The organism is Curvivirga sp., assembly GCF_965219885.1.
GTDB lineage: Bacteria > Pseudomonadota > Alphaproteobacteria > UBA8366 > Aestuariispiraceae > Curvivirga.
Window position 1 is genome coordinate 2,022,752 of sequence record NZ_CBDCOT010000009.1, and the last position, 57,671, is coordinate 2,080,422.

Annotated in this window: 52 protein-coding genes, 1 tRNA gene and 1 riboswitch (2 of these 54 running past the window's edge); of the genes, 32 read left to right on the forward strand and 21 right to left on the reverse strand. The window is 42.8% G+C overall.

Features of this window, described 5'->3' with window-relative positions; genetic code table 11:
- The 4 genes from recA to ACOQOA_RS15045 form a co-directional block, all read left to right on the forward strand.
- On the forward strand, nucleotides 1-223 hold the 3' portion of the coding sequence (gene recA, locus ACOQOA_RS15030; RefSeq protein WP_420550113.1) for a recombinase RecA. Its footprint begins 878 nt before the window's first position; the window shows 223 of its 1,101 coding nt (coding positions 879-1,101); the start codon falls outside the window, past its left edge; it ends in the stop codon at nucleotides 221-223.
- Nucleotides 224-498: 275 nt separating this feature from the next.
- Nucleotides 499-3,156 carry an alanine--tRNA ligase gene (gene alaS / locus ACOQOA_RS15035; protein WP_420549430.1) on the forward strand — a complete coding sequence of 886 codons (2,658 nt, stop codon included), beginning with the start codon at nucleotides 499-501 and terminating at the stop codon, nucleotides 3,154-3,156.
- A 114-nt stretch (nucleotides 3,157-3,270) separates the two neighbouring features.
- Nucleotides 3,271-4,446 carry a cyclic nucleotide-gated ion channel gene (locus ACOQOA_RS15040; RefSeq protein WP_420549431.1) on the forward strand — a complete coding sequence of 392 codons (1,176 nt, stop codon included), beginning with the start codon at nucleotides 3,271-3,273 and terminating at the stop codon, nucleotides 4,444-4,446.
- A 71-nt stretch (nucleotides 4,447-4,517) separates the two neighbouring features.
- On the forward strand, nucleotides 4,518-5,363 hold the full coding sequence (locus ACOQOA_RS15045; protein WP_420549432.1) for an AAA family ATPase: 846 nt from the start codon (nucleotides 4,518-4,520) through the stop codon (nucleotides 5,361-5,363).
- A gap of 39 nt (nucleotides 5,364-5,402) precedes the next feature.
- Here ACOQOA_RS15045 and sppA read toward each other — a convergent pair whose 3' ends face one another.
- The 9 genes from sppA to ACOQOA_RS15090 form a co-directional block, all read right to left on the reverse strand.
- On the reverse strand, nucleotides 5,403-7,202 hold the full coding sequence (gene sppA, locus ACOQOA_RS15050; protein ID WP_420549433.1) for a signal peptide peptidase SppA: 1,800 nt from the start codon (nucleotides 7,200-7,202) through the stop codon (nucleotides 5,403-5,405).
- 29 nt (nucleotides 7,203-7,231) lie between these two features.
- Nucleotides 7,232-7,804, reverse strand: coding sequence for a peroxidase-related enzyme (locus tag ACOQOA_RS15055; protein WP_420549434.1), 573 nt, complete (start codon nucleotides 7,802-7,804; stop codon nucleotides 7,232-7,234).
- A gap of 52 nt (nucleotides 7,805-7,856) precedes the next feature.
- Nucleotides 7,857-8,639, reverse strand: a complete 783-nt coding sequence (locus ACOQOA_RS15060; RefSeq protein WP_420549435.1) for a TlyA family RNA methyltransferase — start codon at nucleotides 8,637-8,639, stop codon at nucleotides 7,857-7,859.
- On the reverse strand, nucleotides 8,632-10,080 hold the full coding sequence (locus ACOQOA_RS15065) for an MATE family efflux transporter (protein WP_420549436.1): 1,449 nt from the start codon (nucleotides 10,078-10,080) through the stop codon (nucleotides 8,632-8,634). The genes ACOQOA_RS15060 and ACOQOA_RS15065 overlap by 8 nt, the downstream gene beginning before the upstream one ends.
- A complete protein-coding gene (locus ACOQOA_RS15070) occupies nucleotides 10,067-11,461 on the reverse strand; it encodes an MATE family efflux transporter (RefSeq protein ID WP_420549437.1) in 1,395 nt (464 codons plus the stop codon). The genes ACOQOA_RS15065 and ACOQOA_RS15070 overlap by 14 nt, the downstream gene beginning before the upstream one ends.
- A gap of 131 nt (nucleotides 11,462-11,592) precedes the next feature.
- The gene (locus tag ACOQOA_RS15075) at nucleotides 11,593-11,988 is read right to left on the reverse strand and encodes a YbaN family protein (RefSeq protein WP_420549438.1); all 396 of its coding nucleotides are present in this window, start codon (nucleotides 11,986-11,988) and stop codon (nucleotides 11,593-11,595) included.
- Between the two features lie 16 nt (nucleotides 11,989-12,004).
- Complete coding sequence (gene dxs, locus ACOQOA_RS15080) at nucleotides 12,005-13,942, reverse strand: 1-deoxy-D-xylulose-5-phosphate synthase (protein WP_420549439.1); 1,938 nt, start codon at nucleotides 13,940-13,942, stop codon at nucleotides 12,005-12,007.
- A 57-nt stretch (nucleotides 13,943-13,999) separates the two neighbouring features.
- Complete coding sequence (locus tag ACOQOA_RS15085; RefSeq protein ID WP_420549440.1) at nucleotides 14,000-14,929, reverse strand: polyprenyl synthetase family protein; 930 nt, start codon at nucleotides 14,927-14,929, stop codon at nucleotides 14,000-14,002.
- Between the two features lie 40 nt (nucleotides 14,930-14,969).
- Nucleotides 14,970-15,221 carry an exodeoxyribonuclease VII small subunit gene (locus ACOQOA_RS15090; RefSeq protein ID WP_420549441.1) on the reverse strand — a complete coding sequence of 84 codons (252 nt, stop codon included), beginning with the start codon at nucleotides 15,219-15,221 and terminating at the stop codon, nucleotides 14,970-14,972.
- 151 nt (nucleotides 15,222-15,372) lie between these two features.
- On the opposite strand from ACOQOA_RS15090, the gene ACOQOA_RS15095 reads away from it, so the two are divergent.
- The 16 genes from ACOQOA_RS15095 to ACOQOA_RS15170 all read left to right on the forward strand — a co-directional run bounded on the left by ACOQOA_RS15095 (nucleotide 15,373) and on the right by ACOQOA_RS15170 (nucleotide 36,731).
- Nucleotides 15,373-16,302 carry a histone deacetylase family protein gene (locus ACOQOA_RS15095; RefSeq protein ID WP_420549442.1) on the forward strand — a complete coding sequence of 310 codons (930 nt, stop codon included), beginning with the start codon at nucleotides 15,373-15,375 and terminating at the stop codon, nucleotides 16,300-16,302.
- Between the two features lie 35 nt (nucleotides 16,303-16,337).
- The gene (locus ACOQOA_RS15100; RefSeq protein ID WP_420549443.1) at nucleotides 16,338-17,474 is read left to right on the forward strand and encodes an efflux RND transporter periplasmic adaptor subunit; all 1,137 of its coding nucleotides are present in this window, start codon (nucleotides 16,338-16,340) and stop codon (nucleotides 17,472-17,474) included.
- A gap of 63 nt (nucleotides 17,475-17,537) precedes the next feature.
- Complete coding sequence (locus ACOQOA_RS15105) at nucleotides 17,538-20,693, forward strand: efflux RND transporter permease subunit (protein WP_420549444.1); 3,156 nt, start codon at nucleotides 17,538-17,540, stop codon at nucleotides 20,691-20,693.
- A gap of 210 nt (nucleotides 20,694-20,903) precedes the next feature.
- Nucleotides 20,904-21,215, forward strand: coding sequence for an ArsR/SmtB family transcription factor (locus ACOQOA_RS15110; protein ID WP_420549445.1), 312 nt, complete (start codon nucleotides 20,904-20,906; stop codon nucleotides 21,213-21,215).
- A 387-nt stretch (nucleotides 21,216-21,602) separates the two neighbouring features.
- Nucleotides 21,603-22,718: a DUF2336 domain-containing protein gene (locus tag ACOQOA_RS15115; protein ID WP_420549446.1), complete on the forward strand. Its 1,116-nt coding sequence runs from the start codon at nucleotides 21,603-21,605 to the stop codon at nucleotides 22,716-22,718.
- A 99-nt stretch (nucleotides 22,719-22,817) separates the two neighbouring features.
- Complete coding sequence (locus tag ACOQOA_RS15120) at nucleotides 22,818-24,293, forward strand: DegQ family serine endoprotease (protein WP_420549447.1); 1,476 nt, start codon at nucleotides 22,818-22,820, stop codon at nucleotides 24,291-24,293.
- A 5-nt stretch (nucleotides 24,294-24,298) separates the two neighbouring features.
- Nucleotides 24,299-25,615: a replication-associated recombination protein A gene (locus ACOQOA_RS15125; RefSeq protein ID WP_420549448.1), complete on the forward strand. Its 1,317-nt coding sequence runs from the start codon at nucleotides 24,299-24,301 to the stop codon at nucleotides 25,613-25,615.
- A gap of 9 nt (nucleotides 25,616-25,624) precedes the next feature.
- Nucleotides 25,625-26,002, forward strand: a complete 378-nt coding sequence (gene crcB, locus ACOQOA_RS15130) for a fluoride efflux transporter CrcB (protein ID WP_420549449.1) — start codon at nucleotides 25,625-25,627, stop codon at nucleotides 26,000-26,002.
- A gap of 87 nt (nucleotides 26,003-26,089) precedes the next feature.
- Entirely contained in the window at nucleotides 26,090-27,100 is a 1,011-nt protein-coding gene (locus ACOQOA_RS15135) for an RluA family pseudouridine synthase (RefSeq protein WP_420549450.1), read from the forward strand.
- Nucleotides 27,101-27,116: 16 nt separating this feature from the next.
- Nucleotides 27,117-27,794 (forward strand): HAD-IA family hydrolase, encoded by a 678-nt coding sequence (locus tag ACOQOA_RS15140; RefSeq protein ID WP_420549451.1) that lies wholly within the window; start codon nucleotides 27,117-27,119, stop codon nucleotides 27,792-27,794.
- Nucleotides 27,795-30,632, forward strand: a complete 2,838-nt coding sequence (locus tag ACOQOA_RS15145) for an AsmA family protein (RefSeq protein WP_420549452.1) — start codon at nucleotides 27,795-27,797, stop codon at nucleotides 30,630-30,632.
- A gap of 71 nt (nucleotides 30,633-30,703) precedes the next feature.
- Nucleotides 30,704-31,402, forward strand: coding sequence for an ATP12 family chaperone protein (locus tag ACOQOA_RS15150; RefSeq protein ID WP_420549453.1), 699 nt, complete (start codon nucleotides 30,704-30,706; stop codon nucleotides 31,400-31,402).
- A 326-nt stretch (nucleotides 31,403-31,728) separates the two neighbouring features.
- Nucleotides 31,729-33,261, forward strand: coding sequence for an acyl-CoA carboxylase subunit beta (locus ACOQOA_RS15155; protein ID WP_420549454.1), 1,533 nt, complete (start codon nucleotides 31,729-31,731; stop codon nucleotides 33,259-33,261).
- 21 nt (nucleotides 33,262-33,282) lie between these two features.
- Nucleotides 33,283-35,283 (forward strand): acetyl-CoA carboxylase biotin carboxylase subunit, encoded by a 2,001-nt coding sequence (locus ACOQOA_RS15160; protein ID WP_420549455.1) that lies wholly within the window; start codon nucleotides 33,283-33,285, stop codon nucleotides 35,281-35,283.
- A 66-nt stretch (nucleotides 35,284-35,349) separates the two neighbouring features.
- A complete protein-coding gene (locus ACOQOA_RS15165; protein ID WP_420549456.1) occupies nucleotides 35,350-35,628 on the forward strand; it encodes an acylphosphatase in 279 nt (92 codons plus the stop codon).
- A gap of 113 nt (nucleotides 35,629-35,741) precedes the next feature.
- A complete protein-coding gene (locus ACOQOA_RS15170; protein ID WP_420549457.1) occupies nucleotides 35,742-36,731 on the forward strand; it encodes a DUF6161 domain-containing protein in 990 nt (329 codons plus the stop codon).
- 385 nt (nucleotides 36,732-37,116) lie between these two features.
- On the opposite strand, the gene ACOQOA_RS15175 is transcribed toward ACOQOA_RS15170, so the two are convergent.
- The 5 genes from ACOQOA_RS15175 to lipB form a co-directional block, all read right to left on the reverse strand.
- Nucleotides 37,117-37,863, reverse strand: coding sequence for a substrate-binding periplasmic protein (locus ACOQOA_RS15175; protein ID WP_420549458.1), 747 nt, complete (start codon nucleotides 37,861-37,863; stop codon nucleotides 37,117-37,119).
- A 134-nt stretch (nucleotides 37,864-37,997) separates the two neighbouring features.
- Complete coding sequence (gene thiQ, locus ACOQOA_RS15180) at nucleotides 37,998-38,714, reverse strand: thiamine ABC transporter ATP-binding protein (RefSeq protein WP_420549459.1); 717 nt, start codon at nucleotides 38,712-38,714, stop codon at nucleotides 37,998-38,000.
- Nucleotides 38,693-40,333, reverse strand: coding sequence for a thiamine/thiamine pyrophosphate ABC transporter permease (thiP, locus tag ACOQOA_RS15185; protein WP_420549460.1), 1,641 nt, complete (start codon nucleotides 40,331-40,333; stop codon nucleotides 38,693-38,695). The genes thiQ and thiP overlap by 22 nt, the downstream gene beginning before the upstream one ends.
- Before the next feature lie 34 nt (nucleotides 40,334-40,367).
- The gene (thiB, locus tag ACOQOA_RS15190; protein ID WP_420549461.1) at nucleotides 40,368-41,378 is read right to left on the reverse strand and encodes a thiamine ABC transporter substrate binding subunit; all 1,011 of its coding nucleotides are present in this window, start codon (nucleotides 41,376-41,378) and stop codon (nucleotides 40,368-40,370) included.
- Between the two features lie 90 nt (nucleotides 41,379-41,468).
- Nucleotides 41,469-41,575: riboswitch (TPP riboswitch) on the reverse strand.
- 28 nt (nucleotides 41,576-41,603) lie between these two features.
- Nucleotides 41,604-42,254 (reverse strand): lipoyl(octanoyl) transferase LipB, encoded by a 651-nt coding sequence (gene lipB / locus ACOQOA_RS15195; protein WP_420550114.1) that lies wholly within the window; start codon nucleotides 42,252-42,254, stop codon nucleotides 41,604-41,606.
- 156 nt (nucleotides 42,255-42,410) lie between these two features.
- Between lipB and ACOQOA_RS15200 the strand changes: the two genes are divergently transcribed.
- The 3 genes from ACOQOA_RS15200 (at nucleotide 42,411) to ACOQOA_RS15210 (ending at nucleotide 45,332) form a co-directional block, all read left to right on the forward strand.
- Nucleotides 42,411-42,498, forward strand: a tRNA-Leu gene (locus ACOQOA_RS15200).
- Between the two features lie 134 nt (nucleotides 42,499-42,632).
- Entirely contained in the window at nucleotides 42,633-44,561 is a 1,929-nt protein-coding gene (locus tag ACOQOA_RS15205; RefSeq protein WP_420549462.1) for a hypothetical protein, read from the forward strand.
- A 204-nt stretch (nucleotides 44,562-44,765) separates the two neighbouring features.
- The gene (locus tag ACOQOA_RS15210) at nucleotides 44,766-45,332 is read left to right on the forward strand and encodes a phage tail protein (protein ID WP_420549463.1); all 567 of its coding nucleotides are present in this window, start codon (nucleotides 44,766-44,768) and stop codon (nucleotides 45,330-45,332) included.
- Nucleotides 45,333-45,407: 75 nt separating this feature from the next.
- Here the strand turns inward: ACOQOA_RS15210 and ACOQOA_RS15215 are convergent, their stop codons facing one another.
- Nucleotides 45,408-46,187, reverse strand: coding sequence for a DUF4197 domain-containing protein (locus ACOQOA_RS15215; protein WP_420549464.1), 780 nt, complete (start codon nucleotides 46,185-46,187; stop codon nucleotides 45,408-45,410).
- 234 nt (nucleotides 46,188-46,421) lie between these two features.
- On the opposite strand from ACOQOA_RS15215, the gene ACOQOA_RS15220 reads away from it, so the two are divergent.
- The 3 genes from ACOQOA_RS15220 (at nucleotide 46,422) to ACOQOA_RS15230 (ending at nucleotide 47,748) form a co-directional block, all read left to right on the forward strand.
- Nucleotides 46,422-46,640 (forward strand): VF530 family DNA-binding protein, encoded by a 219-nt coding sequence (locus tag ACOQOA_RS15220; RefSeq protein WP_420549465.1) that lies wholly within the window; start codon nucleotides 46,422-46,424, stop codon nucleotides 46,638-46,640.
- 161 nt (nucleotides 46,641-46,801) lie between these two features.
- Nucleotides 46,802-47,350 (forward strand): hypothetical protein, encoded by a 549-nt coding sequence (locus ACOQOA_RS15225; protein ID WP_420549466.1) that lies wholly within the window; start codon nucleotides 46,802-46,804, stop codon nucleotides 47,348-47,350.
- A gap of 38 nt (nucleotides 47,351-47,388) precedes the next feature.
- Complete coding sequence (locus tag ACOQOA_RS15230; RefSeq protein ID WP_420549467.1) at nucleotides 47,389-47,748, forward strand: hypothetical protein; 360 nt, start codon at nucleotides 47,389-47,391, stop codon at nucleotides 47,746-47,748.
- A 70-nt stretch (nucleotides 47,749-47,818) separates the two neighbouring features.
- Here the strand turns inward: ACOQOA_RS15230 and ACOQOA_RS15235 are convergent, their stop codons facing one another.
- The 5 genes from ACOQOA_RS15235 to ACOQOA_RS15255 all read right to left on the reverse strand — a co-directional run bounded on the left by ACOQOA_RS15235 (nucleotide 47,819) and on the right by ACOQOA_RS15255 (nucleotide 50,568).
- Entirely contained in the window at nucleotides 47,819-48,274 is a 456-nt protein-coding gene (locus ACOQOA_RS15235) for a carboxymuconolactone decarboxylase family protein (protein ID WP_420549468.1), read from the reverse strand.
- Nucleotides 48,275-48,300: 26 nt separating this feature from the next.
- Nucleotides 48,301-48,801, reverse strand: a complete 501-nt coding sequence (locus tag ACOQOA_RS15240) for an Rrf2 family transcriptional regulator (RefSeq protein WP_420549469.1) — start codon at nucleotides 48,799-48,801, stop codon at nucleotides 48,301-48,303.
- 88 nt (nucleotides 48,802-48,889) lie between these two features.
- Complete coding sequence (locus ACOQOA_RS15245; RefSeq protein ID WP_420549470.1) at nucleotides 48,890-49,405, reverse strand: DUF4269 domain-containing protein; 516 nt, start codon at nucleotides 49,403-49,405, stop codon at nucleotides 48,890-48,892.
- Nucleotides 49,406-49,454: 49 nt separating this feature from the next.
- On the reverse strand, nucleotides 49,455-50,000 hold the full coding sequence (locus tag ACOQOA_RS15250) for a PAS domain-containing protein (protein WP_420549471.1): 546 nt from the start codon (nucleotides 49,998-50,000) through the stop codon (nucleotides 49,455-49,457).
- A 34-nt stretch (nucleotides 50,001-50,034) separates the two neighbouring features.
- Nucleotides 50,035-50,568, reverse strand: coding sequence for a hypothetical protein (locus ACOQOA_RS15255; RefSeq protein ID WP_420549472.1), 534 nt, complete (start codon nucleotides 50,566-50,568; stop codon nucleotides 50,035-50,037).
- 254 nt (nucleotides 50,569-50,822) lie between these two features.
- On the opposite strand from ACOQOA_RS15255, the gene ACOQOA_RS15260 reads away from it, so the two are divergent.
- Both ACOQOA_RS15260 and mgtE read left to right on the forward strand, forming a co-directional pair.
- Nucleotides 50,823-53,099, forward strand: coding sequence for an NADP-dependent malic enzyme (locus tag ACOQOA_RS15260; RefSeq protein ID WP_420549473.1), 2,277 nt, complete (start codon nucleotides 50,823-50,825; stop codon nucleotides 53,097-53,099).
- Between the two features lie 61 nt (nucleotides 53,100-53,160).
- Nucleotides 53,161-54,558, forward strand: a complete 1,398-nt coding sequence (mgtE, locus tag ACOQOA_RS15265) for a magnesium transporter (RefSeq protein WP_420549474.1) — start codon at nucleotides 53,161-53,163, stop codon at nucleotides 54,556-54,558.
- Here the strand turns inward: mgtE and ACOQOA_RS15270 are convergent.
- The gene (locus ACOQOA_RS15270) at nucleotides 54,553-55,161 is read right to left on the reverse strand and encodes a hypothetical protein (RefSeq protein ID WP_420549475.1); all 609 of its coding nucleotides are present in this window, start codon (nucleotides 55,159-55,161) and stop codon (nucleotides 54,553-54,555) included. The two genes, mgtE and ACOQOA_RS15270, sit on opposite strands and share 6 nt — an antisense overlap.
- A 184-nt stretch (nucleotides 55,162-55,345) precedes the next feature.
- On the opposite strand from ACOQOA_RS15270, the gene ACOQOA_RS15275 reads away from it, so the two are divergent.
- The 4 genes from ACOQOA_RS15275 to ACOQOA_RS15290 form a co-directional block, all read left to right on the forward strand.
- Complete coding sequence (locus tag ACOQOA_RS15275; RefSeq protein WP_420549476.1) at nucleotides 55,346-55,744, forward strand: MerR family transcriptional regulator; 399 nt, start codon at nucleotides 55,346-55,348, stop codon at nucleotides 55,742-55,744.
- A gap of 27 nt (nucleotides 55,745-55,771) precedes the next feature.
- Complete coding sequence (locus tag ACOQOA_RS15280; RefSeq protein WP_420549477.1) at nucleotides 55,772-56,227, forward strand: PaaI family thioesterase; 456 nt, start codon at nucleotides 55,772-55,774, stop codon at nucleotides 56,225-56,227.
- A gap of 31 nt (nucleotides 56,228-56,258) precedes the next feature.
- A complete protein-coding gene (locus ACOQOA_RS15285) occupies nucleotides 56,259-57,431 on the forward strand; it encodes an isovaleryl-CoA dehydrogenase (RefSeq protein WP_420549478.1) in 1,173 nt (390 codons plus the stop codon).
- An 81-nt stretch (nucleotides 57,432-57,512) separates the two neighbouring features.
- Nucleotides 57,513-57,671: the beginning of a RidA family protein gene (locus ACOQOA_RS15290; RefSeq protein ID WP_420549479.1), read on the forward strand. Its footprint extends 228 nt past the window's final position; the window shows 159 of its 387 coding nt (coding positions 1-159); the start codon lies at nucleotides 57,513-57,515; its stop codon lies off the right edge, out of view.

The following is a 57,671-nucleotide window of genomic DNA, read 5'->3' on the forward strand; positions in this document are numbered from 1 at the left end:
CGTTGATAAATCTGGCGCTTGGTTCTCCTATAATGGTCAACGTATCGGTCAAGGGCGTGAGAATGCCAAGAATTTCTTGCGCGAAAATATGGATATGACCAATGAGATTGAGCGTAAGGTTCGTGAGAATGCAGGTATTTTGGACAGTGCTATGTTGGAGGGGCCATCTGATTCAGAGAAGGCTGACGCCAACTTGAATCCGGATGATGATCCAACAAAATAAATCAAATATGATTTAATGAAATTTAAAGCCCTGTGCGTTAAAACCACAGGGCTTTTTCTTTGATGCTTATAGTTAGGACCGTTTGTGAAAGCTTACAAATTTGTCATAGTTTTAGAAAAAATGTTTTTTAAGCGTTGATTGGGATTTAAAAGTGTCTTTTTTCTTGCTTGTCCGCGCTAGATCAGTATCAAACTACTAAACCAATTTACTAGGCAAATTTGTCAGAGCGATAGAGCTCTATATTTGAAAATAAGATTTTTGAGTCAGGTAGAAAAATGACAACAGCTAATGACATTCGTTCAACCTTTTTGAACTATTTTGAAAAGAATGAACATGCAGTGGTGGATTCCTCTCCGCTGGTACCACGTAATGATCCGACATTGATGTTTACCAATGCCGGAATGGTGCAGTTTAAGAATGTCTTCACAGGCGCGGAAACACGCGACTATAAACGTGCGACGACTTCTCAAAAATGTGTGCGCGCAGGTGGTAAGCATAACGATCTCGAGAATGTGGGCTATACAGCACGCCATCATACTTTCTTTGAAATGTTGGGGAATTTTTCCTTTGGGGATTATTTCAAAGACCAAGCAATCGAGATGGCTTGGAATCTGGTAACCAAAGGTTTCGATATTCCACAAGATAAGTTGTTGGTAACGGTCTATTCCGAAGATGAAGAAGCAGCAGGTCTATGGCGTAAGATTGCTGGTTTGTCTGATGATAAAATCATTCGTATCCCAACATCTGACAATTTCTGGCAAATGGGTGACACTGGCCCATGCGGCCCATGTACAGAAATTTTCTATGATCATGGCGATCATATTTGGGGTGGTCCTCCAGGAAGTCCAGAAGAGGATGGCGATCGTTTTATCGAAATCTGGAATTTGGTCTTTATGCAGTATGAACAGATCGAACCAGGTAACCGTGTTGATCTACCTAATCCATCTATTGATACAGGAATGGGATTGGAGCGTATTGCTGCTTTGTTACAAGGCAAGCATAACAACTATGACATCGATATCTTCCGTGCGATCATTGAAACATGTGCGGATTTAACAGGTGTTGACGCAGATGGTGATCAAGCAGCTTCCCATAAAGTTATTGCCGATCACTTACGTGCATCTTCCTTCTTGATTGCAGATGGCGTATTGCCTTCCAATGAAGGACGTGGGTATGTATTACGTCGTATTATGCGTCGTGCAATGCGCCATGCATATTTGCTAGGGGCACGTGATCCACTAGTTCACAAATTGGTACCATCTCTAATTTCCAAAATGGGTGGTCATTTTGGCGAATTGAAACGTGCGGAATCCTTGATCACCGAAACATTAAAACTGGAAGAACAGCGTTTCGGTCGTACCTTGGAAAAAGGTTTGCGTTTGCTTGAAGGTGAAACAGATAAGCTTGGGGATAAAGAAGCCCTTCGTGGCGATGTGGCTTTCACTTTATATGACACATATGGTTTCCCATTGGATCTAACCCAAGATATCCTTCGTGGTCAGGGACGTACTGTTGATCAAGCTGGTTTTGATGAAGCAATGGCTGAGCAAAAAGCTAAAGCGCGTGCTGCTTGGGCTGGATCTGGTGATCAAACAACAGAAACAGTTTGGTTTGAAGTAAAAGAAGAAACTGGCGCGAGTGAATTCTTAGGCTATGAAACTGAGCGAGCGGAAGGTGTCGTTTCTGCGATCGTTGCTGATGGCAAACCTGTACAGGAAGCAAAACAAGGCGATAAAGTAAGCTTGTTGGCGAACCAAACCCCGTTTTATGGTGAATCTGGTGGTCAGATGGGTGATATGGGTGTCATTCTTTCTGCTGATGGGGCGGAGTTTAAAGTATCCGATACTTTGAAGAAGGTAGATGGTCTTCATGTTCATGTTGGTGAAGTGACCAAAGGTAACTTTAAGGTTGGTGAAAGCCTCGACATGTTAGTTGATGGTGATCGCCGTACGAAACTAAAAGCAAATCATTCCGTGACTCACTTGGCACATGAAGCATTAAGACGCGTCTTAGGTGATCATGTAACTCAGAAAGGTTCTTTGGTCGCGGCTGAGGGAATGCGGTTTGACTTTGCGCATCAAAAAGCGATGACTGCAGAAGAAATTTCTGAAGTTGAAAATATCGTAAACCGTCAAATCCGTGAAAACTCCTCTGTTGCAACTCGTCAAATGACACCAGATGCGGCTATTGAAGAAGGCGCGATGGCGCTATTTGGTGAGAAATACGGTGAAGAAGTTCGCGTGGTTTCAATGGGGAGTTCGGATGCCGAAACAAAATCTGGTGTCTATTCAACAGAACTTTGTGGCGGCACCCATGTTGAACGCACAGGTGATATTGGTTTCTTTAAGATTTCGAATGAAACAGCTGTTGCTGCAGGTGTGCGTCGTATCGAATGTCTAACAGGTCAGGCCGCTATGGATTATGTGAATTCACATGATGCGAAGTTAGGTGAGATGGCTGCTGTCCTGAAAGCTAAACCATTAGATGTTGCTGATCGAGTGTATAACTTGATTGAAGAACGGAAGAAGTTAGAGAAAGAAGTTGCTGATCTTCGCCAGAAATTGGCTGTAAGCGGTGGTGGTTCTTCTAACAAACAAGAAGCTAAGGAAGTAAATGGCGTTAATTATCTTGGACGCGTACTTTCAGATATTCCGGCAAAAGAGTTAAAACCTTTGGTCGATGCAATGAAAAAAGAGATTAAATCTGGTGTTATCGCAGCCGTATCGGTTTCTGATGGTAAAGGCTCTATTGTTGTTGGGGTTACTGATGACTTAACAGATAAGTTTTCCGCTGTGGATTTAGTACGTCTTGGTTCAGCTGCAATGGGTGGTAAAGGCGGTGGTGGCCGCCCTGATATGGCGCAAGCCGGTGGTCCTGACGGTCATGCTGCTGATGCTGCGGTATCAGCGATTGAGGCTGGTTTAGCAGGCTAATTAATTTTATTTTCAGATGAATTTAGGTGAGCCGGGAATAGGAAGAGCTATTCCCGGTTTTTCTTTAAGGGAATTTAGTTGCACGAATTTTTGATTATTCTATGATCCCTATCTATGAGTATATTACGTAAAAGATTGTTTTTATTACTAGAAGGTTGGGGGCAAGCCAGTCTTGCTGGACGTATTATTGATGGCATTCTGATTTCACTGATTTTAGTGAATATTGCGGCCTTAACACTTTCTTCAATTCACAGTTGGGCGCTAAAGTATCAGACCTTGTGGGTTGCGATTGAGATATTCTCCGTGATTGTGTTTACCGCAGAATATTTAGCACGCATATGGGTTTGTGTAGATAATCCTGAAAATATTGATCTTCCTTCGTGGAAGGCGCGATTTAAATGTATTTTTAAGCCAATTATGATTGTCGATCTTTTGGCGATCCTTCCCTTATATTTCTTCTTATTTGGCTTTGTTGGTTTGGCAGATATGCGTTATCTGCGCATTTTCCGGGTTTTACGCATTATGAAACTGGTTCGTTATTCCCCAGCTATGCAGATCATGGGTACTGTCTTACATGCCGAAAAGCGTGCTATATTCTCCGCCCTAATGATCGGGCTTGTTGTTTTATTTCTTGCATCTTCAGTTATTTATGCAGTGGAAGGCCATATTCAACCTGATGCATTTGGGTCTATACCTTCATCCATGTGGTGGGCCATGGCAACATTGACCACTGTTGGATATGGAGATGTTACGCCGATCACATTAACAGGTAAGATTGTTGGTGGATTTGTGATGCTTATGGGGATCGGGGTTTTCGGTCTTTGGGCTGGTATCATGGCATCCGGCTTTTCAGAAGAATTACGGCGCCGTGGTTTTCAGGTGCAATGGCAGATGATTGCGCAAAATCCTATCTTTGCCAGCCTATCAGCCAAAGAAGTGTTAGATGTCTCTCGCGAAGTGAAACCAGTTACATTGCAGTCAAATTATTTGATCCTTCGTAAAAATGTAAAAGCGGATCGGGTGTTCTTTGTTGTTTCCGGTCATGTGGAAGCCGAGTTACCTAAAGGAACAGAAATCCTTAAAAATGGGGATTACTTTGGCGAACTTGGAATTTTACATGGCGGATTAACCTCAACCACATTTGTGACATTGGATGAAGTGCAACTTTTGGAAATGGGACGACGTAGTTTTGAAGAATTGCTCGCACGTCACCCACTAGTAAAAGAGAAGATATTAGAAAAGGCCCACAACCGACGTCACTGGTTTGATGAGGAAATTTCCGAGATTTAGCCTCTTGTCCAACCGCTTGGGACTGACTAGGTTTCATACAAGAGAAATTTTATTGGATGGGAGTATATGCCATGCGTTTTGAGGGGACAGACTCTTATGTGGCTACTGATGATTTAACCATTGCTGTAAATGCGGCTATTACGTTGCAACGCCCTTTATTGGTGAAAGGAGAACCTGGTACCGGTAAAACAGTGTTAGCGCAGGAAGTCGCCAAGAGTTTAGGGCGTCCATTGATCGAATGGGGTATTAAATCGACAACCCGCGCGCAACAAGGCCTTTATGAATATGATGCTGTTAGTCGATTGCGCGATAGCCAATTAGGCGAAGATAAAGTTCACGATATTTCTAATTATATCGTTAAAGGCAAGCTTTGGGAGGCCTTCGAAGCTGACCAAGCACCGATCTTGTTAATTGATGAAATTGACAAAGCAGATATCGAATTCCCCAACGATTTGTTGCAGGAATTGGATCGAATGGAATTCTATGTCTATGAAACCAAGCAAATGGTGAAGGCAACTAATCGTCCGGTCGTGATTATTACATCCAATAATGAAAAAGAACTGCCAGATGCATTTCTACGTCGTTGCTTTTTCCATTATATCCAGTTCCCTGATCGTGAAACCATGGAAGATATTGTTGAGGTCCATTACCCCGATATTAAGAAAAACTTGCTGAAAGAAGCCCTAGGCATGTTCTATGATATTCGTGAGGTGCAAGGGCTTAAGAAACGTCCTTCTACATCAGAATTATTGGATTGGATTAAGCTGTTATTGGCAGAAGATATCTCTGCAGAAGCATTGCGTGAAACGGATACGAGTAAAGCTATTCCTCCTATGCACGGGGCTTTACTGAAGAATGAACAAGATGTTCATATTTTTGAACGATTGGCGTTTATGGCACGTCGACAGCAACGCTAAGAATTAAAAAAGCCTCCGGAATACTCGGAGGCTTTTTTGTTAATCACTAATTTTCATTATCGGCATAGTAAGAAGGCCATGTGATGTAAACTGGTCTCTGACCTGTAATACCCAATCAGGGATTTGTCGTTCAATAAAATGATCACTGACCTGTATTGAAATGTAACGAAGCGGATCATCTGAAGAAAAGATTGCTTCTATCTGCTCTACAGGTGTTGGTTGTTTTGGAAAAACTTGTAGATTGAGTTTTGCATTTTTCTCGGTTTCCAACGCAATGCGGGCAGCATCCAAAGCTTCTTTATAACCGCCTAATTCATCAACGAGTTTAATTCCAATAGCCTCTTGCCCTGTCCATATACGACCACGTGCTGCTGCATCGATTTCTGTTGCATCAAGACCGCGATCCTGTGCAGCTTTACCGGAAAAGTCTGTATAGACGAAATCTAAACTCTCTTGGAATTTGGCTTTCTGAGATGGGGTGAACTCGCTGATCATGCTCCACATTCCTGCTTGTGGACCCGTTTCCACGCGCTCCCAGTTAACGCCCAGATTATCCCAAAGCTTTTTCGTTGCAACCTTGCCTGCATAAACACCAATTGAACCCGTTAATGTACCAGGTTGTGCCACGATATAATCTGCGCCCATGGAAACAAAGTAACCACCACTTGCCGCATTATCACCCATAGACACAATCACAGGTATTCGGGCTTCTTTGAGTTTTAGAACTTCCCGTCTGACCATATCGGATTGCGCATAAGCCCCGCCAGGGCTGTTCACACGAAATAGGACAGCATCAATACTGCTATCTTCGCGGGCATTGGCAAGGGCTTTAGAAACCGTATAGGGAGAGAAAGTTTCATCGGTATAATAACCAGGGCCATAATCTTCGCCCGTGATTGGGCCTATACCTTGAATAACCGCAATGGTATAGGATTTGTTGTTTTCTTCCTCATCAGTTTCTTCGATTTCAAGATCGGTTGCCAGCATATAATAGGAAACAGAGACGGTGTGAGATTCTGTATCTTCAGGCAGATAGTCGATTAAATCTTCAAATTCATCCCAATATGCGAGACGATCTACGAGTCCTAATTCTAAAGATTGTTGAGGAAGATAAGGAGAGTTCAGGACAAGTTGATCAATTTCAGCAGCTATGCTTTGACGACTTGTGGTCATACCTGCGGCTAATTGTTTATGCCAATCATCCAATAAACCTTGAAGGGAGGCACGAACAGGTTCTGTCATCTGACTGCGAATGAAAGGATCTGCACCGCCTTTATATTCGTGGCGCTGTTCCATTTCTGCGGTGATGTCAATTTTCTCTAACGCATCGGCGAAGTAGGGGATTTCCATTGCCATACCGCTTACACCGACACCACCTGTAGGATTAAGCCAGATTTCTGAGAAACCTGTCGCTAAATAATAACTCAGCATACCGCCGCCCATTGCACCTAAATCTTCCGCATAGACATAGGCTTTCTTACCACTTTCACGTTGGAAATCGATAAGGGCATCTCTTAGCTCTTGAGTTTGGGCAATTCCCATAATCCCGCCATTAATTTCAGCGGCAATTGCAATAATGCGATCATCGGTTTTTGCACGTTCAATTGCTTGTAGATAATCAAGGAAGCTGGCCTGATCATACTGTTCGAACAGGTTGCCACTTCCTGCACGTTCTGGAATAGGACGATCTAAATCGAGCCATAGAACGGCATTTGGTTCAACAGAGGCGATTTCTTTCTTTAAGTTAAAAGCAAGGCTGATTCCAAAAACGATCATGATCAACATCGGAAAGCCAAGAACAGCCATAAACCAAAGAAGAATTTTACCGAAAAGTCGCATTTATTTATCCTGTTAATAGAGGCGTTAAGTTAACGATCTAAGCTGTGATACTCTTTATTCGGCATCATTTCTGTCGCATGTGCCATTCGATTTGTATAATTGAAAAAACTAACGGTTTCACAGATATCGAAATAGTCAGACTCGTTAAAACCAGCATCGCGCAATTTTTGACGATCTTCTTCTTCAAAAATACCGGGTGTTTCAGTCAGTTTCCAAGCAAAATCTAACATGGCTTTATGACGATCTGATAATGGGGCGATCCGATAATTCATCACCATCATTTCCCCTAATTCTGGATCGCCTGATAATTGTCTAACGGCTTGCCCATGGGCGACAAGGCAATAGTAACAACGATTACAGCTACTGACGACAACCGCAATCATCTCGCGTTCTAGTTTGGAAAGACCACTTTCTTCCAGCATGATCTCATTATACATATCCATAAATTTGCGAAGACGATTGGGTTTATAGGCATATACCTGTAAAACGTTTGGGATTAGTCCAAGTTTTTCTTCACAAATCTTGAAATATTTTTGGATGTCTGGATCAAGGGCGGAAATATCCGGATCAGGTAGAATAGATAATATATCTTTTTGTGGCATGTGAACCTCCCCAACGCATTCGTTTTCATATGTATTATAGATAATGTAGGGATTACTTCTTATGAGCGCAAATTAGAAATTCAACATTTCCTTGTGGACCCGTGATTGGGCTTTCAGTGATGCCTTCGACTTCCCAATTTTCAAGGCTGGAAACCCATTGATGGATTTCATCGCAGACCTTTTTATGAAGTTCCGGATCACGAACCACGCCGCCTTTGCCGACTTCCCCTTTACCAACCTGAAATTGAGGTTTGATGAGAGCCGCTAGAAAAGCGCCACTGCGGGTAAGGCCCATAGCGGCAGGTAATACTTTTTCTAACCCAATAAAACTTGCGTCGCAGACAACCGCATCAATTTCATCAGGGATATCATCACGGGTGAGATGTCGGGCATTGGTGCTTTCCATAACCACAACCCGATCATCACTGCGCAATTTCCAGCTTAATTGACCACGACCGACATCTACTGCATATACTTTCTTGGCCCCGTTTGCCAATAACACATCAGTAAAACCACCTGTGGAACAACCTACATCAATACAGATGCGATCTTTCACATCCAGATTAAATTCACTGATGGCTTTATCAAGTTTAAGCCCCCCACGACTGACCCAGGGATGATCTTGCCCACGCACTTCTAAGGGCTTGTCTTCAGCGACTTTATCGCCAGGTTTTGCGACTTTTTGCTCCCCACTGAAAACCTTACCTGCCATGATTAAAGCTTGTGCCTTACTTTTGGTTTCGACCAGACCGCGATCCACCAATAGCTGATCAATACGTTCTTTCTTTACCTTTGGTGGGCGCGGAGCTGCGTTTGGTTTTTGGGATTTAGCCATGGGAGTCTTCGTTACTTGCAAGCTGTTGTTGGTGATCAAGTCTAGCATCGCTTCGGATCAGATACCAGAAACGCAGAAGATTTACGACAGCTGAACTGCAAAGTCCAATGAACAATCCCAGCCAGAAACCAGCTACCCCCATATCAAGCTCAAAAGCCAAGAGCCATGCGATTGAAAAACCCAATCCCCAATAACAGAAGATAGACGCAAACATTGGAACTTTTGTATCATTCAGGGCGGCTAAGCATCCTGCGATAGAAAGCTGAATGCCATCTGGTATTTGAGAGAAAGCCGCAATTAACATGACACCAGCCGCGACGAAAAGAACTTCGTCTGCACGTTCCGTGCTTGGATCCAGAATGAATTCTGAAATCTCGGTTGAGAAAATAATAACAATCAACGCCGCTGTGATGGTGAAGGTCAATGTTGCAAAGAAACCAACCCATCCGTTTTGGCGTGCTTGAATATAATTTTTTGCCCCAAATTCATATCCAACGCGACTTGTCGTCGCATCGGCGATACCCAAACTGATCATATAGGTGGTGCCTAAGATCACCATGATGATGGTATGGGCAGCCAGTTCAATAATGCCGAGCCACCCCAGTAGGATCGCTGAAACTGTAAAGACGGATTCTTCAAGCGTTAATCGGATGGACATCGGCGTGCCAAGTTTGAAGAGGCGCGTGAAGATTTCCCAGTCTGGCCGCCAGAAATTTTTAAAGATCTGGTAATCGGCAAATGGTTGTTTAAATGTAACCGTAATCGCGCCAGCAATAAAAATCATTGTGGAAACGATTGTTGTCGCAATGCCGGCCCCTTCAATATCAAGCGCTGGAATACCAAAACCGCCGAAGATTAAAAGATAATCCAGTCCTGCATTTATGGGTACCGCAGACCAAACAATCACGGCTGCCATCTTTGCTTGCTGCATCCCAACAAAGAAGCAACGCAATGATACGAAAGCAACTGCGGGTAAGAAACTCCACATCAGATAATCTGTGTAACGTCCTGCTGTAATGGCGAGGCTTTCTTCCTGACCAAGCATTATGAAGACTTCCTTCATAAACCAAAGTGGTATCATGAAGACTATAGAGCATAAAATCGCAATCCAGATAGATTGACGAACCGTACGGCGGATCATGCGTTGATTTTCTTGCCCACGGAACTGACTGATAAGAGAGTTAGAGGCAAGAATAATCCCGATAGAGATCATGAAATAAATATAGTAAATATGAGAAGACAAGCTAGCAGACGCTAATTCCGTTGGTCCTAACTGACCAATGAAAATAACATCTGTTGTTCCCATCGCCATCTGTCCAAGCAAGCTTAAGCAGATAGGTAAAGCGACTTTCCAAGTTTCAATGTAATTCGCCCATATTCCTGTTTTATGGGTGACCTGTCCCTCTTCGACCTGATTGAGGAAGTGGTTATCTTGGCTCATAGCTAATCTTTCGCATCATATATTGAAAACGTAAATACAGGAAGAATGCCGTGAGTAAGACGCCTGTAAGCAGCCCGTACCAGATCCCGATGACACCAAGGTTGAAGTGGTGGGATAAAAGATACGCTGTAGTTGTGCCGATGATTGTATAGGTCAAAATGAAAGTGTAAAGCGGAACTTTCATATCGGATATCCCATGTAGGCTTCCCTTGAGAGCAAGCTGCCCTGCATCCGCAATTTCAAAGATCATTCCTATGATCGCAATCTTGACAGCCAATGCCAAAACGAGTTCCGCATTTGGTAAACCTTCATCCATAAAGGCGGATGTAATGGGTTCTGCAAAAATCAGTACAAACAAGAAGGCAAGGGAAGAACACAGCAACGCGAGAGACAAGCCCGCATAGCCTGCGATCTGAACACCCATAAAGTTTTTACGACCAAAGTTATTGCCCACCCGACTGGTAGTTGCATCACTGATACCCATGCTGAACATGTAGATTATATTGATGATAGCCATGCCAATGGAATGTGCTGCTGCTTCCACAGCGCCTAAACGCCCAGCTAATAGCACAGACACTGAATACATTGCCTGTTCCAAAAGCATGCCGCCGCCAATAGGCAAGCCCATGCGATAGATCTTCACATAAAGCTCCCAATCTGGTCGCCAGATACGGCTGAAGACATGGTAGCGACGATAAGGTAATCGTGTGAGGATAATACTTGCGGTGATGAGCAGCATTAAAGTAGTTACCAAAGTACTGGAAATACCAGCTCCTGCCAGACCAAGTTCTGGTGCACCCAGATTACCAAAAATCAGGCAGTAATTGAAAAACGCATTTGCGGCGATACCGATCAAGGTTACATACAGGATCGGTTTTGGACGCCCCAAGGCAACGGTGAAATATACCAATGCATCAAAAATCAAACCCGGGATCATCATCCACATATAGGTATGCATATATTCCTTCGCAGGTGCGATTAAGGATTCTGTTTGTCCGGTGATTTCAAAAATAAATTCTGTATGCCACAAAATGAATAGGGCAGGGGCAGATACAGTCAGGGCAACCCAAATACCTTGGCGCACGGCGCGACGTGCAGTGCGTGCTTGTCCAGCTCCGATAGCTTGCGACGCCACCGGTGTGATCGCCATAATGGTGCCAGTTAATAATAAATACAGGGTATAGAAAATACTGATAGAGATTGCAGAGGCTGCTAATGCTTCTGCACTTAGCTGCCCGATCATCAGGACATCCGTGGTCCCAATGGCCATATGCCCCAAATGTCCAAGACATAGAGGAGCCGCAATTTTAAAAAGCTTGCGATATTCTTCTTTGGCTTTGCCGATCACGATTGGATCTTTTTGAATCAACCGAAGTAGCATTTTCGTCATCCTGAAAAGAGTTATTAATTATTCATTTAATAACTTTGTAGCAAATTTTTATCTTTCACGAAAGATACCTTTCGCGTCAATAGATGTCGAAAAACGGCAAAATTCAAGACAAATTGAAGTTTCTAAACGGTTTTTTCACGTTTTCGGCTGGGACGGGTCACAATATAAATTCCCACAGAAGTCATGATTATGCCCGCAGAAATCAATCCATAAATTGGAATTTCCAGATAAAGCATAATTAACATACTGCCTGTCATCGCAGTGACTGCCCAGATTTTACCCCAGATCGGGATGACTCTATGTTGATCCCAATCTTGTAAAAGGGGACCATAAGTTTTGTGAGTATAAAGCCAATGATGAAAACGTTCTGAACTTTTAGAAAACCCCCATAATGCCACAATTAGAAAGGGTACTGTTGGCATGATAGGAAGAAAGGCACCAATCACACCAAGGCACAGTGCAATCCACCCAATGATGAGATAGATCCAGCGAAGGGTGTGATGGGATAGCTTTACCATAAGCGGATGTGATTTCCTATTCTACAAGACCTGCGGGACTGTTCTGGATATTGTGTCCCATATTGTCTTTGCCAAGGGCATCAAGAATTGTTTTTTGGATACCATCTGCATCTAGGCCGGCGTCAGCAAGTTGCTTTTCAGGCTTGTCATGATCTTGGAATGTATCCGGCATAAATAAATTCCGGATTTTTAATCCCTGAGTTAGGTCATTGCGCACCACATAGTCCATGACCTGAGTAGAAAACCCACCAATGGATCCTTCTTCTACAGTCACTAAAAGATCATGTTCAGATGCGAGCTTATGAACCAGTTCCGTATCCACAGGCTTGGCAAAGCGTGCATCAGCAACAGTACAGTTAATACCCATGCTCGCTAAACTATCTGCCGCTTTTAAGGCATCATCTAAACGCGTACCAATTGAAAGGATAGCAATAGACTTGCCTTCACGGATGATCCGGCCTTTACCAATTTCTAATGCTTCAGGTTTTTCTGGTAACTCCGCTCCATTTCCTTCACCACGTGGATAGCGAACTGCAGAAGGGCAATTATCTATTTCGGCTGCTGTGGCAATCATATGTGCCAGTTCAGCCTCATCACTTGGTGCCATGACAATCATATTTGGCAAGCTTGCCAAGAAGGTAATATCAAAAGCACCACAATGGGTGGATCCATCCGCTCCGACAAAACCGGCACGGTCAATTGCGAAACGGACGGGTAGGTTTTGGATTGCAACATCATGTACGATTTGATCATAACCGCGTTGCAAGAAGGTAGAATAAATTGCTGCAAAAGGTTTAAAACCTTCACATGCCATACCTGCAGCGAATGTCACTGCATGTTGTTCGGCAATACCTACATCGAAACAACGATCTGGATGAGCTGCATCAAAAATATTTAAGCCAGTGCCGGATGGCATGGCTGCATTGATTGCAACAATCTTGTCATCATGTTTAGCGAGTTCAGTCAAAGTTTCACCGAAGACTTTTGTATATGTCGGTGCCTTTGGTTGGGATTTAACCTGCGTACCTGTGACAATATCAAATTTAGAAACACCATGATATTTGTCAGATGCTTGTTCAGCAGGTTGGTAGCCTTTCCCTTTCTGGGTGATCACATGGATCAAGAAAGGACCACGTTCTGCTTCTTCGCGTGCATTTTTTAGGACCGGAATCAAATGATCCATATTATGCCCATCAATTGGGCCAATATAATAAAAACCAAGTTCTTCAAATAAAGTACCGCCTTGAACCATGCCACGGGCAAATTCTTCTGCACGTGCAGCTGCTTTTTCCATTGGGTCCGGGAATTTTGTCGCAATTTTTTTCATAATATCGCGCAAGGACAAATAAGATTTGGAAGAAAGCAGTTTAGATAAATAGGCGCTCATTGCCCCAACAGGTGGCGCAATAGACATTTCGTTGTCGTTCAAAATAACGGTCAAATTGGATTTTAAGGCGCCTGCGTTATTCATGGCTTCAAATGCCATCCCTGCAGAGATAGAACCATCTCCGATGACAGAAACAACATGATTGTCACTTTCAGCAAGGTCACGGGCAACAGCCATACCAAGGCCAGCTGAAATGGATGTGGAGCTATGACCAGCACCAAATGGATCATATTCGCTTTCTTTGCGTTTGGTGAAGCCACTTAGGCCTTCTCCTTGGCGCATGGTTAACATCTTGTCGCGGCGACCGGTCAGGATTTTATGAGGATAGCATTGGTGTCCCACATCCCAGATCAAACGATCGTCTGGCGTATTGAAGATGTAATGTAAGGCCGTTGTTAATTCTACAACACCTAAGCCAGCCCCTAAATGACCACCTGTATGTGATACAGATTGGATCATGTCCTGACGCACTTCATCGGCAACCTGTTGTAACTGGTTTTCATCCAGTTTGCGTAAGTCGCTAGGGACATTAATCTGGTCTAACAGTGGTGTATCTTTGATCACCATGAAAGGGGCTCCTCAACTTATCCTATCGGATAAAAATCCTGTATATTATACGCGTTTTTAGCTGCGACGGTTTACGATAAATTGTGCAACTTCACGCAGCAAATCAGCCTTATGATCGAAGTCAGACAAATGGTCAACCGCTTGTTCTGCTAAAAGTGCTGCTTGTGCCTTGGCACGGTCCACTCCCAGAAGAGATACAAAAGTCTCTTTTCCACGATCTGCATCTTTACCTACTTTCTTTCCGGTTTCTTCTTCGGTGCTTTCCACGTCCAGTAAATCATCGGCAATTTGGAATGCTAAACCAAGATCATGAGCGTATCCGCGCAATGCATCTCTTTGGGCTTTGCTCGCTTGACCAAGGATCGCACCACCTTGGCACGCAACCTCAATTAAGCATCCAGTTTTAAGGCGCTGCAATCTTGTAATGCCGCTTAGATCTAATGTTGTTTCTTCCGCTTCCAGATCAATCATTTGACCACCCACCATGCCATGAGGGCCAGCTGCTTTGGCCAATGCTGCAACCCATTCACAACGGATTGCGGGATTGGCGTGGGTTTCTTCATGTGAAGAGAGTTCAAACGCCATAGTGAGAAGAGCATCACCAGCCAGAATGGCTGTGGCTTCGTCATAAGCTTTATGAACTGTTGGTTGACCACGGCGTAAATCGTCATCATCCATTGCTGGTAGGTCATCATGGATTAATGAATAGCAATGAATCATTTCAAGGGCAGTAGCTGCACGTAATGCGGAGGCTTCTGAGACACAAAACAGATTGGCTGCTTGCATGAGCAAGAAGGGGCGTAATCGTTTGCCTCCATTCAAACTACCATGACGCATAGCCTGAATAAGTTTGGGTTCTGAGATAACACTATCTTCTGGTTGCTCAATTTGAAGATGTTTGTTGATTTCTGCTTCAATCTTATCAGCTACATCTGTCATGGCTGTATTTAGTGAAGTTGAAATATCCTGATTCATATTCGGGGCCATTGCGGCTGCCTTTATATTTTATGTAGTAATGAGTTAGGAGTTAATCTAGTTGCATTTCAGAGGCGCTGACGCTGCCATCTGGGTTTAAGCTGATTTTCTCCACGCGTAGGCGTGCTTCGGATAGTTTTGCTTCGCAATGCTTTTTTAATTCCGTACCGCGTTCATATGAAGCAATCGACATTTCGAGTGGAATGTCGCCGCTTTCCAGACCTGTTACAATGTCTTCCAATTCCCGCAAGGCAGTTTCAAAACTCATATTGGAAATAGGTTGTTTTTCTGGGGTCTCTGACATGATGCAGGTCCTTAAAGTTTACTTATGCTTAAATATTTCATGAATTGAGATGTATTTTATCCTTTATGCAGGGGACAGCCAAGCTATAAGAATGGAGAAAACAAGTTTTCTTTGTGATAACAGATACTCAGGCATAGTGAAGGGGCTAAACATGACTTTATTATTCACTCATGAAAGTTGTATTTTACATGATATGGGGGCAGGACATCCTGAACAGCCTGCGCGTTTAGTCTCTGTTCTAAAAGGTCTGGAAGATGATGAGTTCGTATCGCTAAATCGAAAAATAGCGCCGCTAGCTACGAAAGATCAGTTGGCACTGATGCATCCTGAAGAGCATATCGACTCAATTCTAAATGCAGTGCCTCAAGATGGTTTGATATCTATTGACGGGGATACTTCCCTTTGTCCGTATTCTGGTGAGGCCGCCATGCGCGCTGCAGGTGCTGTGGTGGCGGCAGTTGACATTATTGTTCACGTTAAGGAGGATCAGACAGCATTTTGTGCGACTCGTCCTCCGGGGCATCATGCAGAACCCAATAAATCTATGGGCTTTTGTCTATTTAATTCTGTTGCAATTGGTGCTGCATATGCACGTGAGGCTTATGGCATTAAGAAATGCGCCGTGATTGATTTTGATGTTCATCATGGAAATGGAACCGAAGCTTGTTTTTGGAATGACCCTGATTTCTTATATTTATCTACGCATCAATCTCCCCTTTATCCGGGAACAGGTGCTGAAGGGGATCATGGCGCATATAATAATATAGTGAATTCTCCCTTACCTGCTTATGCAGATGGCGAACAAATACGTATTGCTTTTAAAGAAAAAATCATGCCTGCCCTTGAAAATTATGATCCGGACCTTTTATTTATCTCAGCTGGGTTTGATGCACATCGTGATGATCCTTTGGCCAATATGATGTTGGAAGATGAGGATTATGCATGGATGACTGCTGAACTGGTTGCATTTGCACGTGATATAAGTAATTGTCCGATCATCTCAACTTTGGAAGGTGGGTATGATCTGGACGCGTTACGACGTTCAGTCCAGGCTCATGTAAGAGAATTACAAGCTTATTGATATGGATAAGCATTTGTCATCAGGGGATTAATGACATGAAGAACATAACAAAGATTGTTAGTGCGGCAGTATTGGGACTTATTCTTATAAGCCCGCTGCAATCTGTATTGGCGCAAGGTCAACAAGCCGCTTTAGTTGGTGTCGATGAAGTTCAAGGAGAGCCTCTTGGACAAACAATCCCTGTTTTAGGGCGTTTAGTTGCTCAACAGCGCTCACAAGTTGCAGCGCTTGTTGATGGGCCGATCGAAAAAATGGATGTTCAAATTGGTGATCGCGTTGTTAAAGGTGATACATTGGTCGTTTTGGACGATCGTCGTATTCGTCAATCACGCAACCTGCAAGCGGCGATGTTACAGCAAGCAAAAGCAAGTTTAAAAGCAGCTCTTGATCAAAAAGCCCTAACCGAACAAGAACTGGTGCGATTGGAACGTCTACAATCTTCTGCAGCTTTCTCCCCAGCTCGTCTTGAAGATAAGCAATTAGAATTAGCACGTTTTACATCTCAAGTTTCTGTGGCGGAAGCAGAAGTTGCAGCAGCACAGGTGAATTTATCTTTAGCTGAAATCGATCTGGCTCGCACGGTCATTAAGGCACCGTTTAATGGCGTTGTAACAGAGAAAAATACCGAAGTTGGATCTTATGTAAGTCAAGGTGATGCTGTTTTGTCTTTGATCAATCATGAAGACCTTGAGGTAGAAGCCGACGTGCCATCAAATCGTTTGGTTGGTTTAGAAAATGGACGATTGATTGATGTAGATTTATCCGGACAAAATTACGAGGCCATTGTACGTGCTGTGGTGCCGGATGAAAATGTATTGACCCGTACGCGTGCTGTTCGTTTTACCTTGGGTGCTGATGATAACGCGCTTGAAACTCTAGCTGCGGGCCAATCCGCGACTGTATATATCCCCGTTGGCTCTACCCGTCAGGTAATGACAGTTCATAAGGATGCACTCATTGCTAAAGGTGATGGCTATATTGCTTATGTGGTAGAAAATGGGATCGCCAATATTCGTCCTGTAACAGTCGGGGATGCTGTTGGACAGCGTTTTGAAGTTATGACTGGCCTTAATGCAGGTGATATCGTTGTAATTCGTGGGAATGAACGTTTATTCCCGGGACAAGCGGTTCAATATCCAAATATGCCAAAAGCGGAAGAAAGCGGCAGTTAAGTCGCTTCATATGAATTCGTCTCGCATATTTGATATATTACAAAGCTGGGAAGGGCTTGGAACATGAATTTAATCCGTATTTCTATTGAACGACCTGTCGCCGTTATTGCTGCTGTTTTAATGGCTGTGATGTTTGGATTCGTGGCTTTGAACACGATCCCAATTCAGTTGACGCCAGATATTACACGCCCGGTGATTACAATACGAACTGATTGGCCCGGCGCTGCGCCTGCAGAAGTTGAACGTGAAATTATTAATGAGCAGGAAGACGTGCTGAAAGGCCTTGAAGGTTTAGAAAGTATGGAAAGTAGCGCATCCACGGGACGTGGAAGCGTGACACTTGAATTTAAAGTCGGACAAGACATGTCCCGTGCCTTGCTTTTAACTGCAAACCGTCTTGATCGTGTTTCAAGTTATCCATCAGAAGCGAATGAGCCTACCTTGCGTACGGCGGGTAGTGAAGATAATCCCATCGCTTGGTTCCGTGTTGTTCGAACTGAAGGTAATGATCGTCCGGTAGGTGAATATCGCGATTTTGTCGTTGATGTTGTCCAAGAACGTATTGAACGTGTAAACGGCGTTGGTGAAGTGAATGTCTATGGCGGCGGGGAACGCGAAATGCGCGTTGAAATCGAACCGACCTTGCTTGCACAACATAACCTAACGATTTCCCAAGTTCTTTCCACATTGCGCGCGGCAAATGCCTCCATTACTGGTGGTATCGTAGAAGAAGGTAAGCGTCGCTATGTTGTGCGTACGGATAACGAATTTGTTTCCCTTGAACAGGTGCGTGATGTCGTTCTGCGGACAGAACAAGATGCAACGACAGGACGTATGGCCCGTATCACAGTTGGCGATATCGCCAATGTATATTTCTCATATAAACGTTCTACATCAGATATCCGGTCATCTGGTATTGATGCTATCGCTGTAAATGCCACTCGTGAAACAGGTGCCAATGTGATCGAGGTAATGGAAGAAATTCGTCTTGCTGTTGCCGAACTTAATGCAGGTGTTTTAGTTGGTGAAAAACTAACGATGGAACAGCTTTATGACGAAACCGTTTATATTGATTCTGCAATTGAATTGGTGATTCAGAATATCTGGGTCGGTGGTGTCTTAGCTGCCATTATTTTATTGATATTCTTACGTAGTTTACGTGCAACCTTAGTCGTAGGGCTGGCTATTCCCGTATCTGTGATTGCCTCTTTCGTTGCCATGGCCTTTATGGGGCGCTCACTTAATGTGGTAAGTCTAGCAGGTATCGCTTTTGCTGTGGGTATGGTGGTGGATGCTGCGATTGTCGTTCTTGAGAATATCTATCGTTTACGACAAGAAGGTAAACCGATTTCACAAGCCGCCTATGAAGGTGCAGCGCAGGTTTGGGGCGCGATTTTCGTCTCTGCGATGACGACTGTTCTTGTGTTCATTCCTATTATGATCATGGAATTAGAGGTTGGTCAGCTATTCCGTGATATAGCTGTGGCGCTTTCTGTATCTGTGATGTTGTCCTTACTTGTTTCCATTACTGTTATTCCGGCTTTGGCAAATCGTTTGTTGCGACATGATGTGAATGATCCTAATCGCAAGATTATCAAATTGCCATTTGTCGATGGTTTTGGGCGCATGTTCATGTCTGCGGTGACTAGGCTTGCCAATGGTGTTGTCAATAGTCGTAAATTTGCCCTGACATTGGTGATTAGTGTAACTGTGATTAGTTCTGCAATTACCTTGGCATTGATCCCAAAGCTCGAATATTTACCGACAGGTAACAGAAATTTTGTTTTTGGTATGTTATTTCCGCCTCCGGGCTATAATTTAGAAACGATGAATGAGATTGCCTCTGAGGTCGAAAGTAAGGTTAAACCACTTTGGGCATCCGTTTCGGGGCCTGAATCAGAGGAAGGGCAACCGCCAAAAATTGAAAACTTCTTCTTTGTTGCATTGACCAATCGTACCTTTATGGGCGCAAGTGCAATAGATCAGCAACGTGCGGGGGAGCTTATCCCTGTTCTGACGAAGCCAATATTTAGCGAACCCGGAATGTTTGGTTTCTTTACACAGCCATCTATTTTTGGCCGTGGTGTTGGTGGATCTCGTTCGGTTGATCTGGATATTTCTGGTCCTAGTCTGGAAGATGTTATTACGACAGCTCAACGTGCTGCGATGAAGGTTGGTGCGATCTTACCGCGCAACGAAGGAAACCAAATGCGCCCGATTCCGGGATTGGAATTTGGTGAACCTGAAATCCGTTTGACGCCAGACCCCGTGCGATTGGCTGATAACGGTGTGTCTGCCAATGAGTTAGGTATTACTGTCGATGCTTTTAATGATGGTCTTCGGATTGATGAGATTACGGTTGATGGTAAGTTAATTGATTTAACTCTGACAGGACCTGAAGAATATAATAAGGCAACACAGGATATTAATGCTTTACCGGTTGTGACAGAAAGTGGCACCATTTTGCCTGCGGCGTCATTAGCTGATATTCGTGTAACTTCAGGACCAACAGAAATTCGTCATACTGAACGCGTACGTACGGTTACCTTACAAATTCGTCCAAATGATTTTATTCCGTTGGAAGTTGCATTGGAGATGTTGGAAGATCAGGTTATGAACCCACTTATAGAAGAAGGTGTTCCTAATGGAATTAATCTTCAACTAACGGGTACAGCGGAAAAACTGAATGAAACATGGAGCGAAATGAAAGGAAGTTTGTTGATCGCCTTGATCATTGTGTTCCTTGTGATGGCTGTTCTGTTTGAAAGCTTCCTTTATCCATTGATCATTATGTTGGCGGTACCTTTGGCAACTGCTGGTGGTTTGGTCGGATTTCAGTTGCTCGCAACATGGAAGTTCCAGACATTTAATATGTTAACGCTTCTGGGTTTTGTAATTTTGATCGGAATTGTAGTGAATAATGCGATTTTGCTAGTGCATCAAACCTTGCATCATATCCGTGAAGAAGGAATGGAAGCTGGGAAAGCTGTGGTCGAAGCAACAACGAACCGCATTCGTCCAATCTTTATGTCTACATTAACCTCTGTAGTTGGTATGTTGCCGCTTGTTTTATTCCCAGGTGCTGGTTCTGAGATATATAGTGGTCTTGGTTCGGTTGTCGTTGGTGGCTTGGCATTATCTGCGATTTTAACTTTAGCGATAGTTCCTCCACTCTTAGCACTGCTTGTTGCTTCTCTGGAAAATAGATCAAAAAGTTAACATGATCTTAGTAAGTGGTTAACGAATTATTAATATATAATGCGGCATTTTATGTAAGGTATTATAATACCTCAACTAGATAAAATGCTGTCAAAAATATGGCAGTTTTCTGGGGGAAAGTCATTTTCTTTGCCATTGCATATTGCTAATATGCATGCAAGAGGATGGACCACATCTTCGTCTAAATAATTCAACTAAAAGGTGAAATTAATGTCCCCACAAGCTTTGGAACCTCGTGTTCAAGAAGCAAGCACTTTGCTGAAAGCTATGAGCAATGAAAAACGCTTGTTGATTCTTTGCCATTTGCTTAATTCCGAATTGTCTGTTGGTGCATTGGAAAAACTAGTTAGTTTAAGCCAGTCTGCACTATCTCAACATTTGGCACGTTTGCGTCGTGATGGTTTTGTTCAAACACGTCGCGAAGCGCAAACAATCTACTACTCTATTAAGGGTGAACAGACCAAGACTATTATTTCTGCGTTAAGCAATATTTTCGCAGATGATATGGTTTTAGCTGCTTAAGGCTGCGAATTCATACCTGAGGGGTATCAGGAATTTAATCAAGTGTTTTATGAATTCTGCATGCTTAGATAGATCGATGTGGGGAAGGTGATCTCATCATAAAAAGCAAGAATTTAAAGACATTTGATTAATGATGATTTTAAAGAGGGCACTGCATTTATGTGGTGCCCTTTTATTTTGTTATTAAATAAATTAAAAAAAAATGCTAAAATAATTTTTGGTTTGATGCGGATGTTCTTGCAATTCAAGAGGATAAATCGCATTCTATTATGAGAAAAGAACAGGATTGTTTCTGTTGATTGGCGAAATCACTCAACTGTTATTGGGGAACTTCGCACATGTTACGGATAAGATAGGCAGAAACTAACGCTTGAGAGGCTTGTTAATATGGGCACAACATTATCTGCTGCTGATGTACAACGTTTAATGACTGATCCTTCTGCTGAGACTCGCACTGAGACCGCGGCAAAAGTAGCATCTAGTTTTCAGGATGGCAGCTTGGGTGAAGTAGAGCAAAAACTTGCCAGTGAAATTTTTCGTGTATTAGCGAAAGACGCAGAAGAACGTGTACGACAAGCGCTATCACAGAATTTAAAAAATGCTGCAGGTGTGCCTTCTGATGTCGCTGTTACTTTAGCCAAAGATATTAGTGATAAAGTTGCCCTACCGATTATTCAGTTTTCTGAAGCTCTAACCGAAGATGATTTGATTGATATCGTGCGCACGCAAGCTCCACAACGCCAAGTCGCTGTTGCTTCTCGTGAAGATGTGACTGATGGGGTCGCTCATGTTTTGGTCGATGAAGCTGACAAAACAGCTGTTGTGGCACTTGTGTCTAATGAACGTGTGAATTTATCGGAAGGCGTATTGGACAAAGTTGTTGAAACTTATGGCGAAGATGAAGATGTACAACGCCCATTGGTTCACCGTCCAACATTACCGATCACAATTACAGAAAAACTGGTAACGAAGCTAACTGATGAATTGAAAGATTATCTTGTTCAGCATCATGAGTTATCTGAAGAAACCGCAACAGACTTAATCTTGCAAGCCAGAGAGCGTGCAACTATTGGCCTTGCTGCGACATATAACGACGAAACAGATGTTGAGGCATTGGTGAGGCAGCTTCACAATAATGGCCGTTTAACACCTTCTATTGTGTTCCGTTCTTTATGCGTTGGGGATCTTGTATTTTTCGAAAATGCTTTGGCCATTATGGCTGATGTACCTCTGCAGAACGCACGTATCCTCATTCATGACGAAGGCGATCTGGGTTTCAAATCCCTTTATGCGAAGGGAGGCTTACCATCTGGTCTTCTACCTGCCTTCCGTACAGGCGTTTCTTTGGCGCGTGATAACGAGAAAGAGCGTACGGATGCAGATTTAGAACAGCAAACACGTTCAATGCTTGAGCATGTCCTAACCGCACATGAAGATGTTATCGGTCAATATGGTGAGGAAAACGTTGATTACTTGTTAAACAAGTTTAATCAGGTTGCTTAATTTATATCAAAAAAACAAAATAGAAAATGAGAAGGCGATTTTTAATTAAGTCGCCTTGTTTCTGACATATATCTCCCTAATATAAAGCTTATGAAGATTATGATAAATATATCCCGACCTAAAATTCAGAAACTAGGGTTCGGTAAGCGCACTGTTAGCAGCGTTGCTGCGGCATTGGCTTTTGTTGTTACTATGTCTGTAAACCCTCTTGTGGTTGAACCTGCGCAGGCAGAAGAAACAAAGGTAACTCCTGAAAGCCAAATGCAAATGCAATTATCCTTTGCGCCATTGGTAAAAGAAGCTGCGCCTGCTGTTGTGAATATCTATACCAAGAAAGTTGTCGAGAGTCGTCAAGGTGCGTCCCTCTTTAATGACCCATTCTTTCAAAAATTTTTTGGTAATCGTTTCAATTTAGGTGGCAAGAAAAAGAAAGTAGAAAATTCCTTAGGATCCGGTGTGATTGTAAAAGACAATGGTGTTGTCGTTACAAATAACCATGTGATCGCAGGGGCGACAGAAATCCGCGTAGTTTTGTCTGATCGTCGTGAATTTGATGCCAAGGTTCTCTTAGCTGATGATCGTACGGATTTAGCCGTGCTGGAGCTTGAGAAAGTAAAAGAAGAATTACCTGCTTTAACTTTTGGTGATTCAGATGCGCTGGAAGTTGGGGATCTTGTGTTAGCAATTGGTAACCCATTTGGTGTCGGACAGACCGTGACATCTGGTATCGTTTCTGGTTTGGCCCGTACTGCCGTAAGTGTGTCAGACTTCCGTTCTTTTATTCAGACTGATGCTGCGATTAATCCGGGAAATTCCGGTGGCGCCTTAATGTCCATGAATGGTGAAGTTGTTGGAATCAATACAGCTATTTTCTCAAAGACTGGCGGAAGTGTTGGTATCGGTTTCGCTATTCCTGCAACAATGGTTGAAGCTGTTGTGGATAGCGCAATTACGGGTGAACCTTTATTGCGCCCGTGGTTGGGCTTCAATGGTCGTGATGTGACAAGTGAAATCGCCGATGCGTTGGGAATGGACCGCCCAGGTGGTGTGCTTGTTGAAGATATCTTTGAAGGTAGTCCGGCCAAAAAAGCTGGCGTGCAGCCTGGTGATGTTATTCTGTCAGTTGAAGACTACGAAGTTGAAGATGGACAAGTTTTACGTTTCCGATTAGCAACACGCGGTATTGGCGGCGCAGCGAAGGTTTCATTGCTGCGTGGTGGTGACGTAAAAGAAGTGTCTTTTGATTTGATTGCTCCACCAGAAACACCTGCGCGTGATGAACTTATAGTTGAAGGGCATTCGCCATTGGCTGGTTTGCGTCTTTATAATCTATCTCCGGCTGTTGCTGAAGAATTACATATGCCAAGCAATGCAAAAGGTGTCGTTGTATCTGGTGTGATTAAAAGATCACCAGCTGCGCGTCTTGGTGTGAAAAACCGTGATCGTATTCTAGCTATTAACGGACAAGACACACCAATGGTTCAGGATGTACGCGATGCCCTTGAAACAGATGGTGGTGAATGGCATGTGGTTATTGAACGTAATGGCCGTAAACATGTAATTGAGGTACGTTAAAGATTATGGCTGGGGGCGCAACAGGATTTGAAAATAGTCTGTTTGGTGCGGATGCTCCGCGCCCATTGGCTGATCGTTTGCGCCCGAAAACCATTGATGATGTTGTTGGTCAGGATCATCTCTTAGGTCCTGAAGGCAGTATCCGGCGTTTTCTAGATCAAGGACGTCTAACATCCTTAATTCTATGGGGAACACCGGGATGCGGTAAAACCACAATTGCACGTTTATTAGCTGATCATACTGATTTGGCCTTTGAACCTTTAAGTGCGATTTTTTCCGGCGTTGCAGATTTACGTAAAGTTTTTGATCGGGCTGAATCCCGACGAATGCAAGGGCAAGGCACTTGTCTTTTTGTGGATGAGATTCATCGCTTTAACAAAGCACAGCAAGATAGCTTTTTACCTTATGTTGAAAACGGCACAATCATTCTTGTAGGTGCAACGACAGAAAATCCAAGTTTTGAACTGAATGCAGCTTTATTATCCCGATGTCAGGTATTTGTACTGAACCGATTGGAACATGATGCGTTTGAAATTATGCTTCAACGTGCAGAAGAAGAGGAAGGTCGAACACTACCTCTCACACAGGAAGCACGCTGGGCTTTGATGGATATGGCTGATGGAGATGGCCGTTATTTATTAAATATGGCAGAAGCGCTTTATGCGCTTGGCACCTCTAATGAAATGGATGTGGAAGAATTAGGGCGCGTCGTTCAAAAACGCCTGCCGGTATATGATAAAGGTCAAGATAGTCATTATAATTTGGTTTCTGCGCTCCATAAGGCTGTGCGTGGGTCTGATGTGGACGCGGCACTTTATTGGTTAGGACGCATGCTGGAAGGGGGAGAAGACCCCAACTTTATTGCGCGCCGTTTGTTGGTTATGTCTTATGAAGATATTGGGATGGCAGATCCTAATGCAGCCGTTCAAGCGCTAAATGCTTGGCAAACCTTTGAGCGATTAGGGAATCCGGAAGGGCAAATGGCTTTATCCCAAGCCGTTGTGTATCTAGCCACAGCGCCAAAATCAAATGCTCAATATAAATCCTTGAAAGCGGCGAAAGGCTTAGCGAAAGAAACAGGTTCGTTGCCGCCACCGAAACATATCCTCAATGCCCCAACAAAGATGATGCGCGAGATGGGGTATGGAGTCGGTTATCAATATGACCATGATTCAGAAGATGGATTTTCAGGGCAAAATTTCTTTCCAGAAAATTTGGCACGTGAAAAACTATATCAGCCTGTTGAACGTGGCTTTGAGCGTGATGTAAATAAACGCCTTGAATATTGGGAAGGCTTGCGCAAAAAACGCAATAAGATATAACTTGTTCTTATGAATATGATTTTCGCAATTGCAGCGGGAGGTGCCGTTGGGGCATTGGCTCGCCATTTTTTTGCTCATTGGGTAAACAGCCAGATGGTTGGCCATTTCCCATGGGGCATTATGCTATGTAATATTCTGGGTGCGTTTTTAATGGGGGCATTGATTGAGATGTCCGCAATACATTGGTCCTTATCACAGGAATTACGCGCTTTTCTTGCAGTTGGAATTTTAGGAAGTTTTACAACTTTTTCCACATTTGCATTAGATACCGTTTTACTGATGCAAAGAGGCCAGTCTTTATTGATGATTTTATATGTGGGCGTTTCCGTCGCGGGTGCAATCATCGCACTGATGCTTGCGATGATGCTGGTAAGGCAGTTCACATAGTTTATTATGGGTGATGACTTGAAAAAGTTATATAAATCCGTCAAAAGAAGCGCTTGAATTTAACGCTTGATTGAATAGGAAAATAGAATGAGCGGTGTACAAACACGTAGTGTCAAAGATAAAGATGAAGGCCTGCGATTAGACCGTTGGTTTAAAACTTATTTTCCGGGATTACCTTTCGGCCAATTGCAAAAAATTGTTCGCAAAGGACAAGTACGTGTAGATGGAAAACGTGCAAAAACGAATCAACGCCTTGAAGTCGGGCAGGAAATTCGTATCCCGCCATTGGATGATAATGCAACAGTTGATCCAGTAAAATTAGGCAAGTCACGTGGTCCGAAACCTTTAAGCGATGCAGATGTTAAATTTGTACAAAGCTTGGTTATTTTTAAGAATAAAGATGTCATTGCTATCAACAAACCGGCTGGCCTTGCTGTGCAAGGAGGCACGAAAACTGAGCGTCATTTGGACGGTATGTTGGAAGCTTTACAATATGACGCAGAAGAAAAGCCACGTCTTGTGCATAGGTTAGATCGTGATACGTCAGGTGTGTTATTATTAGCACGAAATCGTGCATCCGCTACGACAATGGGACGTGCATTTAAACATCGCACCACACGCAAGATATATTGGGCGATTGTGGTTGGTATCCCTGATCCGGAAGAGGGCCGTTTGACACATCCATTAGGTAAACTGGGTGGTAAAGGTGGAGAGCGTGTTGTTGTTGATGAAGAAAATGGCAAAAACGCTGTCACTGAATTTATGACAATGGAACGTGCAGGACGTCGATTGGCTTTGGTTGCATTGTGGCCAAAGACAGGACGTACGCACCAGTTACGTGCACATATGGCGGCGATTGGTACGCCAATTCTTGGTGATGGAAAATATGGTGGACGTGAAGCATTTGTTGATAGTGAAGATATTGCTAAACAAATGCATTTACATGCCCGCGAATTACAATTGCCGGATGAGAAAAACGGCAAAATGGGACCAGCAATAAAGGCGGCATTGCCAGATTATTTCCTAAAGACCTTAAAGGGAATTGGTTTTGAATATGAAGACTGGCTTAATCAAGATCCATTTGAAGATTTAGAATAGATAAAGTGAATATGTGATGGGGATAGATAGACCTAGATTAGTGATTTTTGACTGCGACGGCACCTTAACTGATTCCCAATCACGCATTGTGACTGCAACATGCTATGCGTTCCAGCAAGAAGGGTTTGAAGAACCTTCTCGCAAAGATATCTGTCATCAAGTTGGCCTCCCTTTAATGCAAATGATGTATAATCTATGTCAGAAAGATGATATGGATTTACTGCAACGCATGACCGAAAATTATAAAAAAGCAGTCTATGAAGTAAAGTTACCTGGTACACAGATGTCGCCACTGTTTCCTGATTGTCGAAAAACTTTAGCAAAGCTTCATGATAAAGGTTACTTCCTAGGAATTGCGACTGGAATGGGCCGAAGAGGGTTGGAAAGAACAGTTAAAGATCATGGTATTGATCATTTATTCACGACTTTAAAATCAGCTGATGATGGCCCAGGAAAACCAAATCCAGACATTTTATTGGATTCTATGTTGGAATGTGGTGTTGATGCTGGCGATACAGTTATGATTGGTGATACAATTTACGATATTGAAGCTGGTGTTAATGCGAAGGCGATTTCGATCGGCGTAGACTGGGGATATCATGCGCCGGAGATGTTACTGCAAGCTGGATCATATAAAGTGATCTCTAGTTTTAATGAATTGCCAGAATTATTGGATGAGGTCTTTACTAGATAGATGCGTATAATAGCGAAAGTTATAGCCGTTCTATTCTCCGCCTTGGTTGTATTAAGTACCGTGGCCCTTTTTGTTTTGTTCAGTATAGATTTTAATGAACATAAACCTTTTATTGAAGACCAAGTGAAAGAGCTAACAGGCCGGGATTTAATTATCTATGGCGATCTGGATGTCTCATTCTCTTTGTTAACTCCAAAGCTACGCGTTAACGATGTTGAGTTCTTAAATGCGTCATGGGCCACTGACCCTGTGATGTTACAAGTAAATGAATTGGAACTTGATCTTGATTTAAGTCGTTTACCCTTTGAACGATTGCTTGAAATTCGTCATGTTAAAATCAAAGACGCGACGTTGAATATTCAGCGTAATGACCGTGGTCAATTGAATTTCCCTTTCTCTGACGAAAGCGCCAAAAGCGAAAATGAACAAGTTATTTCCCATGATGTTCCTGAGAAAGGCTTGAAACCTGAAGATCCGATGATCCTGCCTATCATTCATGATGCAGAAATAAGTAACCTTAAAGTTACATATATAGATGCACAGGAACCTGACAAACATATCCTTAACTTATATAGCTTAGCTATCACTGAAAGTAAGGATGTTGGTAAGCGTAGTATTTCTCTTAAAGGTGATTCATCTAATATCCCATTCTTTATAGAAGGTGAGACAGGAAGTTTTAACGAACTTTTTGATGAAGAACTCGTTTGGCCTTTTACATTGACTGGCGATGTGGCTGGGGTTCAACTAGATTTAAACGGAAACCTTCAAACACCACGAAAAGCTGCAGGTGCAAATGCCGATATTTATATTGCTTCCAGTGATATCAAGAAATTTTCAGCTTTGTCTCATATTTTTGGCGGGTTTGATGCGCCAGATCTTGGTCGTACAGAATTATCTGCAACACTAAAAGCGGATGATCAAGGGCGTTTGGCTGCGGAAAACTTACATTGGACCGTGGATAAAGCAGGTAAGCACAGTTTGGTTATTGATGGTGCTATTGAGGATGTTATTGCCCTGAACGGAATTGCTGTTTCTTCTCAGGTTGAAATTCAATCCATCAATGAGTTTATCCGGTTAATACAAGCTGATTTTGATTATCCGGAATTGGGGCAACTTGTATTCGATAGCAAGTTAATGGGTGGTGTTGATAGTGAATTCAGTCTTTCAAATATGACTGCGACTTTAATTAAGAAGGATCATTATTCAGCAAGGTTAACAGGTGATATAGGTGATATTCTAAAGCAATCCGGCATTAAAATCGCCACCGAAGCAAGTGTTTCGGATATTTCAGAATTATCCAGCTATTTTAATTATCCAATCCCGAATTTGGGACGTGGAGATATTTCGGCAAAAATTAATGGTGATTATCCTGCTAATCTCAATGTAAGTATATTTGATTTACATGTTAAATCGGGTCAAAAAGTTGACGCGAAACTAACGGGCTCTATTCAAAATTTGTTATCAGAGCGTGAGATGAATTTAGGCTATAATTTAAAACTGGCTGATTTATCGCGGACAGCGCGAAAATTTGGATTAAAATTACCCGGATGGAAAAATGTGAAGCTGGAAGGTGATCTTTCATCGATGAAAGATGAGTATTTTGATGTGAAGAATTTCATGCTTCAGGTTCAAGATTCTGATATTTCAGGAAATGTACAAATTTCACTCAAGAAAGATGTCCCGGAAATAAACGCAGTTCTTTCAAGTCAGCGTATCGTTATGGGGGATTTACGTAAATCTCAGGCTCATAAATTAAGCGCGGCTGCTAAAACTCAACAAACCGAGGAAAGCCATCAGGAAACTACATCTCATTTGGGCCGGAAATATACTGAAAATAGAGTGGATTTCAAAGAACCAACCAAGCCAAGAGTAAAATTATACAGATTATCAAAAGCTGAAATCGATCTTTCAAAACTAAAGTCAGCGAATGTTAATCTAGATGTTTCCATTAACAAGTTGGAAGAAGGTGATCTTGCGATCAGCCCGTTAAATGTGAAAGCGTCTTTGGTTAATGGCACTCTTAAGACACAGAAACTTGAGCTTGGAGATGGAGATGGTCATCTTGCGGAAGGATATATGAACTTTGATACTTCTTCCGGTCAAATCGATACAGATGTGGTTCTAAAGGCCAAAGAATTTAATGTGGACGCCTTACTTAGCGTGATTGGTTATACCAAATTAATCAATGGGGATGTGCAAGTTAGCCTTGATTTAAAAACGAAAGGGAAATCCCCGCAACAACTTGCATCTAATATGCAGGGGCATGTTCAAATGGCGATGGCCAATGGCGTGATGAATGCAGATTCAATCACCAAATATTTTGGTGCTGGGGCAGCCGTTTTTACAGAACTGTTTACCGGCGGGCGAGCTGATGACGGTGTGAAGATATACTGTTTCATTGCTGATTACCCGATTGATCAGGGAATTATGAAAACCAAAAGTTTACTTTTTGATTCCACCGTATCAACAATTACATCAACGGGGACCATTGATTTAGGGCAAGAAGAAATTGATCTTGTCGTAACGCCACAAGGGGATATTTTGGGGATTGGTGCTGCCCTTCCTGTTATCGTCAGCGGAGATTTTAGAAAGTTTAATGTATATCCTGACCCTGCAGGAACAGTGGCTTCCCTGACAGGTACAGTTTTATCTGGCGTATTATTTCCTTTCTCGGTCGCGGGGAGTGTGCTTCCTATAGATCATGAAGATTCTCCTTGTACAGGTGCTAATGCCAAGGCGCGCACGCGTGAAGCGGAACGTGGAGAAAGTATCATCCATGATTTAGGGACGAAAGCGATTGAGGGGATCTTTGATATTCTTGGTGGGCAGAAAGATTGATTCTTTGGCGCCCTCATGGCATATCCTCCGCCAATAAGTTCAATCCTTTCTGGTAATGTGGAAAATAGCAGATGAAACGCTTTTATAAGAATGCAGGTATTGCTGAATCTGGCGATAACTTTGTTGTCCAATTGGATGGTCGATCTATCAAGACAAAATCCAAAGTCACACTTGAAGTACCATCAGCTGCTTTAGCTGAAATCATTGCTGAAGAATGGAATGCGCAAGGTGAAGAGGTGGATCCAACCTCTATGCCAATTATGACCCTTGCAAATACGACGGTTGATCGTGTAGTGCCATCGCATACGGAAATTGCAGATATGCTGGCAGAATATGGGGGCAACGATTTGTTGTGCTATCGTGCAGAACCGACCCAAGAAGAATTAGTGCGTAAACAGCAAGATCAATGGAATCCTTGGATTGATTGGGCGATGCGTGAATTGGACGCGCCATTGAAGGTAACCACAGGTATTATGCATGTGGAACAGGATGAAAAAGCTGTCTCTGCATTGGCGAAACTTGTGCATGCGACAACCGCTTTTGAACTAACCGCCTTACATGAATTTACGACAATGTCTGGATCGCTGGTTCTTGGGCTTGCGGTATTACGTGAAGAACTTGCTGCGGCTGAGGCCCTCAAACTAGGTCTTTTAGATGAGCTTCATCAAGCTGAACTATGGGGAGAAGATTTCGAAGCTCAGGATCGTCGTGAAAAATATCATCGCGAAATGACCCAAGCTGAAATTTTCCTTAAAGCTTTACGCGCCTGATTCACTTTAATCTTGAAATAAAATTATAATTTTATTTGGTTTTGACTGATTTGTATCATTGTTGAAGCCATTGTTTTTGCGTATTTTTTGTACCATTCGCAAGCGTATGGTATGCTTTTTCTTGCGCGATGCTTTTTCTTGCTATATCTATTTTTCCATACGGTAGCGTATGGTGATGTATGTGGTTAAAGAAGTGATAGCTGTTATAGTCCCTTTTTAACTATGTGAGACGGGTAGGAAAACGGGAGTAATCCATACCTGAAAGTCGTGACCTGAAATGCAAGTATTTGCGGTGTAAGTAACTAAAACAACAAAGGGTAAGCTTGATGAAAGATATTATCCATGCCTTGGAAGAAAAACGGGACCAAGCCCGATTAGGCGGTGGGCAGCGTCGTATCGATGCGCAGCATAGCAAAGGAAAACTAACAGCAAGAGAACGTATTGATCTGTTCCTTGATGAAGGTTCCTTTGAAGAATGGGATATGTTCGTTGAACATGACTGTACCGATTTTGGTATGGAAGAAAACAAAATGCCGGGTGATGGCGTTGTGACGGGCTATGGCACTGTAAATGGCCGTCAGGTATTTGTTTTCTCTCAAGATTTTACCGTATTTGGCGGGTCTCTCTCTGCGGCGCATGCCCGTAAGATTGTGAAGGTTATGGAACAGGCTATGAAAGTTGGTGTTCCTGTGATCGGCCTGAATGATTCTGGTGGTGCGCGTATTCAGGAAGGTGTGGCATCGCTGGCGGGTTATGCGGATGTGTTCCAACAGAATGTGTTGGCATCTGGCGTAATCCCGCAAATTTCCATGATCATGGGACCTTGTGCAGGTGGGGCGGTTTATTCCCCTGCAATCACTGATTATATCTTCATGGTGAAAGATAGTTCCTACATGTTTGTAACGGGACCGGAAGTTGTAAAAACCGTGACCAATGAGGAAGTAACACAGGAAGAACTTGGTGGTGCAATCACCCATACAACCAAATCCGGTGTGGCGGATAAAGCGTTTGAAAATGATGTGGAAGCCATTGGCCAGCTGCGTCGTTTCTTAAGCTTCTTACCAAGTAACAACCGTGAGAAAGCACCAAGTAAACCAACATCTGATCCGGCCAATCGCGTGGAAATGTCTTTGGATACACTAGTGCCGGAAAATCCGAACAAACCTTATGATATGAAAGAGCTGATCCATAAAATGGTGGATGAAGGTGATTTCTTTGAAGTTCAACCAGAATATGCAGCCAATATCATTTGTGGCTATGCCCGCGTCGAAGGGCAAACGGTTGGTATTGTTGCCAATCAGCCAATGGTCTTGGCAGGTTGTCTGGATATTGCGAGTTCTATCAAGGCCGCACGCTTTATCCGTTTCTGTGACAGCTTCAACATTCCAATCGTAACCTTGGTTGATGTACCAGGCTTCTTACCGGGCACCTCTCAAGAATATGGCGGTATCATTAAACATGGGGCGAAGCTTCTTTATGCTTATGCCGAAGCAACGGTACCAAAGGTAACCTTGATTACCCGTAAGGCCTATGGTGGGGCTTATGATGTGATGGCGTCCAAACATTTGCGTGGGGATGTGAATTATGCATGGCCATCTGCGGAAATCGCGGTGATGGGTGCGAAAGGGGCGGTTGAGATTATCTTCCGTGCAGATCGTGATAATCCTGAAAAGATCGCAGAAAAAGAACAGGAATATAAAGATAAGTTCGCCAATCCATTCGTGGCTGGTTCATTGGGCTTTATTGACGATGTGATCCGTCCGCATAACACACGTCCACGTATTGCACGTGCGTTGCGTATGTTACGTACCAAGAAACTTGAAAATCCGTGGCGCAAGCACGGCAATATCCCGCTTTAAGTTGTAGGAGGATTTAGAAAAATGTTTAAGAAAATTCTCATTGCGAACCGTGGCGAAATTGCATGTCGCGTGATTAAAACAGCAAAAAAGATGGGCATTAAAACCGTGGCGGTTTATTCCGATGCCGATGATGGTGCCTTGCATATGCGTATGGCCGATGAAGCTGTACATATTGGTCCTGCGGCCTCTGCTGAAAGCTATCTTGTGATTGAAAAGATTTTGGATGCGATCAAACAAACAGGCGCCGAAGCCGTCCATCCGGGCTATGGTTTCTTGTCCGAAAATAAGCTCTTTGCCGAAGCGTTGGAAAAAGCGGGCGTTGCCTTTATTGGCCCACCTAAAGGCGCGATTGAAGCCATGGGTGACAAGATCGAATCCAAGAAATTGGCGATCAATGCAGGCGTAAGTTCCGTACCCGGTCATGTGGAAGCAATCGACGACCCTGAAGAAGCCGTGAAAATTGCCAATGGCATTGGTTATCCGGTTATGTTGAAGGCCTCTGCTGGTGGTGGCGGTAAAGGTATGCGCCTTGCCTGGAATGATGATGAATGCCGCGAAGGCCTTGTATCTGCGATGAATGAAGGCCGTGCCTCTTTCGGGGATGATCGTGTGTTTATTGAAAAATTCATCGAACAGCCACGCCATATCGAAATTCAGATCATGGCGGATAAACATGGCAATACTTTGTATTTCGGTGAACGTGAATGTTCTATTCAACGTCGTCATCAAAAAGTATTGGAAGAAGCCCCATCTCCATTCTTGGATGAAGCTACCCGTAAAGCCATGGGTGAACAGGCTGTGGCCTTGGCGAAGGAAGTTGATTATTGCTCCGCCGGTACGGTGGAATTTATCGTGGATAAGGATAAAAACTTCTATTTCCTAGAGATGAATACACGTTTGCAGGTGGAACATCCGGTGACTGAACTCATCACAGGTTATGATCTGGTCGAATTGATGATCCGCGTGGCAAATGATGAAAAACTGCCGATGAAGCAGGAAGATGTGAAGCTGACAGGCTGGGCCCTTGAAGCGCGTCTTTATGCGGAAGACCCAGAACGTGGTTTCCTGCCATCCACCGGTCGTCTGGTTCAATATACAGCCCCGGAAGAAATCGAAGGCAAAGTTCGTGTGGATACGGGCGTCGAAGAAGGTGCAGAAATTTCCATGTTCTATGACCCGATGATTGCCAAATTGGTGACAGGGGGTAAGGATCGAAAAGAAGCTTTTGATAATATGCAACAAGCTTTGGATCTGTATCATGTACGTGGTCTTAGTCATAATCTTGGTTTCTTAAACCAGCTTTGTGGGGATGAGGACATCCGTGCAGGGAATATGACCACCAACTTTATTGGGGATCATTATCCTGACGGCATGACGGAAGAGCTATTGGCACCTAAGAACCCAAAACTTTTTGCGGCGGTGGCGTCCATGATCCATATGCGTGAATTGGAAGAAGAACAAGGCCTATCCGGCCGAGTAACACCAGCGGAACCGTTTAAGAAAGGCAAGTTTAATGCCTTCTTGGGTGAAAAAGATAAGATCGAATATAAGATCAAAATCAAAAAACGTTCCGATACCCATGTGACGGTGAAAGTTGATGGCGAAGAGTTTGAAATTGAGTCTAGCTGGAGCCCGATTGAGCCGATTGTGAAAACAGTTGTCAATGATACACCGGTGGTGATGCAACTGGATACATCCGAAGGCGGCAGCATTCTGTCCCATGACGGGGCGCGTATTCGCGTGCAATTGATCGAACGTCGCTTGGCACATCTCTTACGCTTGATGCCGTATAAGGAGCCACCTGATCTTTCCAAATTCCTGCTTTCCCCAATGCCGGGCTTGTTGGTCCGTCTTTCTGTCAAGGAAGGCGACCAAGTGAAAGCGGGTAGTGAACTCGCAGTGGTAGAAGCCATGAAAATGGAAAATATCCTGCGCGCTGAACAGGATGTCACCATCAAAGCGGTTTATGCCGAAGATGGCGACAACCTCGCCGTTGATCAAAAAATCGTAGAGTTTGAATAAACTCTAAACTATAAGTTTAAAGGCGATCTCATTGAGGTCGCCTTTTTCTTTTGGGGAGATCACAAAATGACAAAATCAGTTCTCACACGTATCGAAGGCAAAGTGCAGGGCGTCTGGTATCGAAACTGGACGGTGGAAAATGCCAAGGAACTTGGTTTAAACGGTTGGGTGCGTAATCGCACGGATGGTTCTGTCGAGGCCCTCTTTTCAGGAGATGCAGAAATCGTCGATAAAATGCTAAAGCGCTGCGAAGACGGCCCCGAACTAGCACGAGTCACCGCCGTACTAGTAGAAATCAGCGACGCCCCTACCGGGGTTGGTTTGCATAAGTTCCCGACTGTTTGATGATTTCCCAGAACTGAAAATGATTAGTTGCAACTAGAAGATATATTGCTTGAATCTTTACAAGGTGGATACTATTTTTAATTGTATATATTCTAGTATTTCGGGAGGGGGCAATGAGTGTCAAAGAAATGGAAAAGATTAAAGCTGAGCTTAGAAATCATATTCAGTCTCTTGAAGTGCTTTCATATCCATATAATAAAGACATGGTGCGTGGAACAAAAAGTTTTTTTGAGGACCTTAGGTTAGCTGTGAGTGGGAGAGTCCAGCAAGCTAAATTGGTAAATATTCTACCCGCATTCGATCAATTGTTATCAATAGGTATTAGTCGTGGTGCAGCAAATTCTGCTATGGCTAAAGTTCTTGAGGGATTACATGATCTCTTGGATAACTGGAATGAGTTTTTTCCAGAAGAGACTTCTAGCATAGATGAGCAAATTAGTTATAACTCAGATACTGATGCTCTTGTTGAAGGAGAGAAGTATATACGCGGTATTGTAGAGGCTCAGGGTGAAATTCTTGAACAATCAGGAGCAAGCCAACAAGAACTCGTAAAGATAGCAGGTAAAGAACAAGTTAGACTTCTTGCGGCAGAAAAATCATTTATCAGTCAGGAGCTACAAAGTTTAGTAAATGCTGAGGCTGTTAGTGCGCCTTTAAAGTACTGGAAAGATATGACACGAAAGCAGGCGAAATTCAGAACGAACTGGATAATTGCGTTAGTAGTTGTTTTATGTTCTGGAGTTTTACTTGCTTTAATGTTGCATGGTTATGCAAGTGGGCAAGGTTGGTATAATAAGGATAAGTTTTTTACATTTGATCATGCAATTGTATTTGGCTTCCCTCTTGCTCTTCTTATCATGATGATAACACTTATTATTAAACAAATAGCTCGTGCCATTCATATGGGTGATCAAGCATATTTTCGGGTGACACAAATAAGTACCTATTTATCTCTTCTCAAAGCTGGGAAGATGAATGAAGATGAAAGGCATATTGCCTTGCAGGCTGTCTTTAAGGATATGGATGGAAATGCGCCCGAAGTTTCACATCCTATTATTACTCTAGAAGCAATCCAGAAAATGATAAAGACTGGAGCTAGTTAAGCTTATTAGCATTGCTGACCTTACATTAGAAAAGGTCAGCAGAATGAGAGGAGGAGCTCCTATATACCCAAATACTCTTTAACCGAAGCGGATTGAGTATTCACATTTAGAATATCTTCCGGCGCGCCACATTTTTCGATTGTTCCCTCTTTTATATAAGCCAATTGATCCGCGAATCCGAAGCTGTCCATAGGGCTATGGGCGGAATAGATCACGTTAAAGTTGAGGTTTTATTGAGCCTGTTTGATCAGGCGCATCATGTTTTTAGATAGGCTGGGATCAAGGGCGCTAAAGGGCTCGTCTAATAACAGAAGTGGTTTATGCCGCACCAAGACGACGTTCATGACGTATAAAATCAAGATAGCAAAATGTGACTGTTGTGGATTTAAAACCCATAATATTGCAGGATTTCTTGATAGGCGCCTGATGCGTGCAGTTTTACAAGACCACGGTTAAAGCTTTCTGTGATTTCAATATGATCTTTATGTTTGCGGGAAACGGCAAGATGAAGCTGGTTTTGATCGACGGGTTGATCAATGAAATCAAGCTGCTGGAAGAATTTTGAGGGCATCTGGGTGCGTAAAAAATGCAACATAACAAATTTGTCTGTGACAAATGCATCTGCCCGTTTGTGAAAAACTTGATTGGTGCCGAATTTATAGTTGCTGACGGAATGGATGTTGAGACCCTGATTTTTAAGAATACTTTCTACATGAGAACTATTTAGTGTGACAATTCTATAGTGTTGTAAATCGGATAAAACTTCAAAACCAATCTCATTATCACGCCGCTTAAACAGGACAGATATTTCATCCCCGATAGGTTCGGTGAAACTGGCCCATATTTCTCGTTCCGGATTTTTATTGGCTAGATATAACGCATCTAATTGGCCTGACTGAACCATTTTTACAGCCCTTGCCCAAGGTAATATTGTTAATTCTACCTTGTAACCTTCATAGGCCAATGCGCGCTCTGCAATTTGCCATGCCCAACCGTTACCGGGTAGGTCTTCACTAACATAGGGGCTGAATTCCAAAGTGGTGATACGAACAGTTTTATCCGCGCCGAATGCGAAATTGTAAGGCAGGAAAATTAAGATATAGAATACAAATCTTAAATCGCGTAGAAACAACAGAATCTCCATCTGATTTCTGTTAGTTTACTTAAAAACAAATTATGTTTCTACTTATTCAAACTTGAATTTAGATATGTTTAGACACCAAAAATTAGAATCTTTAGTACATCTATACTTTTATGGACACTAAATTAATTTCCCAAATAGTCTTTAACCGAAGCAGATTGAGTATTGGTATTTAAGATATCTTCCGGTTTTCCAAATTCTTCGATTCTCCCCTCTTTGATATAGGCGACTTGATCTGCGAAGCCGACGCTGTCCATCGGACTATGGGTGGAATAGATCACGGTCAGGTTGAGGTCTTCTTGAGCTTGTTCGATCAGGCGCATCATGTTTTTAGACAAGCTAGGATCAAGAGCACTAAAAGGTTCATCTAGCAAGAGAAGTGGTTTATGCCGCACCAAGGCACGGGCCAAGGCGACGCGCTGGCGTTGGCCGCCTGATAGAGTGGCAGGTAAACGATCTCCCATATTATCCAACCCCACATGGGACAGGGCGTTTGCCACATTTTCTTGATCTTTTTTAGATAGCTTTAAGCTCGGATCAATACCAATCGCCACATTTTGGGTAATGCTAAGATGCGGGAAAAGATTATGATGTTGAAACAACATGGTGATCGGGCGTTCACTTGGCGCAAGGGGAACAAGATCATTGCCTTGAAAAGAGAGTACGCCTTGATCGGGTGATAGAAAGCCTGCGATCAAGTCTAACAAGGTTGTTTTACCGCCGCCACTTGGGCCAATCAGGGCAAGGATGTCGCCCTGTTTTAAGTTGAATTCATAGCGAAGCGTTAAATCTTTATAGTTATATTGAATATCGGAAAGGATCAGGCCTGTTTGTTGAGACATTGGGTTTGTCCTTTCGGTCCACCAATCAGGCGTTCCAATATAATAAATAAAAGATAGCAGGTTAGAATCAGGATTAAGGCCGCAAAACTTGCCTCATGTAACCGATAGGATCCAATTGCCCGATAGATATAGAGCGGCAAGGTGGAAAAATCCTGGCTGCCAAATAGGGCGATAATCCCGAAATCCCCGATCGACAAGGTGGTCGCATAGGCCATGGCAAGGCCAATGGGTTTTCGAAGTAAGGGGAAATCTATCATGCGAAAACGGGTCCATCCCTGGATACCCATACTGATACAAAGCGGTTGGGTTTCCTGGAACCGTTGTTGAAAGGCAGGGATCAAAATCCGCAAAGCAAAGGGTAAAGACATCAATGCGTTAATCAAGATCACCAAAAATGGTCCGATCTGATCCAAATTCGCATAGCTGGAAAGCGCAATGAATAACCCTGTCGCTAAGGCAAAGGGGGAGAAGACCAGTATCAGTGCGCCGATGGTCTCAATAAAACTGCGTAAGGATCTGTTTTGGATATGGCGTAATCCCAAACATAGACTAACGGCTAAAAGAATAGAGAGGCTTCCGGCAGAAAGCGATATACCTAGACTGATCAATCCTGCATTTAGAAGCGCTGGTTTACTCAGATAATCCCACTTAAAATGATAAAGAGCTTTGGCAATAACGGAAAACAAAGGAGGGAATACCAATAACAGAATCAAGGCAAGACTTACCCAGCCAAAGACGCGCGCTAAAAGGCTTTTATTTTGTAGGAATTTTAAAATGCTTTCCTGTCCGGTTTGATAGGAAATTTCTGTTTCACTTTGTTTGCCAAAACGTACAAGAATAAAGCTTAAAATCGCACAGATCGCCAATTGTAACCCGGATAAAGTAACCGCACGGACCATATCAAAATCAAAATGAAGGGCTTGGTAAATCGCCACTTCCAAGGTAGTCGCCCTTGGTCCGCCCCCAAGTGATAGGATAATGGCAAAACTTGTGAAACATAACATAAAGATCAAGGCTGCTAAGCCGGGCAGGGCAGATCGCAAGGCAGGTAGCTCAACCAATCGAAACCGCTGCCAAGGCGTGAAATTTAACTGGATCGCAGATCGCCATTGTTCTTGTGGAATATCATTCAAGCGGGACAAAAGGCTGCGCACCGCTAAGGGCGTGTTGAAAAAGACATGGGCCAAAAGGATGCCGAATAATCCATAAAGATAACCTTTGGTTTCAATGCCAAGGCTTCGCATCATCCAGACAATATAACCGGAATTCCCATGTACCTGTATAATGCCAAGGATGGCCACAATGACCGGCATGACAAGGCAGAGACCAAAATAAGTCAGGATGATCCTTTTGCCGGGAAAATTATGGTAATAGAAAAATCGTGCTAACGGGATTGCAAATAGAAGACTTAATCCCATGGAAAGGGCCGCCTGCCATAAGGTGAAAACCAACACCCTTTTGATATAGCGACTTTGTAAAACGTCAAAGAAATTATAGCTTTCGGCCTGTAAAGCCAGATGAAAAAAAGCTGTCCCCAAAATGGTGATCAATATGCCAATGGATATCAGCAGCAAGAGTGTATCACTGCCAAATTTGGAGTTGTTATAAAAGATACGCATTTCAGGGACGCTTGTTAAGACTTACATCACAGGCTTATTGGCTAACGGCTTCCAACCATTCATCAACCCAGTCACTGTTATTCTTTGCCACCTCTTCGGATGAGATAGACAAAGAAGTTTCTGGATAATGGATTTTATCTTTGGCAAAAGCCGCTGGCAATTCCCCCGCATCCGCCACAGGCAACATCCAGTTTGTGGTTGGGATGATGGATTGGAATTTATCAGATACCATAAAGTTCAGGAACTGATCTGCCAAAGTGGGATTAGGCGCATTTTTCAATTTTGCTGCCACTTCGATTTGCTCATAATGGCCTTCGCTGAAGGGCGCAGATTTATATTTAAACTCGCCTTCTGCTTCCATGTGATAGGCTGGTGAAGTGGTATAACTCAACACCATATCGGCTTCCCCTTCCAGGAACATACCATAAGCTTCGGACCAGCCTTTTGTGGTGGTGACGATTTTCTTGGATAGTTTTTCCCAAGCTTCGCCTGCTTGGTCACCATATACGGATTTTACCCAAAGCAATAAACCAAGGCCAGGCGAAGAAGTGCGCGGGTCTTGGATCACGATAGACACATCAGCGTCTTCCACTAATGACTTTAAGCTTGTTGGTGGGGTTGTTTTGCTTGAATCATACACAAAAGCAAAATGACCATAATCAAACGGAACAAAAGTTGTGTCACTCCATCCATTAGGCAAGCTCAGTTTGGAAAGGTCTGTTGCACTTTCGCTAAAAAGCTTGGTGTTTTTTGCACGGGAAATCAGGTTTTGATCAAGGCCAAGAACGATATCGGCTTTGCTGTTTGATCCTTCAAGACGTAAACGACTTAAAAGACCAACCGCATCTTCGGTGGCAACCCATTGTAAGTCACATCCGCATTCTGCTTCGAATGCTTTTTCCACTTGTGGGCCCGGTCCCCAATCGGATGTGAAGGAATCATAGGTATAAACGGTGAGGACATTGTCATTGGCATTTGCCAAAGCAGGGGCCAAAGCCAAGGCGGCAACGGCAATAGATTTCTTAAATGTTTGAGATAAGCTCATTTCGCGCTCCATTAAGGTTCCTGTTAATAAGGACCCAATTTGGTTAATGGGTAGCGGCGGTCTTGTATGAAATTTTCAGAATTGGAAAAACTCTGTGATTTCCTCAATCCCTCCGCCGGAATTACCCGGTTCAGGTTCAGCGGGTTTTCGAAGAAAGTTTTCGAATCTCAGCTTGTAAAGCACCCCGTTGAGATCAGCAGAATTTATGCGGTTTTAGATTGAGAATCAAGATGCCTCAGGATCAAAACTCGTTTCAAATGTGGATTTTAAGGCCATATCCAGATCATGCATGGTAACGGGCAATCCCAAATCAACCAAAGAGGTCACGCCTAGTTTCTCATCCCCGATGCCACATGGTACGATCCCGCCAAAATGGGATAGGTCCGGTTCCACATTAATAGAAATACCATGGAAAGTGACCCATTTACGAAGACGCACACCAATGGCGGCAATTTTGTCTTCATAACCATTGCCACGATCTACCCAAATGCCAACCCGGCCTTCGCGTGTTTCACCAACCACATTGAACTCTTCAAGTGCGTTTTTAACCCATCCTTCCAGATGGGCGACAAACCAGCGTACATCGGGATTACGCTTCTTTAGATTCAACATCACATAGGCGATTCGTTGACCCGGACCATGATAGGTATATTGCCCACCACGCCCCACGTCATAAACTGGAAAACGATCAGGGGTGAGTAGGTCTTCACGCCTGGCACTGGTGCCTGCAGTATAAAGAGGTGGATGTTCCAGAAACCAGATGCATTCCGGCGCTTTACCGGCCTGAATATCGGCCACACGTTGTTCCATAAAGGCGGTGGCGGTTTCATAGTTTACATAGCCGTCTTTGCCATCCAGCCCGTATTTCCATTCGATTTCTTTGTTTAGATCGCTAAAATTTTCAGTCATGACAGCATATATAGGAAGAATGGGCTTGATTAGCCAGCCCCCTTTTGTTATTCACCACCCGTCTCAAGGATTTGGGACTTCTACCAAGCCTGATAGAGTTATTTCTAACAAGGCAAATGCGATGCGGTCGTGGCGGAATTGGTAGACGCGCAGCGTTGAGGTCGCTGTGGGTTAATAGCCCGTGGAAGTTCGAGTCTTCTCGACCGCACCATAACTCCAAAGAGTTCAAGAACCCCGTTCAGTCCAACCTGAAGCGGGGTTTTCTTTTATTCATGCATATCATTTTTTACTTTTATGATTGATGGACTTCCTCTAGGTATTTCCACAATGGATTGGGGGAAGGGTATGCCTAAAACAATTAGATTATTTTGCCTGTTCGGATTGATGGTGATAGCGATTGGCGTTGCTATTACGGTGCTTAGTTTCACAGATGTCATTTCACCTTTAAATCATCCGAGGCGATTTCTGCTCACACATGTGGCATTATTTATACTTATATTGGGAATTAAGCGGCGAGGTTCTTCATTCTTGAGCTTAATTTATACGCTTCTATCTGTACTGATTATATTTCCGCCAATTTTCAGATTAATGGATTTGTCCGGTAATATTCCACTGAAAGAAGTTTTACGTTTGCTGCAGATGATTTTAGGAAGTGCAGCGTTATATTGTTTATATGCGCAAGATAGTCGCAACTGGGTTTTGAAGAAGAGTCGATTTAGAGAAGTATTACTTTCCCTCTTAACTTATCCTTCCTGGATCAAGAACGCGATTTATAAAAATAAAAATGCGAATGAATATGGCTGGTTAATGCATCCAGGAGAAGCGTCGGCTCTTTCTCAGCAATCAGGTTATTTTGTAAGCGAGCAGAATGAAATAATGTTTTGGCCAGGGAAACAGGAACCTGGATATTATATTTCTGAAGAAGATGTCGGGCATATAGTTCTGAGTGAGGAGAGGAAAACCGGCTGGAAAATGGGGCTAATTTTGTTTTTATCTTTAATGCTCATGATTTTTGGTCTCTTTCAATATGCCCTTAAAATTCATCCGATTTTGGAAAGCTATTCGGGTTTTCAAAATGTTTTTAGCTCTAAGATGTTAATGGTAGCTGGTATATTTTCACTATTATGTCTTTATTTCATATGTATGATGTTTGTTTTGAGGGGGATTGTTCAAAACCGTTGGATCAATAAAACCCGTGATTATTTGAAGACGAATCGTAAAATTCATTCTCCTCGTCCCAAATATAAAAAAGTAAAAACAAGTGATATATGGGATGGGTACGTATCATTTAAAATTCTTGCTTGGCTGTTCATTCCACTTTTGGTCATCGCGATATCTTTAACAGTTGGTCTCAAGATAGGTGATTTAATAATTATTCTTATTGTTTCTTCCTTTCTTCTGCTTGTGCCAATCTATGCGATTTGGCAAGAAATTATAGGTATCAATATGATGGAGGAAAATCTATACCGCCCGTTAAATGCGGAATCCCAATCTTCTATTGATGCTGCCGAGACAGAAAATAAAGACGAAAATCATTTGAAATTATTATTCTGGCGCGGTGTTTTTGGGATCGAATGGTTACTAACCGGGCGACAATTGGTGTTTATCACAGGACCAATATTTTTGAGTGTCCTCATTTTGTATCCTAAAATAAATGAAGAGACGATTTCAGTGAATGAACTACCTGCGTGGTATCAAACAGTTGTTTTTGGGAGCCAAGAAACTGGATATGCCCCCAGCCATATTACAAAATGGGATCAGGAAGTGATTATTTATCTTGATCCGCAAATACCTGAAAAATTGTTACATGGATTAATGGCTGAGCTATCGGACTGGGGCAAGAAAGCAAGTTTGGACTTAACTGTTATTGAGGATGACGAAGACCACGCGAACATACACATATACAATGTGGCAGATTATTTATTAAACAGTCAGGGCGAGCAAATGATGTGGACCTTTGAAAGTCAGCAAAGTAATGGTTTGTTAGAAGATGTTAAGATTTTTGTTTCTACAAAGAAAATGAGAGAAAATATCGACGATAGTAAGACGCAAGATAAGCTTTATGAAGGTTTGGCCATAAACTTGTCGTCAAAGGCTTTGGGGCTATGGGGGGATTATATTGCTAATCCGCAGAAGTTTTCTAGCTCAAGTTTTGATCGATATGCTTTATATGACTTGCTGATCAGCATTCACTATGATGATCGGATCAAGGCGGGGATGACAGTTAATGAAGTTATGCCATTCGTCGAAAAAATAGCCATGGAAAAAGAATAAACCATATTCCTTGGACATATTGTAATGAAACCCAATTTCAGTATCTAAAGCGGGGTTTTCTTTTATCCTTCATATGTTTGTCTGATGATTTTTCGAGGTTTATAATCCTATCACAGGAATATGTGCTTGTTGATTTTGTTCTATTTTTGTTCTATATAATTTCACGTCATTCGTGACGAAAAATAACAGAAATAGGAAATATATATGACATTAGAAAATTTAGATTGCACAACAAATCCGGGTCAAGTTGTAGACATGGAATTGGTTGATAAGACTTATGTGGATCATGCATTGGCATGTTTGAAACAGTCCTTGTTAGAAAAGATTGTGCCTGCCGGATCAATCTTCTGGTTTGCAGCGGATGCAGTACCATCAGGATATCTGTCTTGTAATGGTGGTGAGATTTCCCGGGAAACATATAGCAATCTATTTAGTGTGATTGGTGAAACATTTGGTGCTGGTGATGGTGTTTCCACATTTGATTTACCTGATCTTCGTGGTGAGTTTATTCGCGGTTGGGATGATGATCGCGGTGTAGATACTGGGCGTGGTTTTGCAACCTCTCAAAGTGATGCTGTAGATCCGTCGAGCTTAAAAATTCTACGAAATGGTACAGATATTGGCACAACGTCTGGTCGCTCCCAGCAAAAGGAAAACGGCGCGAGTTATCCATCTTATAATGGTCGTTACAATGATAACTATACAATTGGTGGAGGTAGCTCTGAAACGCGACCACGTAATATTGCCCTGTTACCTTGTATTAAATACTAGATACAAGTTTATCCCAATTAAGAAAGGCGACCTATTGGTCGCCTTTTTTGTCATTTTAACTTAAAAGAAGTCAACTTATTGCCCAAAAAGCTTCAGCAAAATATCTTTTCCATATTGGGCAGGATTTTCGCGAATGGCGGCTTCTTCCAAAGCTAGATAATGAAATAAACCTTCCAAAGCTAAATCTGTTGCATGATCTGTCAGGTCGGCTTTTAGGTCAGGCATAAAGGGGATGGAATCATATTCACCGACGAGCTGATCATAGGCTTGGATCGCGCCAACATCCTGAAGGCTTTGATCAATAACGGGAGAGATGGTTTGTTTGAGATCGGACGTGGAAACTTTACGAAAATAAGATGTGGCTGCATCTTGGGGACCTTCATAAATCGCTTTGGCATCTTCAAAGCTCATATCCTGAATAGCTTTTAAGACCAGATCACGCGCTTTAGGCATGGCCGCTTCAGCCCCTCTATTGAGGCGTAATTCAATATCATCCGCCATGGAAGATAGGCCAAATTGACTCAATGTGGATTGCACAGCTGTGAGTTCTTTAGGGAGTGGGATATGAATCTTGGGGTCCCCATTAAAACCATCTGCGGCACCTAGTTGTCCCACCACTGTCTGAACCCCGACATTTAAGGCTTCTTTAAGTCCCTCAATAACCTCTTCATTGGATAAAAGACCTGCAACGCCGCTACCACCAGAATTTTCACTTTCAGTGACGCCTGTTTCAGTAATCACGTTTTGCAATTTATCCAACCAGCTCGACGCTTCAGCCTTAGGGGTGCTGAATGCTGTTAATAAAGGTAAAGCTGTCAAAATGGAAAGGACTGAAACGGAACGATTTCTTGGCATAATAAATTCTGACCTTCTGAAATATGCGTAGTGAGATTCTGTTAGAGGAAGTTTACACAATTCAATCTCTTATGGCAGTTGTTTTTTTAAACTCTTCTTGTTGCTAGCGAAAGTTATGGTTGAGTAAGATGCATGGTGTGAACTCCGTAAAATTCGATTTTAATCAGACAGTAGGGTTTTCTTTTGTTGAGTTGGTAGGTAGTTTTAAGACTTATATTGTAGAGTGCAAAGAATATGTCTAACCAACAACCAAATAACCCTTTACATGGGATTAAACTTGAAACAATTGTGACTGAGCTTGTGGAGTATTATGGCTGGGACGGGTTAGGGAAGCGGATCAATATCAACTGTTTTAAGTTTGATTGTTCTGTGAAATCGTCTTTGAAGTTTTTACGAAAAACCCAATGGGCCAGAGACAAGGTTGAAAATCTTTATATTTCAACTTTTAAGTAATGATGATGTCTTGGTTTACCCGTTAAAATGTTAGAGGTCTGTTTACAGGCGAATGAATATTAGTGTATCCTTATGTTTCGATGGTTTGGCATGAGGTGTATTTCTGCGTCTAGCAAGACGTTGGATTTCGTCTCTATATTTTGCAGAGGAAGAGGGGGAAGATGTTGTCTAAAATAAATATTTTCCGAGGATATAGATTAACCCAAGCGCTTGTAATCGTATTGTTCAGCCTGTTGTTGTCTGGCTGTTTTACTGTGACTTGGGTTTCGCCGTATGACCAAAAGCTTGTTGATGGGCTGGAGGAGTTTCATAAAGACGCGGCAACTTTCGTGGTGAAGATGGAAAATGACGGATCAAAAAAGGATAGTTTCCAAGAATTTAAGCCTGAATATGACAAATTGATGGTGAAGTTAGATACCTTGTTGGTGCGAGCAACAGCGAATTCTAGCCATATAGATGATCATGGAATGGATATTCAAGAGTTGATAAATGAGGCATTGGCAGATGCCACTGGTGGAGACCCGAACCAATTCAAAGATGTATCGCTAAGTGCTGCGCAGATTATTGATCTTCGAAATCTTATCGTAAAATGGAGAGAAGATCATAAACTTCAAGATAGATCTACGGGCGTTTGGAAAGTCAGGAGAGCCGCGCTGGGACGTGCAATTGTAGCAGTGATGACGTTCGAATTATCGAAAAAAGCTGAATAAATAGTTTTATTGCTGGGATATCCGCAGGGAGGTTTGACATGAGTACAATTATAGATCGATTGAATAGCTTAGATCTTGAGGAAGTTCTTAAAGCTGCTATTGCTGCTGCAAAAGTCAGTGCAGGTGGTGAATGGAACGAAATTAGAGAATTTGCAAAAAAAGCAGCGAAGAATTTACTTAACTCAGGGGTTATGGTTGCCAAGTTATTGGCTGAGAATTCCATAACCGAAGGAGACGCGCGTCAATTAGCAGAAGAAGAGAAGATTGTCGTTAGGATGCAACTTAGAACTTTTGCTGGTGTTGCGTTGGTTACGGCCCAAAATGTTTTTAATGCTGTTATGGGTGTAGTTAAAGAAACAATAAATGGTGTAATTGGACTGGCAAATCCAATCTTTTAACGATTTTTATTCGGTCTGATGTTTTAATTTAAATACCCCTACAAGATTTATCTTGTAGGGGTATTTCTATTTAATTTACTTTATCAACCTCATGTTGAGCACGAAGGCCAACCGCGATGCGGTTCCAGATATTGATGGTGCCCACAGCCACTGTAAGTTTGGCGATTTCTTCGTCGGAAAAATGCGGTTTTAATAATTCATAATCAGAATCTGGTGCGCCTGTTTGGGCAACATTGGTAAGAGATTCTGTCCATGCTAAAACTGCACGTTCCTTATCACTGTAAACTGGGCTTTCACGCCAAACGGAAATCAAGGATAACCATTGATCTCCAAAGCCATGTTTACGGGCTTCTTTCATATGCATATCAATGCAATAGGCACAGCCATTGATTTGGGAGGCACGAATTTTCAGCAGATGCAAAATGCCTTTTTCGATACCGGATTTTTGGGAAACGAATTCTTCCAATCCCAATACAGCCTGAAATGCTTCCGGTGAAGCCGTGATATAATCCATTCTTTGTTCCATGAGTTTATCCTTTCTTTGCAGTTGAACTAAGATTTTACGAGACGTTGATTAGCTTCTAGGAAGGCACATCCTTGTGCCTGTAAGGTGCCATCATCTTCTGCCATCACTTGATCAAGGAGAGTTGCAATGGTGACTTTGTCCAATTCTGTCCTATAGGCCCATTCAGCTTTCAACATGGCGGCATTAATTTGGCAGGGGGCTTTGTAATATTCTTTGGGCAGAGGATTTGGTCCTTTTTGGCGAATTTCCTTGCAACGAAATGCAGGTGCGCGGCCTTCGACTGCTAGTACAACATCCAATAAAGTGATTTTATCTGTTGGGCGCGCCAAGCTGTATCCACCTTTTGGGCCGGGGACTGTATTTAAAATACCTTCCCGGGAAAGTGCCTGAAGATGTTTTAACAGGTAACTTGTAGAGACACCGTGATATTCCGCCAAAGCCGCGGCTGATAACACATAACCGTCTTCGACCGTTCCTAACATTGCCACTGCATGTATAGCCTGTTCAACGCCATCACCTAACTTCATTTTATGATCTCCTCTTAATCATGGATAAAATATGTCCATGATTCTTTTTGAAATCAAGAGTTATCTGAAAATTAATTTTTGGTTGGTGCTAAATTCGGTTGGGAAGTTTTAATAAATCTTGATCTGACAAGGTTTCGAGATCGATCATTGCTTGGTAAGGATCACCCTTTAAGCCAAGAATTTGCGCAAAGGCAGGTTCCGTTTTAATGCCTTGCTGTTTAAGGCCGATTACTTTTTCTCTTAAGCATGGAACTAAAGAGAGTAGTCTTTGTTCTATATGAAAGTGACGAACGCCCCATTGATTGCTTACAGGAATATTCTGACAGAAGATTTCAAACTCCCATTCATATGCAAAGAAAGAAGTGAGAATTGTTGGTATCTTTTCTCGGACATATTTATGGCTTTGAAACTTGCTTAAATGTCCAAAATTATCATTGAGGTAACCTTGAAAACTATCTAATTCCTCTGTGGAACATGCAATATCAATATCGCTATCTTCTGTAGCGATTTGTAGTGGCGGTGTGCCAATAACCACGGGGGTAAAATCTTTTAAAACTTCAAGTATATTGAGTTTGGACAGGGCTATTTGATAATCTGGCTTCATATAAGGAAGTTAGGTTCGTATGGCTATTAAGTAAAGCAAGATAAATTAATCAGGCCTGATAATATTCTTCATGAGTAAAAGCGCTGGTTTCCCCAAGGATGGCTTCTGCCAGATCAGGTATGCCGTAGAAGAAAGTATACCCGATAATATATCTCACCTTTCCTTCCTGATTAGCCAAAGGTAGGGATAGGCGTTCATATTGGACTGGATAATCACAAGTGGGAAGATGACGATATCCATGATGTAAAGCGGCTGTTTTTTGGTCGGTTACTGTATTTAAAAACGTCATCATGGCATCCAACATTTCGCCACTGAAGAAATCATGAAGATAAACACCCGCGATTTCCATGCCAAAATTTTCAATGATATGATCACCGACAAGGCGATAGATATATTCTGATTTTGAAACGCGTTTGATAATCCAGATATACGGGGTGAACTTGATAAAGGATAACGGGTCAATATCAGTACGTTGAGGAAGGCGATCTTCACGTTCGTATATTTCTGACCAATGGTGCAGAAGGATGCGTGCACCTTCATTCTCAATTTTTGAGAGCAAGCGGGGCTTGCTGGATTTCCAATCATCTAATGACAAGTAAGCTCACTTTCCTTTAAATGACCCCTCCGTTTTAAGTAAGTTGGATGGCTCCTAATATATAATTAGGTTTTCCTTCCTGATCCAATAATGGACAGTCAACGGATTCATATCCTCTTGTTCGCTTACCAAGTATATGTGTATTACCCGTACAGTAATGACAGCTTTGATCGTCCAAAATCTGATCATAATATTTTATTAGATTATTAAAGTTATCGTCCTGCTTTGTGTGTTGGTCTTTATAGGTGATGGTCCGATTATGCGTCTCTCGTCCTGTGATAACGTTGACATCTTCGCCTGATACCAAAAATTTATAGACACCATTGTCAAGACGCTGGGCTAAATACAAATTGGACGCATATCGTAAATGGTCAATGATTTGAAAATCACGTTTATATGGCGTGTTTTCCTGATGCGTTGCCCACCAATTATAAATACTTTTTGTGCAACGTAGAGTAAGATCATTTTTAGAATGAACTACATATACATTAGCTGATGAATGGAAATCTTCATTACCCTCAATAATGTCTTCCTCGAGTTGAGGATTTAATTTCGCTGCTGAATACATTTTTTAAATCGACTTGCTCTTCTCGGTCAAAAGTATCTTAAAAATCTTTAACGATCCGGATTGAAAGTTTTTGTACTGCCTTTTGCACAGTTTTAGCAAAACGCCTTTATTATTAAAAAGATAGACCCAACGGGTCTAACCGTATAAATATTAACTAGATTAATGGTATCTAAACATTACTAATAAAAGATTAATAAGCTGATTAATTTTCAGACAAGGCCGAAAATTATTTAGTCAAAGAGGGTAACGAAATTATGGCTGACGATATCGAACGCGAGTCACTTTACTATCATCGCATGGATCCACCGGGTAAATTGCAGGTTGTTGCAACGAAACCATTGGCAAATCAACGTGATTTGAGTTTGGCTTATTCACCGGGGGTGGCTGCGGCCTGTCGTTTGATTGAAGACGACCCGAACGAAGCAGCTGCTGTGACTATGCGTGGTAATCTGATCGGTGTGGTGTCTAATGGTACAGCTGTATTGGGATTGGGTGATATTGGGCCGTTGGCATCAAAGCCTGTCATGGAAGGCAAGGCAGCTCTCTTCAAAAAGTTCGCCGGTATTGATGTGTTTGACATTGAATTGGCTGAGAGGGAAGTTGAAAAATTCTGTGATATCGTCGCGGCGATGGAGCCAACGTTCGGAGGCATCAATCTGGAAGATATCAAGGCGCCGGAATGTTTTGAGATTGAGAAACGCCTGAAAGAACGGATGAATATTCCTGTCTTTCATGATGATCAGCATGGTACTGCGATTATCGTTGCTGCGGCGATCTATAATGGTCTGGATGTTGTAGGCAAAAAATTCGAAGATGTTAAAATTGTATGTTCCGGTGCAGGGGCAGCTGCTTTGGCATGTTTGAATATGCTGGTTAGCATGGGCGCCAAGAAAGAAAATATCACTGTATGCGATATTGTTGGTGTGGTTTATGAAGGCCGTACCGAAGAAATGGATCCTTATAAAGGGGCATTTGCACAGAAAACTGCGGGACGAACATTAGATGATGTGATCGATGGAGCTGATGTATTCTTAGGCTTGTCTGCGCCGGGGGTTTTGAAACCTGAAATGGTGAAGAAAATGGCGAAAGATCCATTGGTTATGGCTTTGGCTAATCCAACACCTGAAATTTTACCGGAATTGGCGATGGAAGCACGTCCCGATGCAATTTGTGGAACCGGGCGATCTGATTATCCTAACCAAGTAAACAACGTGCTTTGTTTCCCGTTTATTTTCCGCGGGGCGCTAGATGTTGGGGCGACGGAAATTAATGAATCTATGAAGGTAGCCTGTGTGAAGGCAATTGCACAATTGGCACGTCGTGAGACATCAGATGTGGTGGATAGCGCTTATGGCGGGGCTGTAAAAGGATTTGGTAAAGATTATCTAATCCCGAAACCTTTTGATCCAAGATTGATTTTGGAAGTGGCCCCTGCTGTTGCAAAAGCGGCGATGGAATCTGGTGTGGCGACACGTCCGATTGAAGATTTTGAAGCTTATATGCAAAAGCTTCGCGAGTTCGTTTATCGTTCAGGAACAGTGATGAAGCCGATCTTTGACCGTGCGATTTCTAACCCAAAGCGTATTGTTTATGCGGAAGGTGAAGAAGAAAAAGTATTACGTGCTGTTCAGGTTGTTGTTGATGACCGCATCGCCAAACCCGTCTTGATTGGTCGTCGTGATGTGGTTGTAAATCGTATCGATAAATTGGGTTTACGTCTGAATGTGGATACAGATTTTGAACTTTGTGACCCACAAGATGATCCACGTTATCGCGAATATTGGCAGATGTATCATGAAATTATGGGACGTCAGGGAATGACACCTGAATTTTCCAAAGTCGTGATGCGTACTCGAAATACAGCGATCGCTGCGATCATGCTCAAACGTGGTGAAGTGGATGCCATGATTTGCGGAACATCCGGGCAATATGACAAGCATCAGCGCCATGTGCGCCAGATCATTGGCGTGCGCGATGATGTGCATGACATGTCGACAATCAATATGTTGGTCTTACAATCAGGCGTATATTTTATCGCGGATACGCATATCACAGTAGAACCTGGTATTGATGATCTTGTGGAAACTGCTGTGATGACTGCGGATGTGGTGCGTCAATTTGGTATTACACCAAAAGTTGCGATGCTAAGCCATTCTAACTTTGGTTCCTCAGATCATCCGACAGCCAAGAAAATGCGAGATGCAACAAATCAACTTCATTGTGAATACCCGGATTTGATGGTGGAAGGCGAAATGCATGCGGACACCGCGCTTGATCCATTCCTAAGGGATGCGATTTTGCCAAGTAACCGTATGGAAGGGCGTGCGAATATTTTGATTGCACCGACATTGGATGCAGCAAATATTTCATATAATATGGTTAAGATGCTGGGTGATGGTTTATCTGTTGGGCCGATGTTGGTTGGTGCAGCGAAACCTGTTCATATTGTTACGCCTTCTTTGACACCGCGGGGAATCGTGAATATGACCGCCATTGCGGTGGTTGATGCGCAGAATTTCGCCGAAAAATAAAAACTCTGCAAAGAGATTAAGAAAAAGATAGGATCACTGAGGAAGCAGGAGGGAGCGCTTTATGTCCGAAGCCGCTGAAAAACTTGAGCTTGATGAAGATGCATTAGATGAACTTTATGGTTTGTCTGATGAGCTTGTTGCGCAAGTTGAAGATGCTTTGGAAGAAGGCGAGCCTGCAGAGAAAGTTCAAGATCTTATTGATCCCTTACACGTAGCGGATGTCGCCGATTTGCTGGAACAATTAAGTTCCAGCGATCGTGATGATTTTGTTGAGTTGGTTGGGGACACGCTTGACCCGGAAGTCTGGGTGCATCTGGATGAGAATGTCCGTGAAGAAATGGTCGAAGATCTCGACACGGACCAGATGGTTGAGATCGTTAGCGAACTTGATTCAGATGATGCGATTGAGTTTATCGAAGATCTTGATGAGGCTGAACAGCAAGAAGTCCTAGAGGCTATTCCAGCTGATGATCGGGCAATTCTTGAGCAAAGTCTGTCTTTCCCTGAAGATTCCGCCGGACGATTGATGCAGCGTGAGGTGGTGACCGTTCCAAGTTTCTGGAGTGTTGGTCAAACCATTGATTATATGCGCGATGAAGAAATCGAATTACCTGATGACTTTTACAATATCGTCGTTATTGACCCGAGCCATAAACCAGTTGGGATCGTGAAACTTTCCAAATTGTTACGTACCAATCGAGATAAACTGGTAACGGAACTAATGTGGGAAGACGTTAAAGTCGTCCCGGTGACGATGGATCAGGAAGATGTGGCATTCCTATTCAGACAATATGCGTTGGTTGAATCACCCGTTGTTGATGATACAGGGCGTTTAGTTGGTATCATCACAGTTGATGATATTGTCGAAGTTCTTGATGAAGAACATGAAGAAGATATTTTGAAAATGGGTGGGGTAAAGGAAGATGACCTTTATTCTGATGTTGTTGAAACCACACGTCTTCGTTTTTCCTGGTTGCTTGTAAATCTTTTAACCGCAGTCATTGCCTCGATCGTGATTTCCTTATTCGAAGAGACTTTAGAGCAATTGGTGGCTCTTGCGATCTTGATGCCGATTGTGGCTTCTATGGGTGGAAATGCAGGAACACAAACATTGACCGTTGCTGTGCGCGCACTTGCCACCAATGAATTAACAACCTCAAATGCATTTCGGGTCGTATGGAAAGAAGTATTGGTTGGTGGTGTAAATGGTATCTTATTTGCCATTCTTATGGGCGGTTTGGCATGGGCTTGGTTTAATGATCTCGCATTGGGTTTGGTGATTGCCTCTGCAATGATTATTAATATGTTAGCTGCTGGTATGGCAGGGACATTAATCCCGATAGGGCTTGAAAAGGTAGGGAAAGATCCGGCGATTGCATCTACTGTCTTCCTAACCACTATTACTGATGTTGTTGGTTTTCTCTCTTTCCTTGGCCTTTCTGCTTGGGTGCTTTTATAGGCCTATTATGTCCGGTTGATATCCAGCATGTAATACTTTTGCGCTAGGTATTGGTGTTAACATTTCAAGTTTTCCGTTTGAGTTGATATCAATCGAGTTTTGATATCCTTTCCATGTCCATGGATGCAGCTTTGAACCCCATTTTAAATGAGGTTGGTGATTGTGTATCACAAAGCATCCATTTGGAATATCTTGGTAGGGCAGGTTTGTTGTTACCTGTTGTCGTGAGTGGGAGATAACACGTTGTGAATGAAGTATATTATCCATCTCACCTGCTTTTGCATGTTTATTGAAGGCTAGCTTCCAGTGACTTTGATAGTCAGTAAATCGTTTTCTTTGGCATTCTGCACAGGGGCGATGACCTGCTGCCAATGCGACTGCTTCATCATAAAAGAATAGTTCCGTATATCTGTTAGGTGTCATCACTTGACGGTGGCGCTCGTTGAAATCTAGAACACAAATAATCCAAGCTTTATGTTTCCATCGGGCTATACCTAATTCTTTAGAATCGTTATGTAAGATGCCTCGATTGCCCATGTAATGGCCGCGTGCATTCGTTGATGTGATTTCGGATGTAGGGGTGACACGATTTTGTAGGGGCATTTTGCATTCTCATAAGTTAACTTGATGCAATCTTAACTTATATAATGATGGATTGGGGAGATATTCTTGGTATCGCTGTAAGAAAATACTTTACGTTTACGTAAAGGTAAACTAATCTGATTCTTGATTTTGATAATGATCGCCATCTCTCTTGTTCGATTTGGCGCTGTTAGGAATAGCATAGATGTCACAGGATAATTCTACAAAAGAATATTCAATCAGTGAATTAGCCGATGAGTTTGACGTGACCACACGTACGATCCGCTTTTATGAAGATAAAGGGATGATCCATCCTGAAAGACGTGGGCAGACCCGTGTGTTTCTAGCGCGTGATCGGGTACGTTTGAAATTGATCTTACGCGGAAAACGGCTTGGTTTCACCTTGAAAGAAATCTGTGAAATTATCGACATGTATGATGATGCCGCGGGGGAGAAGGGGCAGCTTAACCTTCTACTTGAAAAAATAAAAACACGCCGCGCGGAGTTAGAAGAAAAAAGACGTGATTTAGATGCAGCTGAGGAAGAGCTCATTGAAGTCGAAGAGCGCATTTCTGCGAGAATGAAAGAATTAGGTCTTTCATAAAAAGAAAAATTGTGGGGAGTTTGGGAGATGGAGCCACGTAATCCAGCGTTTAAAGAACGGGTTGAAGATAGTTTTAAACGTCAAAAATTTATGAGTACGATTGGTGCCAGACTTGGTGTTGTTGAACCAGGATACGCAGAAATTGAATTGCCCTTTGATGAGGCTTTATCTCAACAACATGGTTTCTTCCATGGTGGCGTGATCGGTACCTTGGGGGATAATTGTTGTGGTTATGCCAGTTTTTCTTTGATGGCAGAAACTGATTCTGTCCTTACGGTTGAATTCAAAGTGAATTTGATGGCGCCAGGACAAGGGGAAAAATTAATTGGAAAAGGGCGTGTGATTAAGCCCGGTAAAACATTAATGGTATCTCAAGCAGATATCTATGCGGTCCAAGATGGGACCGAAAAGCTAATTGCGACCACATTGGCAACCATGATGGTGATGAAAAATATGCCCGACACAGCCGAAGTATCAGGTTAAGTCGATAGATTTATTAATAAGGAGCAGACTAATGATTCCTAACTCTTATCCGGGATTGAATTTTGATTTAGGCGAAACCGCCGATATGTTGCGTGACACGGTTCGTAGTTTCGCCTCTGACGAGATCGCGCCGCGCGCCGCTGAGATTGATAGTTCCAATGAGTTTCCAGCAGATCTATGGAAGAAGATGGGCGATCTTGGCCTATTGGGAATGACGGCCAGTGAAGAATATGGCGGATCCGGTATGGGGTATCTTGAACATGTGATCGCTATGGAAGAAATCTCTCGTGCTTCTGCATCTGTCGGATTAAGCTATGGGGCACATTCCAATCTTTGTGTGAATCAAATTCATCGCAATGGTAACGAAGAGCAAAAGAAAAAATATTTACCTAAGTTGATCTCTGGTGATCATGTTGGAGCTTTGGCCATGTCTGAACCTGGTGCAGGGTCTGACGTGGTATCTATGCGCTTAAAAGCAGAGAAAAAAGGTGATCGCTATATCCTTAATGGATCAAAGATGTGGATCACCAATGGCCCAGATGCGGATACATTGGTTGTTTATGCGAAAACGGATGCAGATGCGGGTAAGCGTGGCATTACCACATTTATTATCGAGAAGGACTTTAAAGGTTTCTCAATCGCTCAAAAACTAGACAAGCTTGGTATGCGTGGTTCTAACACGGGTGAGTTGGTTTTCGAAGATTGTGAAGTGCCGGAGGAAAATGTGCTTGGAGGTATCGGACGTGGTGTTAATGTTTTAATGTCGGGTCTGGATTATGAACGTGCGGTTCTATCTGGTGGTCCAACAGGTATTATGCAAGCCTGCATGGATGTCGTAATTCCTTATATTCATGATCGTAAACAATTCGGTAAATCTATTGGGGAATTCCAACTGATGCAGGGTAAAATTGCCGATATGTATACAATTATGAATGCAGCAAAGTCTTATGTTTATACCGTTGCTAAAGCGTGCGATCGTGGTGAAACATCACGTAAGGATGCAGCAGGCGCGATTTTATATTCTGCAGAAAAAGCGACATGGATGGCATTGGAAGCAATTCAAGTATTAGGCGGTATGGGGTATATTAATGAATCCCCAACTGGGCGCTTGTTACGTGATGCCAAACTCTATGAAATCGGGGCCGGGACCAGTGAAATTCGTCGTATGTTAATCGGACGTGAAATTTTCGAAGAAACAAAGTGATCTCATTTGACTTTCAGATTATGATGCAGGGCCGCAGCAGTTTTTGCTGTGGCCTTTTATTTTGATATTTGGGGATAGAAAATGGTCGAAAAAATTTCATCTGGATCAACATATGAAGAATTGGCGGGATATTCCCGGGCTATTGTTGATGGTGATATGATCTATGTATCGGGTACAACTGGTATGGATTATTCCAATATGACGTTATCCGATGATGTCGCAGAACAAACCCATCAAACT

What these genes read in the sequence shown, in the direction of transcription:
- ACOQOA_RS15245 (WP_420549470.1), bottom strand. Translation starts at nt 49,405, where the DNA reads ATGAAGCCAGATTATCAAATAGCCCTGTCCAAACTCAATATACTTGAA.
- ACOQOA_RS15115 (WP_420549446.1), top strand. Translation starts at nt 21,603, where the DNA reads ATGGGCACAACATTATCTGCTGCTGATGTACAACGTTTAATGACTGAT.
- thiP (WP_420549460.1), bottom strand. Translation starts at nt 40,333, where the DNA reads ATGCGTATCTTTTATAACAACTCCAAATTTGGCAGTGATACACTCTTG.
- ACOQOA_RS15055 (WP_420549434.1), bottom strand. Translation starts at nt 7,804, where the DNA reads ATGCCACAAAAAGATATATTATCTATTCTACCTGATCCGGATATTTCC.
- ACOQOA_RS15145 (WP_420549452.1), top strand. Translation starts at nt 27,795, where the DNA reads ATGCGTATAATAGCGAAAGTTATAGCCGTTCTATTCTCCGCCTTGGTT.
- ACOQOA_RS15205 (WP_420549462.1), top strand. Translation starts at nt 42,633, where the DNA reads ATGCCTAAAACAATTAGATTATTTTGCCTGTTCGGATTGATGGTGATA.
- ACOQOA_RS15170 (WP_420549457.1), top strand. Translation starts at nt 35,742, where the DNA reads ATGAGTGTCAAAGAAATGGAAAAGATTAAAGCTGAGCTTAGAAATCAT.
- ACOQOA_RS15150 (WP_420549453.1), top strand. Translation starts at nt 30,704, where the DNA reads ATGAAACGCTTTTATAAGAATGCAGGTATTGCTGAATCTGGCGATAAC.
- ACOQOA_RS15255 (WP_420549472.1), bottom strand. Translation starts at nt 50,568, where the DNA reads ATGTATTCAGCAGCGAAATTAAATCCTCAACTCGAGGAAGACATTATT.
- ACOQOA_RS15075 (WP_420549438.1), bottom strand. Translation starts at nt 11,988, where the DNA reads ATGGTAAAGCTATCCCATCACACCCTTCGCTGGATCTATCTCATCATT.
- ACOQOA_RS15060 (WP_420549435.1), bottom strand. Translation starts at nt 8,639, where the DNA reads ATGGCTAAATCCCAAAAACCAAACGCAGCTCCGCGCCCACCAAAGGTA.
- ACOQOA_RS15070 (WP_420549437.1), bottom strand. Translation starts at nt 11,461, where the DNA reads ATGCTACTTCGGTTGATTCAAAAAGATCCAATCGTGATCGGCAAAGCC.
- crcB (WP_420549449.1), top strand. Translation starts at nt 25,625, where the DNA reads ATGAATATGATTTTCGCAATTGCAGCGGGAGGTGCCGTTGGGGCATTG.
- ACOQOA_RS15120 (WP_420549447.1), top strand. Translation starts at nt 22,818, where the DNA reads ATGATAAATATATCCCGACCTAAAATTCAGAAACTAGGGTTCGGTAAG.
- ACOQOA_RS15235 (WP_420549468.1), bottom strand. Translation starts at nt 48,274, where the DNA reads ATGGAACAAAGAATGGATTATATCACGGCTTCACCGGAAGCATTTCAG.
- ACOQOA_RS15155 (WP_420549454.1), top strand. Translation starts at nt 31,729, where the DNA reads ATGAAAGATATTATCCATGCCTTGGAAGAAAAACGGGACCAAGCCCGA.
- ACOQOA_RS15275 (WP_420549476.1), top strand. Translation starts at nt 55,346, where the DNA reads ATGTCACAGGATAATTCTACAAAAGAATATTCAATCAGTGAATTAGCC.
- mgtE (WP_420549474.1), top strand. Translation starts at nt 53,161, where the DNA reads ATGTCCGAAGCCGCTGAAAAACTTGAGCTTGATGAAGATGCATTAGAT.
- alaS (WP_420549430.1), top strand. Translation starts at nt 499, where the DNA reads ATGACAACAGCTAATGACATTCGTTCAACCTTTTTGAACTATTTTGAA.
- ACOQOA_RS15090 (WP_420549441.1), bottom strand. Translation starts at nt 15,221, where the DNA reads ATGTCAGAGACCCCAGAAAAACAACCTATTTCCAATATGAGTTTTGAA.
- thiQ (WP_420549459.1), bottom strand. Translation starts at nt 38,714, where the DNA reads ATGTCTCAACAAACAGGCCTGATCCTTTCCGATATTCAATATAACTAT.
- thiB (WP_420549461.1), bottom strand. Translation starts at nt 41,378, where the DNA reads ATGAGCTTATCTCAAACATTTAAGAAATCTATTGCCGTTGCCGCCTTG.
- ACOQOA_RS15165 (WP_420549456.1), top strand. Translation starts at nt 35,350, where the DNA reads ATGACAAAATCAGTTCTCACACGTATCGAAGGCAAAGTGCAGGGCGTC.
- ACOQOA_RS15225 (WP_420549466.1), top strand. Translation starts at nt 46,802, where the DNA reads ATGTTGTCTAAAATAAATATTTTCCGAGGATATAGATTAACCCAAGCG.
- ACOQOA_RS15220 (WP_420549465.1), top strand. Translation starts at nt 46,422, where the DNA reads ATGTCTAACCAACAACCAAATAACCCTTTACATGGGATTAAACTTGAA.
- ACOQOA_RS15230 (WP_420549467.1), top strand. Translation starts at nt 47,389, where the DNA reads ATGAGTACAATTATAGATCGATTGAATAGCTTAGATCTTGAGGAAGTT.
- ACOQOA_RS15065 (WP_420549436.1), bottom strand. Translation starts at nt 10,080, where the DNA reads ATGAGCCAAGATAACCACTTCCTCAATCAGGTCGAAGAGGGACAGGTC.
- ACOQOA_RS15040 (WP_420549431.1), top strand. Translation starts at nt 3,271, where the DNA reads ATGAGTATATTACGTAAAAGATTGTTTTTATTACTAGAAGGTTGGGGG.
- ACOQOA_RS15135 (WP_420549450.1), top strand. Translation starts at nt 26,090, where the DNA reads ATGAGCGGTGTACAAACACGTAGTGTCAAAGATAAAGATGAAGGCCTG.
- ACOQOA_RS15085 (WP_420549440.1), bottom strand. Translation starts at nt 14,929, where the DNA reads ATGGCCCCGAATATGAATCAGGATATTTCAACTTCACTAAATACAGCC.
- ACOQOA_RS15110 (WP_420549445.1), top strand. Translation starts at nt 20,904, where the DNA reads ATGTCCCCACAAGCTTTGGAACCTCGTGTTCAAGAAGCAAGCACTTTG.
- sppA (WP_420549433.1), bottom strand. Translation starts at nt 7,202, where the DNA reads ATGCGACTTTTCGGTAAAATTCTTCTTTGGTTTATGGCTGTTCTTGGC.
- ACOQOA_RS15260 (WP_420549473.1), top strand. Translation starts at nt 50,823, where the DNA reads ATGGCTGACGATATCGAACGCGAGTCACTTTACTATCATCGCATGGAT.
- ACOQOA_RS15105 (WP_420549444.1), top strand. Translation starts at nt 17,538, where the DNA reads ATGAATTTAATCCGTATTTCTATTGAACGACCTGTCGCCGTTATTGCT.
- ACOQOA_RS15100 (WP_420549443.1), top strand. Translation starts at nt 16,338, where the DNA reads ATGAAGAACATAACAAAGATTGTTAGTGCGGCAGTATTGGGACTTATT.
- ACOQOA_RS15285 (WP_420549478.1), top strand. Translation starts at nt 56,259, where the DNA reads ATGATTCCTAACTCTTATCCGGGATTGAATTTTGATTTAGGCGAAACC.
- ACOQOA_RS15240 (WP_420549469.1), bottom strand. Translation starts at nt 48,801, where the DNA reads ATGAAGTTAGGTGATGGCGTTGAACAGGCTATACATGCAGTGGCAATG.
- ACOQOA_RS15210 (WP_420549463.1), top strand. Translation starts at nt 44,766, where the DNA reads ATGACATTAGAAAATTTAGATTGCACAACAAATCCGGGTCAAGTTGTA.
- ACOQOA_RS15280 (WP_420549477.1), top strand. Translation starts at nt 55,772, where the DNA reads ATGGAGCCACGTAATCCAGCGTTTAAAGAACGGGTTGAAGATAGTTTT.
- ACOQOA_RS15215 (WP_420549464.1), bottom strand. Translation starts at nt 46,187, where the DNA reads ATGCCAAGAAATCGTTCCGTTTCAGTCCTTTCCATTTTGACAGCTTTA.
- ACOQOA_RS15095 (WP_420549442.1), top strand. Translation starts at nt 15,373, where the DNA reads ATGACTTTATTATTCACTCATGAAAGTTGTATTTTACATGATATGGGG.
- ACOQOA_RS15140 (WP_420549451.1), top strand. Translation starts at nt 27,117, where the DNA reads ATGGGGATAGATAGACCTAGATTAGTGATTTTTGACTGCGACGGCACC.
- dxs (WP_420549439.1), bottom strand. Translation starts at nt 13,942, where the DNA reads ATGGTGATCAAAGATACACCACTGTTAGACCAGATTAATGTCCCTAGC.
- ACOQOA_RS15125 (WP_420549448.1), top strand. Translation starts at nt 24,299, where the DNA reads ATGGCTGGGGGCGCAACAGGATTTGAAAATAGTCTGTTTGGTGCGGAT.
- ACOQOA_RS15160 (WP_420549455.1), top strand. Translation starts at nt 33,283, where the DNA reads ATGTTTAAGAAAATTCTCATTGCGAACCGTGGCGAAATTGCATGTCGC.
- ACOQOA_RS15270 (WP_420549475.1), bottom strand. Translation starts at nt 55,161, where the DNA reads ATGCCCCTACAAAATCGTGTCACCCCTACATCCGAAATCACATCAACG.
- ACOQOA_RS15045 (WP_420549432.1), top strand. Translation starts at nt 4,518, where the DNA reads ATGCGTTTTGAGGGGACAGACTCTTATGTGGCTACTGATGATTTAACC.